A 57,671-nucleotide genomic window follows, 5' to 3' on the forward strand; every position below is an offset into this window, starting at 1 on the left:
GAGCGGCAGTCCAAAACCCATCAACATAAGTTTAGCGGATGTTTGACAACCGGGGGAATCCATGTAGCCGCGTTAAGTGGTGAGCAACGCAGACCACCCTACCTAAACCATTGTGCCGTAAACACTAAAGCTGAATCAAACCGAAAATGCCAAGCGTTGGGAATCCGTCTTAAACGCCTTATATGGACTTCCTTAAACACTTCAATGTTCAGATTAGATTGTGTAGGTGGGGAGTCCAATTATCTTGTTATACGAAACTTGCTACATGTTTAAATATTTCTCTAATTTACTGCTTAGAGATTTGACTGCTTCAATTGACCAGTTAACTACCTCTAGAGATTCTTGTGCCGCTTTTCTGAATATTTCAGGGCTGGACTCTAGTTCTTTATGATGGCCTTTAAAAGCTTTTACCTTAAATGACTTTTCGTGGAGTTCATTGAGCAGTTCGTAAATTGATGCATCTTCTGAGAACAAGAATTTGGCAGCTTCCTTTTTCTCTATGAAGCCCTTGTGAGTTTCTGAGGTAACACCATCGCCTATTAGTTCTTGGTAAAACTTTAACGTAGTCGTATATACCTCAAATCTCTTATTGTAGAGATCTAGTTTGAGTTTCTGACGGTTCGTTACTAACTGTTGATATGCAATATAAGCTAGAAACAGCGCCATTAAGAATGCAAATATGTAGTCTTTTAAAATTCCCAAAATATCCAATTGTCAACTCTCAACTAAGTAAATGATGATTTCGTACAGCGCCTATTAAGGGGTGAACAACGGGATCACCCAACCCAAAGCAACGCACCTTAAAGCACAAAACTACTTGTAACCAAAACTGCCAAGCGTTAGAAGTCCATTAAAGCAATTTGTTAGGTTACTATAGCAGGGTGAATGAGAAACTAGTGTTCGGGATTTTTTTTGTTTGTATTAAATGTTTAGGCAACTCAACACCAACTAACTTTGATTGTTTATCAATAATCTGTGTAATATTTTCATCTTCGACCGTTGGATAAATGCCTAAACACCACATACTACGCAAGTCATCCTCTGACTTTTTTAGCTTCCAAATTTTCTGAATGTCATTCATCATTCCCTTAACACAAGAGGATGCATTTTGGTTTTGCTTAACCTCTAGAGCGATATAGGAGCTTCGAGAGCTGCGCTTTTTCCGTATAAGAAAATCTATATGCATTCTTGTTTGACTTCCGCGCATGCGTTTATCGATCGAATAGCCAAACTCACGTATTATTTCAGATACTGCATCATGCTGCTGTAGAAAACTCGCAAACTCTATCTGAAACCATATCTCCCAACCCGTAAACTCGTACTCATTGATCAGTTTGAATTTTTTCTGAACTTCATCTTGTACGAAAAACTTTTCTGCTAAATCAAGGACAAATTCAAAATCGCCTTTCATTTGTATAACTCCATTAGTTCCGTTTAAGCAACTTGTTAAATGCTGTTAATTTGAATTGTATCCATACTCTCTAGAACACAATACATTTTTCCAGTAAGTCTCGCGTTCTGTTATTGATTCAGAATGAGTATGTGTATCTGCGATTTCTAGAATGGAATATTGAAAGTTAGAAGAATAATCATCCCCTTCTTTTTTCAAAACCATCCTTAACTCCTTATTTCCGCCATGTCCATTAAATGAGTAATCACACCAACGTTGCCAAATTCCACTGTAACCAGTGGCACTGCCTACATACAACTTGCCAGTAGCAGTATCTGTAATTAGATATATACCTGAAACAGCAGATAATGCAGAACGCCAAGAATCCAAATTTTGATTAATAATCAGATCCAATTTAGCTTTGGATAAAGAGGTATTGCTATAGCCCTTAAATTCCTCAACAACCATCCTTTTAGGAAGAATTTCGGAAACAAACATATTTTCAGACCAATTTTCAGCTAGTAAATACGAAGCTCGACCTGAACGCTTGAATGAAACAATCAGCCTACCTGCCAGTTCATTCAATGAGTCTATTTCACTTGTTTGATATTTAAAGCGATTATGTTCTTCGAAGTATTTACTCTCGATGGAGTTATAACTGCCAACAAACAACCAGCGATCAGTGCCTGCCAATTGGATGAGAGAAACAATATAGTTTCTCTCAAAATTTCTTTTTGATTGCCACGACTGCCAATCTTCAAACTCTCCCGAAAGATACACATCTAATGGGTTATCTTCCCCGTTCCATACAGCAAGATGAACCTTTGAGGACTCAGGCAACACATCGTTATTTTTTAAAGACAACAGTTCGAAAAGTTTCATTTACTATCCTAAATTAGGTCTAAGTCTACCAGTGTTACAACTTACACTTAACGAATGACACGGATTCCCCCTACCGAGGATCTGCCACAGTTATGTGGTACTTAAATGCATCGTAGGCACCGTGTCTGATTCTTCTTATTTCTGCAGTATCGGCCTAGCTAAAAACTACTTCAGTCTTCATGCCGTAGACCAAAATGTTAAGGTAATACTCCATAAGTCAGTAACCCCGTATTCAAAGCAACTTATACTCGGCTTTTAGCTGCTGGAAAGCCTAAAAAGGTCGCAATAATCGCGTGTGTTCGAAAGATGGTTGTGACTCTTAACTCTATGCTGAGAGATTGCGCCATGTGGGATGAAAACACTGCCAAAAATTAATCATTGACGCCATAGTCGTTTGTTATGTGATTTTACGGATTATAAACCTGCTGTGATTGCCAATCTAAAATGGACAACCCCATTTTTAATGCAAGTTGTCCTACAACAGGAAGCGCTTCTTCCGCTTTTGAGTAAGAAAAACCAATAACAGGAGCTTTGACAGTAAAGTTATTGATTAATGGACCGTCACACCAAACCCCATTATCGACATCTTCATCAGATAGACTGCATAAGCACGGAAACAGTTTAATGACTTCATCATGAAATTGTTGGTAGATAACTTCAATTTCTTCGACATCAATTTCAGTCAAAGGATTTACAAGCGCGACTGCTTCATCAAAGTTTTCAGGTAGTTTAAAGTCAACTATTGCAATGGTGTAACTCATCGATTCTCCATAATCACATAACAGCTATATTAGACAGAATAATTCTGCATTTTGTCCCTGAAACAATTCTGTCTAGTTTCCAAGACACACTACACTTAGTCTAATAACTCATTTAATAACATAATCTTACCTACTTATCTTCGTATCAAACATGACGAAAAGCAGAAATTTTCCATATAGTTTCGGCAAAATGCAGAAAACTCCCCAATATGTGAGTGAACCGCAATTCAGACTATGAGTTGTCATAACTTAAGAGTCGTGTTCTCAAACAAAAACGCCGACGTGATTGTCGGCGTTTTTGTTATAGGTATGGATAAGTGAGAGGTAATAACTACTTCGCCATAGTGCTCAAAAACTCAGCTTCGAACTCTTCATCGGCTTCTCGGGTTAGGCACTCCACCAGCCATTCAATGCTTTGATGGTCAAGCTTACTGTTCACCACAAAGGCTTGCTTTACGCCAGACTGACCCAGTTTGGCAGAACCGTAGTTCTTGAATGACTTATTGCCGTGGTAATGGAGTGATTTTATTGCCTCCACGTTAGGTTCTGGCAAGGCATCAAGGGTATTAGCAAGCTGAATCACCAACTCCATTGGGTTCTTGGATGACGAGATACGATACAGAAAACCACCCTCCACTCTTTGGCGTACCCAGTAATCAAAACCACTGCAATCCATCACCTTGTCGCTGACCAGTGCGGCTTCACTGCGATAACCAGACGGCTCTACTACAACGGGTGTGTGTTTGAATTCTGGTTGGCCTGATGCCGCATCGGTATGAGGCAAAATCAAGTCGCATGGTTTGCTGTCTTTGGCGGTTGGGGCATTCCAGTGGATAGGCATGAAGACTTGTTCTCGGCGCATCTCTTTGGTTACTACTAAGCGGGCTTGGCACTCCCCTTGTGCACTGCGCACTTTCACCACCGGATTAATAGTGACGTGGTTGAAGGCATCTAACCCAAACTCGTCTAAGCCAAGCTCTGCAACGGTATCTGGATGCATAGCGACAAAGGGTTCTGGTGTGTGTTCTCCTAAACCTGCGGCCAAGCCCGTGCGGCTCATGGTGTGCCATTGGTCTCGGATTCGGCCTGTGTTCATGATAAGTGGGAATTCAAGGCTGGTATCGGCAATCGGTTTGTCGTGTTCGACTGCAATAAACTGCGCTTTGCCTGATTCAGTAAAAAACTCGCCATTGGTGAACATGCGCTGCTCGATGATCTCTGGTTGATACTCTAGCACTGGCCATTGCTGTGGAGTGAGTTCACCATAGTCTTTCTCATCCAGTTGCGTGAGTCCAATTAAGCACAAGTCACGGGCTTTGCCTGTCTCATTGCCGAGCGCTGTCATCTCGCAATACTCTTTGAAGATCTCACCTTCGTGGCGGAACTCGAACTGCTCTTTGAATCCCATTTTTTGTGCGACTTCTTTTAAGATCCACCAATCAGGTTTAGCTTCCCCTGGGCTTGGTAATATACGGCGTTGACGTGAGATGCGGCGCTCAGAGTTGGTCACAGTACCCGACTTCTCGCTCCACCCTTGCGCGGGCAGCACCACATCGGCCAAGCGAGTGGTTTCCGTATCAGCAATACAATCCGACACCACCACAAATGGGCACTTCTCTAATGCGGCTTTGATCTTTTCACTGTCAGGCAGGCTCACGACTGGGTTGGTTGCCATGATCCACACCGCCTTGATTTTGCCTTCATTCATGGCATCAAACAGGTCAATCGCTTTTAAACCCGCATGTGTGGCTAAGCTGTCGGTTTGCCAGAACTCGCTCACCGTTTGGTGTGATTGCGGATCACCAAATTCAAAGTGCGCGGCTAAGGTATTGGCTAAGCCGCCTACTTCACGCCCACCCATCGCGTTCGGTTGTCCTGTGACAGAGAATGGCCCCATTCCCGGCTTGCCGATTTTTCCGGTGGCTAAATGGCAGTTAATAATGGCATTCACCTTGTCACACCCTTGTGTCGATTGGTTCACGCCTTGGGAGTAAATGGTCAGCACCTTCTCGTTCGATGCAAACAAACTGTAGAACTGTTTTAGCTGCTGCTCTGTTAACCCTGTGAGCTCAGGAACGCTTTTGTCGCCCCAGCCTGATTCGGTATAGCCTGATTCGGTATAACGGTAGCGAGTCGCAGATCGAATTGATTCAGTAAAGCCTTGAGTGTGGTTTTCTATGTAGTCTGCATCTAGCTTGTCGTTATCGTCGAGATAGCCCAATAAGCCGTTAAACAGCGCCACGTCTGAGCCAGATTCCAATGCCAAGTGAATGTCTGCGATTTCACAGGTATCGGTATAACGCGGGTCGATGACGATGACTTTCAATGCAGGGTTGGCTTGTTTCGCGGCTCTTAGCCTTTGGAAAAGTACCGGATGACACCATGCTAGGTTGGAGCCTGTAATCACAACCAGATCGGCTTGCTCGAGATCTTCGTAACAGACAGGTACGGTGTCTGCGCCAAATGCTCGCTTATGCCCAACCACGGTTGAAGCCATACATAGCCTAGAATTACTGTCGATGTTGCCACTGCCGATGAAGCCTTTCATCAATTTATTAGCAACGTAGTAGTCTTCGGTAAGCAGCTGACCAGAAACATAGAACGCAACCGAATCGGTCCCAAATTCTTCGATGGTTTGATTGAATTTGTCTGCGACCAACTGAGTGGCACTGTTCCAGTCCAGCTCTTGTTTTTGCTCATTCTGAATATGAGCAGGCTGTGTTAGGCGTCCTAAAGGCGTGACGGTATCACCAAGCGCAATCCCTTTAGTACATAGCTTTCCATAGTTTGATGGATGATCTTTATCACCACGTACTTCTAGTTTTCCTAACGATGTCGGTCTCGCTTCTATTCCACACCCTACACCACAATAAGCACAGGTTGATTTTATCCAGCCGCTGTTTGAATCGGTCATCCGTTTCTCGCTCAATTATCCATAATTGTAATTACTCAAACCAAGCAAATAGCACGCCACTTAATACCAGTCGACCAAATTGAAATATTTCCACTTAAAAACAACAACTTAATTAAATATAAAATATCAACGCTGAACAAAATCGAACTTAACCAAGATAGAAACTTAATTTTTGCACCATCTTGCGGAAAGTTGCACCACAAACGCTCATTTATATAAATCTAACAAAAAATTTACATACCACTTTAGGGGTAATTGCGTGCTACCTCTACTTTTTAAGCCACTGAAAGTTATAAGTTAATTTTTATTTAAATGAACAAACCGTAATCTGGCACCCTCCTTGCTCCACTAAAAACCAAGACTTAGAAAAAACATTTTTGTTTTTCTTGATGATTATGAATTGAGTGGAATCTCAACCCGGTATTCATCTGCTAACGACTAGAAATTAGATGCTAGTGATGGTGACGCCGAGAATAAGGAATGGATTATGAGCAAGAAGAAAATCGTCGTTGTTGGTAACGGCATGGTTGGACACAAATTTATCGACAACATCCTGCAATCAGACAGTGATGAGTTTGATGTTATTACTTTTAGTGAAGAGCCAAGGTTGGCCTACGACCGTGTTCAGTTGACCGCTTACTTCAAGCGCGGAAATGCTGATGATTTAGCATTAACCAGCGAAGAGTATTACCAAAGTAATGGCGTCAATTACCTTCTCAACGCGAGAGTCGCTCAACTGGATACTGAAAATAAGTGCGTTGTGACTGAATCGGGACATACCGAGAGTTATGACACCTTGATTCTGGCGACCGGTTCATTCCCTTTTGTTCCCCCAATTCCCGGTAACGACCAAGAACACTGCCACGTTTATCGCACCATCGAAGATCTAGACGCCATTGAACTATCTAGCAAAGGCAGCAAATCTGGCGTCGTTATTGGTGGTGGTCTGCTTGGCTTAGAAGCGGCAAACGCAGTCAAAAACCTTGGCTTGGAAACACATGTTGTTGAATTTGCACCTCGCCTGATGGCCGTGCAGTTAGATGACGGTGGCGGTGCTCTACTGCGCAGAAAAATTGAAGACCTTGGCGTGCAAGTTCATACCGAGAAGGCAACCTCTGAGATAGTCGCGGGTGAGAACGCTCGCTACAGAATGAACTTTGCAGACGGCACCTACCTTGAAACCGATATGATCGTGTTCTCTGCAGGTATTCGCCCTCAAGATGCCCTAGCTCGCAGCTCTGATATCGCCATTGGTGAACGTGGCGGCATCGTGATTAATGATCACTGCCAAACTAACATCGACAACGTGTATGCGATTGGAGAGTGTGCGCTTTGGGACAACAAGATCTTCGGCTTAGTCGCCCCTGGTTACTCCATGGCGAAAGTCGCGGCTTCGCATATCTTATCGGACGGAACAAGCGACGCTTCGTTTACTGGCGCTGACATGAGTACCAAACTCAAACTGCTTGGCGTCGATGTGGCCAGTATTGGTGAAGTACATGGCAAGACAGAAGGCGCTCAGTCGTATACCTATAACGATGAAATTGAAAAAGTTTATAAGCGCCTGATCATCTCGGCAGACGGCACAAAGATTGTCGGTGCAGTATTGGTCGGTGATGCAGAGGCTTACGGTTCGCTACTGCAAATAAAGCAAAATGACATGCCTCTTCCTGAAAACCCATCAGTACTGATTCTACCTAATGTCGCGGATGATTCAGGTTCGGCAATGGGTGTTGAAGCTCTGCCCGATAGCGCAGTGATTTGTTCGTGTTTTGATGTAACCAAAGGCGACATTAAAGACGCGGTTTCAGCGGGTTGCACCACGATGGCCGCATTGAAAGAAACCACGAACGCTTCAACAGGTTGTGGCGGTTGTTCTGCCCTTGCTAAACAGGTTCTCGATAGCGAGCTAAGTAACCTAGGTGTGGAAGTCTCTAACGATATCTGTGAGCACTTTGCGTATTCTCGCCAAGAGCTTACCGACATTATTCGCGTCAACAAAATTAAGACCTTCGATGAGCTATTGGATTCTCATGGAAACGGATTGGGCTGTACCGTGTGTAAGCCAGCAGTCGGTTCTATTTTGGCTTCGTACTGGAACGATTACATCCTTGAAGATCAACACATAGAACTGCAAGACACCAACGACATCTACCTCGGTAACATGCAAAAAGACGGCACCTACTCTGTGGTTCCGCGTATTGCTGGCGGTGAAATCACACCCGATAGACTAATCGTGCTTGGCGAAGTCGCTAAAGAATTCGACCTTTACACCAAGATCACTGGTGGTCAGCGTGTCGACTTGTTTGGCGCTCAACTTAACGAACTGCCAATCATCTGGAAAAAGTTGATTGATGCGGGTTTTGAAACGGGCCATGCCTACGGTAAGTCAGTTCGTACCGTGAAATCGTGTGTGGGTAGCACTTGGTGTCGATACGGCGTCGACGACAGTGTTGGCTTAGCGATTCGACTAGAAAACCGCTACAAAGGCTTACGCTCACCACACAAGATCAAGTTTGCGGTTTCTGGCTGTACTCGTGAATGTGCAGAAGCCCAATCAAAAGACTTTGGCATTATCGCCACCGACAAAGGTTGGAACCTCTACATCTGTGGTAACGGCGGAATGCGCCCTCGCCATGGTGACCTTTTCGCGACCGACCTTGATGAAACCACCCTGCTGCAATACATCGACCGCATTCTGATGTTCTATACACGTACCGCGGATCGCCTACAGCGTACATCGGTATGGATGGAAAACCTTGAAGGCGGCATTGAATACCTCAAGCAAGTCGTGATTGAAGACAAGCTCAACGTTGCTGAAGAACTTGAAGCCGATATCGCCCTTAACATCGAAAAATACCAATGTGAGTGGAAAACCACCATCGAAAACCCTGAAAAAATGAAGCGTTTCCAGCACTACATCAACAGCGAAGAAATGGACACTAGCCTGTCATTCATCAAAGAACGAGAGCAGCGTTTTCCTAAGCCGAGCTTGAGCTCTTCTTCAGATTCACAACGAGATGAAATGCTAACCAAGGCTGACCAAATCGAAGTCACGGAAGTTTCGTAAGCCGAATTGACGGTCAGTGAATCAGTAACAACTAAACCCAATATCGATAGTCGACAGTGGCTCAGCCCAAGAAAATTGCTGTCGGCTATCACCCTAATTAAATTGATTATTAGTTTTATGTTTTGACTAGGAGAAAGTCATGGAAAATTGGACAACCGTATGCAACACCCGGGACCTAACCCCAAACGGTGGTATTTGCGCCAAAGTAGACGATAACCAAGTGGCTATTTTTTACTGCAAGCGAAGTGACACGCTTTATGGGCTCTCTAATTACGATCCTGTTGGTAAGGCGAATGTGATGTCACGTGGTATCATTGGTTCATTAAGCGGTGAGCCTTACGTAGCCTCACCCTTATACAAGCAGCATTACCACTTAGAAACTGGCGCGTGCCTTGAACAACCCGATCTCAAGCTCGTGAAATTTGAAGTTCGCAAGCAAGGAGAACAAGTTCAGGTTCTCGCACCGCTTGCTATCGCCAGTTAACTAATCGCCGACACCATCATGTAAACGCTTTATCAGCGTGAGCAATTTCGGCACAGGGTTTAGCCACATGAATGCGTTCGAATTTCGGAAGTAACGCACGAGCTAAAGCCGGGTAATTTTCCAGATTTAAAGGATTTAAACCATGGATAACACAAAATTTTCGCTGCTTTCATTTACGGGTAAGATGAAAACCTTACACCTAAGTTGGATGGCCTTTTTTATCACCTTTGTCGTGTGGTTCAACTTTGCCCCACTACTGCAAATGGTGAAAACCTCGCTTGGCCTTTCAACTGAGGAAATCAAAACACTGCTTATTCTCAACGTTGCATTGACCATTCCGGCACGTGTCGCGATTGGTATGTTAACCGACAGATACGGCCCAAGATTGGTCTATTCTTCGCTACTCGCGGTCTGTTCAATCCCTTGTTTTATGTTTGCTATGGCAGACTCTTTCATTCAAGCGGCGATTGCTCGTTTCCTATTAGGCTTCATTGGTGCTGGCTTCGTCGTTGGTATTCGCCTTGTGTCTGAGTGGTTCCCACACAATGAACTGGGTACGGCTGAAGGTATTTACGGTGGCTGGGGTAACTTCGGTTCAGCAGCGGCAGCATTCACGCTTCCAACTCTGGCTTTAGCATTTGGTGGTGAAGACGGCTGGCGTTATGCGGTCGGTATTACTGGCGTAATGAGCTTAGCGTTCTCGTTTGTGTTCTACAAAAACGTAACGGATACACCAAAAGGTTCTACTTACTTCAAACCGGCTCAAGTAACAGCAATGGAAGTGACATCAAAGGGTGACTTTTTCTTCCTACTTATTATGAAGATCCCAATGTATGCCGCTTTAGCGCTACTGACATGGAAGCTATCACCAACCAACATCAACATGCTATCTGACATGGCGGTTTACTCCGTATATGCAGGTTTGGCTGCGCTTTACGTGTACGAAGTGTCGCAAGTTTGGAAAGTAAACAAGAACGTATTTAAAGAAGAAGTACCAGAGATTCACCAATACAAATTCAAACAAGTTGCGGTACTTAACGTATTGTACTTCGCGACATTTGGTTCTGAACTGGCTGTTGTTTCTATGCTGCCACTGTTCTTCTCTGATACCTTTGAATTAACACCGGTTCTTGCAGGTATGGTTGCATCGGCTTATGCCTTTATGAACCTAATGTCTCGCCCAGGTGGTGGTTGGATTTCAGACAAATTCGGTCGTAAACCAACACTGCTTATTCTAACGATTGGTCTTGCTGTGGGTTACTTCGCAATGGGTCAAGTCGACAGCACATGGCCTGTATGGCTAGCGGTTGTCGCAGCGATGGCGTGTTCTTTCTTCGTGCAAGCGGGTGAAGGTGCAGTATTCGCAACAGTTCCTCTAATCAAGCGTCGTATGACAGGTCAGATTGCTGGTATGACAGGTGCTTACGGTAACGTGGGTGCGGTAGTTTACCTAACTGTGTTGTCATTCGTGAGCTACCAAACGTTCTTCTTAGTGATTGCTGCAACAGCGGTACTTGGCTTTGTAACTCTTCTGTTCATGGAAGAGCCTAACGGTCAAATTGCTGAAGTGAATGACGACGGTAGCGTGACCTTGATTAACGTATCGAGCTAACCACTCATTGAATCGGGAGTAGTACCGAGGTGTGTTTCACCACTTTGGTACTGCGTTCAAAGGCTCTAGGTTCACTAGGGCTTTTGTTCTTCCTCAGATGTGCTCTCAAGCAAATGAGAAGACAGCCAGTTAAGAAGAAGACCAGTTATGACAATTTCATTCAGCCAAGGGCAAGTCGTCACGCCGGAATCAAACAACCAGCTCACACTCAAGTTTGGTGGTTATTCGAATAAAGGCATACGTGATGAAAACCAAGACGCCATCATTGTAAAACACCCGAAGACTCGTTCTGAGCAAGAGTTGAAAGGCAGTGTCGCCTGCATAGCAGACGGCGCGAGTTGCAGTGAACACGGCCAGAAAGCCAGTCACACCAGCGTGATGCAGTTTATCGACGACTATTACGCCACGCCAAATAGCTGGAGCATTCAGCGTTCAGCGCAAAAAGTCCTAACCTCGCTCAACTCTTGGCTCTTCAACACGTCTGTTTCTAACATTCACCCCGCTCAACAAGTGAACCACAACGCCCTAGTTTCTACATTCAGCAGTGTGATATTGAAATCCAACACAGCGCATATATTCCATGTCGGTGACAGTCGAGTTTACTTATTAAGAGATGGAGAATTACGCCAACTGACCCGCAACCATACACGTAAAACTATGGGACAGAAGCATTACCTAACACGCGCCTTAGGCATGGATAACCAACTCAACGTTGACTATCAAACCCTGCCTATCAAGAAAAACGACTGCTTTATCCTCACTTCGGATGGTGTGCATGAATTTGTCTCGCCCAACACCTTCAATGAACACATCGATAAGCCAGGAGCGGATTTCGAATACGCAGCACAAACCATCTGTAACACTGCTTTAAGCCACAATAGCTCAGACAACGTGAGCTGTTTGATTGTGCAAGTCAGCCATCTACCTAAACCTTCGCTCATTGAGTTCCATGAAAAGCTGGCTAAACGTGCCATCCCACCCGCGTTAAAGCTCGGGCAAAGTATCGACAACTTTATGGTGCTTGAGGTGTTGTATGCAGGCTCTAGAAGCCATGTGTATCGTGTGATGCAGAAAGAGACACAAACCGAGTTCGTGCTGAAAGTCCCTTCCGTCCAATATCACGATAGCCCTTCGCAACTGAGAGCTTTCTTTAATGAACAATGGGCGGGGATCTTGCTAAACAATAAGAAAGTAATGAAGGTCTACCCTACGCCAGAGAACTCGCAATTCTTATATCAAATCTGCGAATGGGTAGAAGGCATCACGCTAAGACAATGGATGTACGACAATCCAAAACCGTCACTCAATGAAGTACGCGACATACTAGAAAAAATCACACAAGGTATTCGAGTATTACAACGCGCAGACATGGTGCACCGAGACTTAAAGCCCGAGAACATTATGCTTCAACATGATGGTGAGATAAAAATCATCGACCTTGGCGCTGTATTAGTCAGAGGACTTGAAGAGGGAGAGCTCGCAGACAAAGACGACACTCCATTAGGTGCGGTCAATTACATTGCACCCGAGACCATCAAACATAACAGCGCGACCACCAGCTCTGATCTGTTCTCTATCGCTGTGATTGGCTATGAGATGCTAACCGGTGAATTGCCCTACTCTGAAATGACCGCGCAATCGCTTAAGCAATCTCGCCACCATCAATGGGAATACCAACCCATCACTCAGAAACGAGCGGACTTACCAAGCTGGGTGGATTTGGTGTTACAAAAAGCCTGCGCGGAGTCGCCAAGCGAACGTCATCAAGTGTTGGGGGATTTTGTGGCAGACCTTTACACACCAAACCAAAGCTTGGTCAAAAGCAAAGCCAAGCAACCTTTGATAAACCGAAACCCGATCCAGTTTTGGAAAGTGTTGGCTTTGTTGCTCGGCATTGTTGCCATTGTAGAGTTGGGCTTATTGCTTAGCTCGAGTTAATTCCAAGCTCGAGCTAAACGCGAGGCTTCTAGCTAACAGTAAAACTCGAGCTAGCCTCGTTTCACTAAGCTTCTTGGCACGAGTTCAATACCCGCTTGATAACGTTTAGCGGAAGCATTTAACGCCAAGGCAAAAGCACTATCGGCAATCACTTCAAATTGTTGCGGCAGTGAATGGACTTTAAAGGGTAAGAAGTCCAATAAACGGTTATCACCAAAGGTTGCCAGTTTTACTTGATTGATCAGCTCTGGCTTTTCGACCATCACATCCAACACACCCTCTAATAAGGTGTAAGACATAGTCACAATCGCATCAGGAACTGTGCCTTTAGCTATCCAGTCTTCAAAAACCTCGCGCCCTGATTCTCTATCAAAGTGCTCACCATAACCGACAACCATCGGCTTGTTGTCTGTGAGCCCTGTTTGTTGAGTATGCGCTTTGTTCGCCGCTTCAAAACCTAGCTGACGTTCACGCGAAATGTTCAGATCAGGCAGTGCACCAATCAAACCAACACTGTGAATACTGTCATCGAGAATCGAATTAGTCAGTTCAAACGCGGCTTCGAAATCTTCACTGATCACGCAAGCAAAATGCTCATCGTCTAACGGACGGTCAATCGCAATTACAGGTGTACCTGAATTTTGCAGTTTCAAGTAAAACTCGTTGGCGTCTGGCATTGAGCTCGCAACAAGCAAGGCATCGATACGACGACTGACCAAAGCTTCAGCGACCTTTCGCTCGGTTTCAGCGTCATCATCAGAGCAACCAATCAAAATCTGATAGCCCACTTTACGGGAGTTCTGCTCTATCAGTTTTGCTAAACGCGCGTAACTGCTGTTTTCCAGATCAGGAATAATCAAACCAAATGAACGGCTATTACCAGCACGCAGCGACGAAGCAGCATGGTCTGGTCGGTAGTTATACTCTTCCACAACCGCCATGACTTTTTGCTGAGTCTTTTCACTGATTCTGTATTTCTGCGCCTTGCCGTTGATGACATAACTGGCCGTGGTTTTCGATACTCCAGCCAATTTAGCAATTTCATCAAGTGTCATATGGGTGACCTGTATTTTGTGCGTAGGATCATATAACCAATGATCTGATCCTCGGATTAGTTGAATTATATGCTGAATCGATTCAGTATAAAAGCTGAAAGGATTCAGCAAAATCTGAAAAGTGACTTCAATCATCCTTTTGTATGGATTGAGCGTCATTTGTTGTGATTCAACTTTTCGTTATTAACGAAACTGAACTTACGACACGCAGCAAAACTATTTTGAAAACCAAAATCGGCTTTGCTGAATTTTTTTACACTGAATGCTGAACCGATTCAGCTAAAGTAAAACAAAGAGCAAAGCAACGAGTAAAGTCCACTAATTCTTGCTCTAGACTGAATCGTAGCGATACACAAATTCTCAAGCTATACGCTAAAGAGGCACCATGCTTAAATTATCAAAATCTGACATCACTCTTGGTCAAACGGCCGATGACAAATTCAAAGCTATCCAGAACATTGCTGGCGACCTAACCGCGAAAGGCTTAGTGGATTCTGGCTACGTTGAAGGAATGCTGAACCGTGAAAACCAGAACTCTACGTTCCTAGGTAACGGCATCGCGATTCCTCACGGCACAACGGACACGCGTGGCCTAGTAAAAGAGACAGGCGTTGCGGTACACCACTTCCCTGAAGGCATTGATTGGGCAGACGGCAACCGTGTTTACGTAGCAATTGGTATTGCGGCTAAATCTGACGAGCATTTAGGCATTCTTAAGCAGCTAACGAAAGTGCTAGCGGCTGACGGCGTTGAAGAGAAATTAAAGCAAGCGAAATCAGAAGACGAAATCATCGCCCTACTTAATGGCGAAGTTCAACTAGAAGCCGACCTAGACGCTTCTTTAGTTCAACTGCTGTTCCCTGCAAGCGACATGATTCAAATGTCTGCAGTTGCGGGCGGCCTTCTTAAGAACACTGGTTGCACAGACAACACATTCGTTGCCGACCTAGTGACAAAAACACCGACTCACCTAGGCCAAGGCCTGTGGTTGTTGGGCAGCGATAAAGGCGTAACTCGCACTGGCGTATCTTTCGTTTCAACGGCAAACCATTGTGAGTACGAAGGCACACCAGTGAAAGCATTGGTCGCATTCGCCGCTTGTAACAGCGCACACCAATCTATTCTGGCAAACCTAAGCAAGATGGTTTTCGAAGGTAAACAGCAACAACTGTTAACCGCTGACATTGCACAAGTGATTGGCCTTCTGAAAGGTGAAGCGGTTTCTACAGCGTCTCAAGACGATGACAACTGCGCAGTATTCAAAATCAAAAACGCACACGGCTTACACGCTCGTCCAGGTGCAATGCTAGTCGCTGAAGCGAAGAAATTCGAATCAACGATCCGCGTTTCAAACCTAGATGGCGACGGAAAAGAAGTGAACGCGAAGAGCTTGATGAAAGTAATCGCACTTGGCGTTAAACACGGCCACCAGCTTCAGTTTGTTGCTGAAGGTGAAGATGCAGCACAAGCACTTGAATCGATTGGTAAAGCTATCGCTTCAGGCCTTGGCGAAGGTTAAGGAATAGATATGTCTGATAAACAAATCAAAGCCGTTACCGTTACGCTAAACCCTGCTCTCGACCTAACTGGCGCTATCGACGCACTTAACGTGGGTTCAGTGAGCCTAGTGAACAAAGGCTCTCTACATGCGGCAGGCAAAGGCGTAAACGTAGCAAAAGTACTTTCAGAGCTTGGCGCGAAAGTGACCGTAACAGGTTTCCTTGGTCGCAATAACGAAGAAGCCTTCTGCCAACTGTTCGAACAGATGGGCGCAACTGACCGCTTTATCCGTGTAGATGGCGCGACTCGTATCAACGTGAAGTTGGTAGAGAACTCAGGCCAAGTAAGCGACATCAACTTCCCAGGTGTTCCTGTTAATGCTGACGCGATTAAAGCGTTTGAAGAAACCTTGTTAGAACTGGCTGAAACACACGATTACTTCGTGATTGCAGGCAGCTTGCCACAAGGTGTATCGCCAGAGCTTTGCGCTTCTTGGGTACAACGCTTGCGTGACCTAGGTAAAAAGGTGCTATTCGACAGCAGCCGTGACGCACTTAAAGCCGGTATCAATGCACAACCTTGGTTAATTAAGCCAAACGATGAAGAGCTGTCTCAGCTGTTCAATGCAGAACTGACCACACGTGACCAATGCCAACACGCAGGCCAAGTTCTGAGTGAAAAAGGCATCGATAACATCGTGGTATCACTTGGCGCAGAAGGCGTGATGTGGCTAAACCAAGGTGAATGGCTACATGCACAGCCACCACGTATGCAAGTGGTAAGCACAGTAGGCGCAGGTGACACCTTAGTAGCAGGCCTGTGTTGGGGTCACATGCAGCAGATGCCAAAACCAGAACTTATTAAATTCGCAACCGCCCTATCTGCTCTAGCAGTTTCACAGGTAGGCGTGGGCATCACCAGCCAACAAGAGCTGGATTCAGTACTACAAAATATCCAATTACAGTCGCTTAGTGCTCCAACTAGCCAGTTAGACACAAGCAAATAGGACAAAAGGTTTATTATGAATATTACCATTATCACAGCTTGCCCTAGTGGCGTAGCAAACAGCATCATCGCCGCAGGCTTGTTAGAGCAAGCGACAAAAGCACTGGGTTGGAACGCCGCTATTGAATGTCAATCAAGCGTGCTACCAGACTCAACCGTATCGCAAGACACTATCGACAGCAGCGACGTTGTGGTTATCGCAGCCAACACAAACGTTGATAAAGCGCGCTTTGTTGGCAAAAAAGTGTACCAAGCGGCTATCTCTGAATGCACTGCTGATGCAAAAGCATTTCTAGAGAAAGCGGTAGCAGAAGCAACGGTATTAGACGCTTCTCAAGTTGAGACTACAGTTGAAATTACTGGTACTTCAGCAAACTCTTCTACAACAGCAAGTACAAGCAGCAAAAAGATCGTAGCGATTACCGCTTGCCCAACGGGTGTTGCACATACCTTTATGGCAGCTGAAGCGCTTGAAGCAGAAGGCAAACGCCTAGGTCACCAAATTAAAGTGGAAACTCGCGGCTCTGTAGGTACGAAAAACCAACTGACTGACCAAGAAATCGCAGACGCTGATCTTGTTATCATCGCAGCTGACATCGACGTTCCTCTGGATCGTTTTAACGGCAAAGCGCTATACAAAACAACGACAAGTCCTGCTTTGAAGAAAACAAAGCAAGAGATGGAAAAAGCATTCGCAGAAGCTAAACCATACCAACACACTGCTTCTTCAAATTCAGCGCCTACTGACGAGAAGAAAGGCGTGTACAAGCACCTAATGACAGGTGTATCGCACATGCTTCCTGTGGTTGTTGCGGGTGGTTTGATCATCGCACTCTCTTTCGTATTCGGTATCGAAGCGTTTAAAGAAGAAGGCACACTAGCAGCAGCACTGATGACTATCGGTGGTGGTTCTGCATTCGCACTGATGATCCCTGTTCTTGCTGGTTTCATTGCATTCTCTATTGCTGACCGTCCGGGTCTGGCTCCAGGTCTAATTGGCGGTATGTTGGCTAGCTCAACGGGCGCAGGTTTCCTAGGTGGTATCGCAGCGGGTTTCATTGCCGGTTACGCAGCGAAATTCATTGCCGACAAAGTTCAACTTCCACAGTCCATGGAAGCCCTCAAGCCAATCCTGATCATTCCGTTTATCGCGAGTTTGTTCACTGGTCTTGTGATGGTTTACATCGTGGGTGGCCCTGTTTCTGGCGTGATGAGCGCAATGACCACTTTCCTAAACAACATGGGAACGTCTAACGCGATTCTTCTGGGTGTTATTCTAGGCGCAATGATGTGTTTCGACCTTGGTGGCCCTGTAAACAAAGCCGCTTACACGTTCGGTGTTGGTCTACTGGCTTCGCAAACTTACGCACCAATGGCAGCAATCATGGCAGCAGGTATGGTTCCAGCTCTAGGTATGGGCCTTGCGACTTTCCTAGTGAAAGACAAGTTTGAAGCAGGCGAGCGTGAAGCGGGTAAAGCATCATTCGTTCTTGGTCTATGTTTCATCTCTGAAGGTGCAATTCCATTCGCAGCGAAAGATCCAATGCGTGTTATCCCAGCTTGTATGGCGGGTGGTGCACTAACTGGCGCTCTTTCAATGATGTTTGGTGCACAGCTAATGGCTCCACACGGCGGCTTGTTCGTACTACTAATTCCTGGTGCTATCTCTCCAGTTCTTATGTACCTAGTGGCGATTGCAGCAGGTACAGCAGTAACAGGCTTTGGTTACGCTGCGCTTAAAAAGATGAGCAGCGATAAAGTAACAGCAGAGGCTTAATCCCCCTACTCTGTTTAACGGCTAAACCCGTCGAACAGAGGCTCTTGATAACCGGTTTCTTGGTAAACGGTTCCTTGAAATAAAACAAAGGCTCCTCATTTGAGGAGCCTTTTTATTGGAATTAGCTAACAAACTGAAACGCTCGGTCTGGTGTTACTTTTCTAATGTCGCTAAAACGGGCAACTGGAATGAAAACGTCACGCCTTCGACATCATCAGTATCGATCTGACGAATCATCTCTACCAAATAACCTTGCACATCTAACTTCAAACCTTGTTGTTCAACCGCCTTAAACAGAGCTTCTAACGCTGTGCTGTACGCCACATCCGAAACCAGATAAACGTCGCTGCATAAGTAGTAGCCTTCAGGAATGGTCATATCGTAACGGTCTTTCGCGACTTGCCAATTTCCTATTTCAGCGTCGATGTCGTCCCATTTATTATTCATCTGTTTTATTGGTGTGGTGCCCATCAAGTGCGTCGACTTCTGACCATAGATTTCAAATACCGTGTCCCAATCAGGATCTTCCAGTTTAAGCTTTTGCATGCCGCGTTCTGGATACCAAACCAGCTCGATCGGCATAGATTTAACTAGCTCTTTCTCCATCGAAGACTGCACACCTGGATGTGCCAATTTCTGGATGAAGTCTGCCGTTTCCTTAGGCGTCGCGTTGTAGCCCATTTCTCGAATATGTTTTGCAGTAACACCAAGCTCCCGCTTGAGCGCCTTACCTAATGACTGTGACGATGAGTAGCCACAATACTGAGCAATTTCAATCACGCTCCACGGCTCATCGTTGATCAACAAACCCACCGCGATTTGTAACCGAACTCGGCTTAGATACTGACCCGGAGTTTCGTTAAACAACTCAGTAAACTGACGATGAAAGTGGTATGGCGAAATCGCGCTCTCTGTTGCGATTTCTTCCCACGTACGACGCTCACCCCACTCTTCATGCATCAAGGTCAATGCATGCGTAAAGCGTTTTTGAAGGTGCTCTGGCAAAGATTCAATCAATGTAATCTCAGGCACCAGTTTAAAAGCTGGTTCTAAATGCAAAGCAGGTTTGTTCTCTTGCGTCATACAGTCTTTGGTCTCAGGTACATTGGCTTTAGTCTTACTGTCAGCTAACTTCGCCGAACTGGACAGCTTTATTGAACTGGATAGCTTCATTGAACTGGAAACTTGGCTTCACTATCGTCTTTGTCCTTTATAAAATCAATCACGAGCGCTCCAAAGTGAGTTCTTCTAATGAATCTTGCTCGCCCAGTTCTTTTTCGATTAGATTTTCAACCAGCGGCAGTTTGCGACAAAACAAACCAAGCAGGACGGGAATCAAAATCAGCGTTACTGCAGTGGCAAACAGCTCACCAAACACCAAAGATACCGCCGCAGGTTTTAAGTATTGCGCCTGTTCTGCAGTGTCACTCAATAATGGCAATAACCCACACACAGTGGTAATCGTGGTTAGGAAGATCGCTCTCAATCGGCTGGTACCCGCAATCACTAACGCTTGCTGTAACGGCACCCCTTGGCGGTATTCAGCGTTAAAACGAGTGATCAACACCAACGAATCATTAATCACGATGCCTGTCATGGCCATCATGCCGAACATCGAAAGAATGCTGATGGGTAAGTCCATCAAGTAGTGACCAAAAATCGCACCTGCAAAACCAAACGGGATCACTGCCATGATGATCATCGGCTGCCAATAAGACTTCAAAGGCACCGCCAACAAAATGTAGATCATGATGAGCGTCAGTATCATCGCTGATTTGAAGCCGTTCGACACCTCACCAATTTCTTCAAATTCGCCGCCCGCTTTTATCGTCACACTCGGAAACTGTAAGTGCAGAGATTCAATCGTATCTGCGAGTTGCTCACGTGTTTTCTCTGGTGATTGCAGGTCTCGGTTCTGCTTCCAATACAGGTTAATCACTTGCTCTCGGTCGCGGCGATAAACCACTTGTGGTTCTTGCTCATGACGAAACTCAGCAATATCCCCCATCATCACACTTCCGCCATTAGGTAACATGATAAGAGCCTGTTGTAGCTGAGCTAAGGTTCTGCGCTCATCCCTTGGATACTGCAGCAGCACCTTGGTCTCTTGCCCGTTTTCTAGCAGGCGATGGACTTCTCTTTCGCCAAACGCTTCGCCTGCTAGCTGAGCCAATTTCGCTTGCGTTAACCCAAGTTGCTGACCATATTGATTCAATACCAATCGAACTTGCGGCAAACCATCCTGACCGTCGTCGTAGACATCCGATACGCCTTTCAACGAGGCTAAGGTATCCGCTAACTCCTCGCTAACGAGAGAAGCAAGCTCACGATCATTGGAAGAGATCGTTAAGAATGTTCCACCAGCAGGCTCCTCTGCCGCACTGAATTTAACCGAATAAGCGCCTTCGATTTGCCCTGTGTGTTCTCTCCATCGCTTCAACAATAAATTCCCCGGCAATGAGCTTAAGGATTCGTTGGTGAGCTCGGCTGTGACTTCGATTTCGCCATAGCCATCAGACCAAGCAAGCAGATTCACAACAGGCTTTTCTTGTAATGGGTAATCGTCCATCAAACCTTTTTCAACTTGTGTCATTGCTTGCTCTACTTGCAACAAGGCTTGGCGCTGTAAAGGCAAAGGCGCGCCATCTTCCAGTTCAATAACCGCAGTGATGTAACGCCCCGGAATTTCAGGAAACAACGCACTTCGAATCGCACCGTTAGACCACATACCATAAGCCAGTGAGATAACCGCCACAAACCCAAGCAGGGACGCGACTTTGTAGCCAAGTGCAAACTCCAATACTGGCTTGTAGATGTTGAGATTAAACCACTGCAACCCGCCTTGAGCAGCATTCTGAACTTTGGCGAACAAACCCTTTGATGGCTTTTTCACAGAAAGCTGAGCCAAGTGTGACGGCAAAATAAACTTGCTTTCGATAAGCGAGAATATCAGTGCAAAAATCACCACAGCCGAAAACCCAGCCAGCACTTTGGCTAGCTCGTTATTAATCCATAACATTGGAGAAAACGCTGCGATGGTCGTGAGCACACCAAACACGGTAGCCACTGATACTGAATTAACGCCCTGCCAAGCGGCTGTCTTTCCGTTTAGATTTGAGGAGCCGTTTATATTTGATAAACCATTGATATTAGGAGAATAGCCGACGTTACCCGTCCGTTTTTCATGTATCGCTTCACCCACAACAACCGCATCGTCCACCAGCACACCGAGTACCAAGATAAAACCAAACAAGGTGATGTCGTTGATGCTGTAGTTGAACAACTGCATTGCTGCTAAGGTTCCAGTCAGCGCAATTGGAATGCCCATCGCGACCCAAAAGGCGAGCCTAATCTCAAGAAAGATCCCAAGTAGAACTACGACGATCAATAATCCTTGCCATGCGTTTTCACTCAAACGAAATAGCTGGTCTTCAATGTAAGGTGCCATATCGGCCATGGTATTCAGCTCAATATCCGACGGCAAAATCGCACGTTGTGCATCCAGCGTTTCACTGATTGCTTCACTGACTTTGAGGAGGTTGTCGGTTTGGCTCGTACTGACCAGTAAGGCGATGGCGTTAGAGCCGTTGTTACGCACGATAGAACCACTGTATTGGTAACCACGACTTAACTTGGCGATGTCACCCAGCAGTATTTTCCCGTTGCTTCCTGAAATCACAACAAGCTGGTTCAACTTCTGTAGATCATCGGCGTATCCGTCACCACGAATCACCATTCGACCTTTGTCACTAATCAGTTCACCGCTTCGAGTCTCAAGCGAACGCTGCTCAACGAGCTCTGCGAGGTCTTCTAAGCTCAACCCCAACGCTTTCAGCTGGTCAGGATCTGGCTCGATAACAAGTTGAGATGTGCGAGTTCCCCAATTTGATACCTTCGAGATACGTGGATTCTTCTTCAGCGCTTGTTCAAGTTGCTTGGCAATAGGTTGCAACTCGTCATCAGTTCTTGAACCTGACACCACCACGAACGCGGCTAAATTAGTAAACTCATTACGCACCACTTGCGGCCTTTCTGCTTGCACGGGAAAGCCATTGATTGTGTTAACTTGATTACGAATGTCATCCAACAGCTTGTCTAAATCTGCGCTGCTGGTTTTGCGTACCACGACTCTAGATACACCCGCACTCGACTGACTGGTGATCTGTTTGATACCTGTAATACCACTGATCGACTCTTCGATTCGTTGCGTCACGCTCTCGTCGATCTGTTGTGCAGTACCGCCGGGGTAAGCCACGGTAATGCTAACTGATGATGGTGCAATTTGTGGAAACGACTCGACACGCAGTTGCCCAAACGCCAGTACACCACTGATAACAATCGCCATCATCAATAAATTGGCAGCGACTGGGTTATTAATGAACCATTTGGTCATCCAACTCATTAGTTTGATTCCTTAATCTGTGTGGCATCAGATTTACCCGCGAGCATGGCTTCAGAATGGATTCCATTGAATCTAGGCGCGACTTGTTTACCGATAAGCATGGAAGAAAGTGGATACTGCACCACGCGGCGAACTTGTCCACTTTGCTGATTAAACCGAATATCGAGCACCTGATTACCTTGCCCAATCAAGGATACCGACTCCTTACGTAGGCGATCATTGGTGTCTAACGTCCACACATACCCGTCTCGTGTCATCACACTAATAGGTACGCTAACCACGTCGTCTTTTAGTCCTAGATTAACCACAGCCTGAACCTGCTGATTTGGAAACAATCTTGGTTTGCTTTGATAAGGTGCCTCAACCGAAAGCACGACTTGTCTTTGGCGAGTGACCGAATCAACTTGCGGCGACACATAGCGCACTTTGGCAGGCCACTGATCCCCAGAGCGGTTCACCACCGTGATACTCGGCTCAGTCAGCGCCGCTTGAACTTGTTGCCAATGCATTTCAGAAATAGGCAACTCGATATCAATCGAATCACTGGCAGCCAATTCAAAAGTCACTTGCCCCGCCTCTATCCACTCTCTCGGGCTGATATGGCGCTTCATGATCACTGCATCAAAGGGCGCAGTAATCACTGATTCTTCCAACAACTTCTGTGCGCTTAGGTAAGCCTGTTTCGCTTGTTTCAGATTAGCTTTCGCTGCAAGTAATTGAGGCTCTCTGCGAGCAAAAGACGAACTCGTTTTCGGGTTCAGCATTTTTAACGCGACCGTTTGCTCATGCTTAGCCTGCTTCAACTCCAATTCAGCTTGTTTCAATGAGCTCAACGCCTGAGCCAAGTTCGCATCAACTGCGCTAGTATCTAACCTTGCTAACACATCGCCTTTGTTAACCAAATTCCCCGGTTCAACGCTTTCATCTAGCCATTTCAACTGCGCGCTGCTCGACGCTTTCAGCTGTACTGGCCAACGCGCAGTCGTTACACCTAATACCGTTAACGTCGATTGATGCTGTGATGGTGTCACCTCTAATACTGAAACGGGGGCAAGGACGGCTTCTTTCTTCACTGGTTGGGTAGCTTCAGGTTCCAATTCATCAACGACAACCAACGCGATAAAGATGGCTGCGCAGCCGACTAATACAGAAAGTGGCTTTTTAAATTTCATGAGGTATCTCCTTGGTAACCTGTTGAATGGAGGTGTGATTAAGGCGCTGACTGATTTCAGTGAGACGAGAAAGGGTTTGTAATGTGATCGGTAGCATCACTGCGGTTTCAACAAACTCAAGTGAATAGGTAACGATTGAAAAGACCTGCCCTGCGGTAGGCTCTGTAAGCTGACTCACCATCCATAAATTGCCGATGACCGCGCCAAACAACACGATAAAAATCAGCCCATAGACAACAGCTTCGGTATCAGACAGCTTGATTTCACACTGTTTTAAGCGCTCAAAATGCCAACGAAGTGCAGATAAACGAACACCGCTCAGCAATTTCACCTGCTGTTCAACTTGATCGTTAAATTGGCCGTTAAGTCGAGTAAAGGTTCGGTGGAACACACCATAAATCGTGAGCATCGACAATCCCGCAAACAACATGCAAAGCGCCAATGAGAAGTGAAACGTTGAGAGGATAACCACCGTCGCGACCAGCTGAACTATCGCCGTCATCAAAGTAGGCAAATCATCTTCTAGGAAATCAACCAACTCACGAGACATGGTTAGCCGAGCGTCTTTGGTCGAAATAGATAAACCGCGCAGGTTACGCTCAACAAGGTTTGCCAGTTTTACGCGAATAGCACCGTACACACGGGTATCGTAAAAACGACGAACGACACTGATGAGCACCAGTACAAAAAGAATCAATGCCAACATCATCAAAGGCTGAAAGCTTTGGTTTAGCACTCCGTCTATTGCGTAACCAATAAACAGCGGCAGCAGAATAAGCATCACGTTTTCAGCCAATACCATTAACCAAGTCGCGGCGACCTTTAATGGATTAAGCCGAATAATCGTCAGCAGTGAGATGGGATATTTGAATAGCATTATTGAGCCCATAAATGAATATGGTGCCAGTATTACCAATCCGACATGGAAAAAAGTGTCCCAAATTGCTGTATTAACAAATTAGACGACAGACTCGCTTAGTAACTAGATCGGTTACCTTTTGTTTACCTCACCTCCTTTACTGTCCTTGGTAAGAAAAACGAACAACAAGGAAAGAGCATGAAATTATTCGCTTCATTACTCACGACCGTCGGTATTACTGGTGCTGTCTGGGGGCTATTACATATTCAGCCTGCGATTGCGGATGCATCGACGGAGCAGCCAATAACTGTGTCATCAACGAACAAGTCATCAATCGACAAACAGCCAAAAAACAAGTCCGTAGAGGTCAAACAACAGGCGACTGCAAACACGACTTACCTGCAAGGTTTGAGTAAGACGATTCCTTTAGACGACGTGCCAGACCTATGGGTCGATTTCTATCAGCAACTCGGCACCAACGATAAAAACGTTGAGCAACAGCAGAAAGTCATCGTGATCTATCAAGACATCAGCTTAGATTTCAGCGAAGCAACAATCACAATTGGCTTCCCGACTCAGCAATCAAAATTAAATAAAAACAAGCCCTTAATTAAGCTCCCAAACAAAGCCAAAGGCACGCTTCTACTAGGTAAAGGTGAACATACCGAACAGGAATTAGCACAAGCTTGGGAAGGTATCGCGATATTAAAAGAAGTGGACATGGTTATAGAACACCACCAACTCAATCAGCATGGGTTGCCAGATTCTAGTGAGTTATACGTCTATTATAAGAACAATCAGTAAAGGATTTAGTTATGGATTTCACTATGGATAGCATTGGGAATTTTCTCTCTCAAACATTCACAGAAACGAGCATCATCCTAACCGAAGCTTGGGTAGATGATAATTTTCTGCTGCTTGCTCTGGCTCTGTTTATCTTTGAGCTTATCCGCTATGCCTTTAAGAAAAAACTCAGCTGGAATATGTTGGGAGACAGCGCGACTAACTTAGTCACTTTGTTCTTCTTGTTGGTGACCCTTTTCTTCGTAGGGTTAGTCTATGTGGGCACGTTTGTTTACGCCTACGAGAATTTCAGCCTAACTCAGCTACCGATATCTGGTTGGACAATTCTGGGGTGCTTGATCTTGGCCGATCTCGCGTACTACTGGGAACACAGATTCTTGCACAGCAACGGTTTAGCTTGGGGAACGCACTCTGTTCACCATAGCTCGCCTTACTTTAATATCTCTGTAGCTTATAGGTTTGGGCCTTTGGATTGGTTCTTCCCTTTCTTCTTCCACTTGCCGTTAATTCTGCTCGGCTTTAATCCGTTTGTGGTGCTGATGTGTGAAACCTTTGTGCAGCTATACCAAACGTTATTTCACACGGAAACGGTTAAGCGATTACCTCGTCCTGTTGAAGCGGTGTTTAATACGCCTTCACACCACAGAGTACATCACGCGACCAACAAACAATATCTTGATAAGAACTACGCTGGCATCTTCATCATTTGGGATCGTATGTTCGGCACCTTCGCTAAAGAAGAGGAAGAAGTCAGATACGGTGTGTTCCCGAGAATCAACTCTGTGAACCCATTTAAGGTATATTTCCACGGCTACGTTAAACTGTGCCAACAGTTATGGCACGCGCCAAATTGGAACTACCGATTACAACTTCTTATTCAACCGCCTATCTGGGCTTGGAAAAGAGAACGAGAAACAAAGTAAGGACATTTATGAGTATTAGCGCCCTGTTGATTGAAGACGACAGTGACTTAGCAGAAGCCATTGCAGACTATATGGAACTCGACGGTTTCGAATTCGATTTTGCTTACAATGGCAGCGCAGGACTCAATCTTGCGTTAGAGGGGCGTTATGACATCATTTTAACGGACATCAACATGCCCAAAATGGACGGGCTTGATGTCTGTCAATCTCTTCGCCAACAAGGTGTCACGACACCTATCCTTATGTTAACGGCAAGGGACACGTTAGAAGACAAAATCGCTGGGTTCGAAGTGGGTTCGGATGACTATCTAGTGAAGCCTTTTGCGATGGAAGAGCTGAAAGTACGGCTGATGGCACTGATACGTCGCTCTCAAGGTTCGGTGACATCGCTGTCTGTGGCAGATCTCAAACTGGACTTAGACAAGCACCAAGCCCTTAGAGACGGCAAGCTATTGAAGCTCTCGCCAGTATGTTGGCGAATGCTCGTTATGTTAGTTCGAAACAGCCCTAACGTGGTGAGCAAAGCCAAGCTTGAAGAAGCATGGGAAGACGAAATGCCAAGCTCTGACAGCGTGAAAGCGCACCTATTTAAGCTTCGACAAGTGGTTGATGCGCCCTTTGACTCAAAACTAATTCACACGGTTCATGGTATTGGTGTTGTCTTACATGAGGAGCCATCATGAAACACGCGGACATGAATCGAGTCAGTATTAAGCGCGACATCTACCTCTATTTATTTGGAATAGTGGTGTTACTGACGGCCATCTACAGTTTGATGGTGTCACAGAGCTACCATATTGGCCTTAATGAATCGGCAAAATATGGATTCTTGTATGAATTGGAAGTCGCAGAGCAGCGATACATCGAAACAGGGCAACTGCCAGACTACCAAAACCCGACATTCCAAGCCTTTCTAAGCTATTCAGAGCTGCCTGTTAAGTTTCAACAAACCTTTGATTGGAAAGAGTTTGATAACGATGCGATTTATGAACACTACGAGCTTTCGTCGAACAGCGAGTCAGGTCAGTACCTCTACGCAGCCAAGCATTCGATATCAGGTAGCGACGAAGCGCTATACATCATTTCTGAATATGATGAAGCGATTTACTTGAATCTATTCGAGCTGAACCCTCCTGATTCCGTTAACCAAATAAACAATGCTTTTATCGCCATAGGTGCCCTTTTACTCTTGGTATTTTTGATCATTCGCCTTCTGATACATCGAGTCACCAAACCGATTATTACCCTATCAAAATGGTCTGAATCTCTGGATGTGGACAAGACTGAAGGTCTGACTCAATTTCGCTATAAAGAAATCGACCAGTTAGCTTCCCAACTAATTAAAAGCGTGCACGGTGAACGTCAAGCCAATGAGCGGGAGAGCTTTTTCTTAAGAGCCGCGAGCCACGAACTAAGAACACCGATTGCCACTATTTCAGCCAGTGGCGATATGCTGGTTCGGTTATCTGAAACTATCCCTAACAGCGGCCAACGAGCGGTCGCACGAATCCAACGTTCGGCCACCAACATGAAAGCCTTGGTAACGACTCTGTTGTGGATGAGTCGTAATAGCGAAATGGAAACCAACTATGAGCAAATCAAGCTAGAACCTTTGATTGATAACATCATCGAAAGCCAACGTTACCTTCTCAAAAACAAAGAAGTAGAGATCCACACCAAGGTCGACCAAGGCGAACACTCCCTTCCCCGCGAATTAACTGAGGTTGTGCTCACCAACTTGGTCCGAAATGCATTTCAACATGGTGGTAGCGGAGATATCAGAATCACACTGACAGAACATCAGTTTGAGGTAACCAATCGTTTGGAAGATGAAAACCTAGCAAACGACTCTGAACAACAAACCTCTTTTGGTATCGGCCTAGAGCTCATTGATCGCGTTTGTCAGAACCAAGGTTGGCAGTTTACTCATCAAGTTCACAACAATGAGTTCATCGTCAAAGTCATGCTATAGCGATTTGCCCAAATGGTTATTGGATGGTGACCAAAAGTTTACCCTTGCTTAGTTATGCTAGTCGCACAATCTAGTTAGGAGTTATTTTATGGGCACTTGGATATTAGAAACACTGTTGTGGGCTGTGGTAACGGTGGCGGTTTGTGTCGCGATTTGGGGGCTGTACTTACCTAATATATTAATCGCATTAGGTGTGTCGGTAGCAGTATCGTTGTTGCTAGGTAATAGCTGGAGAAGCTAGAATTTAGGCAAGAAGACAATGAGCAAAACGAGGTGTGCACCGACGCACCCGACAGCACCTACATTACTAAGTTACTCAGTTACTAAGTTACTAAGTTACTAAGTTACTAAGTACAAATATTAGGTACACACTGTCGGGCGCGAATTAAATTAGCTACTCAGTGTCTCTTCAAATACACCCAGTTCACGACCAAGCCATGTCGCTCTTACTGTGTGATCCAAAGTTTCTTCACCGCCAGTTACCGGGTGAATAAGCACCGACATATCACCGCGTTCTTGCTCAAGCCATTCAACAATACCCGATTCTTTGTTCGCAAAGTGAATCTCAAACATTGGCATCTTATGTGGGCCAACCAAACGCTGTATTAATGGGAAAGTCTCTAACACATCTTTACGTTCCGATAGAATTTTCTGACGCAGTGTTTCTGCCTGCTCTGCAAAGCGCAGAGGGAAATAGATATGACCGTGGTACATGGCACCATCCTTTAGAATTATGATGTCGCGATTTTATACCTAAACCGCCTTTAATAGCTAAATCTAAATAAGTGGACTTACTATGGAAAAAATCCGTAGGAACAAAAAACTAGAGTTTGAGTTAACGTTGGCCGCTAAAACAAACTCTAGAGATACTGGTGTCGACTATCGTTTTAAAATCACTAAGGGCGTAGCTTTAAAACTCGGTCAATGTCTTCCGCGGAATGGCGCTCTGGTACTTGCTCCCACTCTTCGCCAAATGAACGGTTAACCACTCGGCCGCGTTGGAATCCTTCGCGCGCTTCTAGTTGCTTCGCCCAGCGAACTACGTTGGCGTAAGACTCAACTTGAAGGAATTCAGCGGCATCATATGTTTTACCTAGTACAAGGTTGCCATACCAAGGCCAAATCGCGATATCTGCGACACTAAGCTCTTCGCCTGCCACATACGTGTTATTCGCTAACTGTTTGTCTAATACATCTAGTTGACGCTTCACTTCCATCGCAAAACGGTTAATTGGGTATTCTTGCTTTTCATCGGCGTAAGCGTAGAAGTGACCAAAGCCACCACCTAGGAATGGTGCAGAGCCTTGCGCCCAAAACAACCAATTTAATGTTTGAGTGCGAGCAGCGCCCTCTTTCGGTAAAAAGTGACCAAACTTTTCAGCCAAGTGCATCAAGATGGATGCCGATTCAAAGACATTCACATCTTCGTCACCAGACTTATCAACAAGTGCTGGTATTTTCGAATTCGGGTTTACACCAACAAAGCCAGAAGAGAACTGGTCCGCCTCACCAATGTTGATCAAGTACGCATCATATTCAGCTTCTTTAACACCCGCCGCTAACAACTCTTCCAGCAAGATAGTGACTTTTTGACCGTTAGGTGTGCCAAGGGAATACAATTGAAAAGCATGATCACCAACAGGAAGCTCTTTATCAAAGCGAGCGCCAGATTCAGGACTATTGATATTTGCCCACTTGTTACCACCATCAGCATCGTTAACCCAAACTTTTGGCGGTGTGTATTGTTCTGACATGATATTTCCTTATTAATATAGGGTAGCTTTAACTGATATTAGGTCACGCTCCCTTGGTTAAAACCCCTAAATACAATTTCTTTTCAAACTGTTAAGCATAGCTTATTCCAGAAAGACATAACCTGCTTTATGAGATAGCACACGTAAAAGATAAGTGCTCAATCAAACCTAAGCCCCATATCGGTTAGTACGACACGTGATTTAGTCACGACATTCCTACAGCTTCCAGAAAGCTGTGATAAAATCGGGAGATTACAATTGATAAGGATTTGGCAATGTCTTCAGATTACACAGGCTCGAGTGCAGCGTACGCTCGCCAAGAGAAAGGCTACCGCGAAAAAGCACTGAAACTGTACCCTTGGGTTTGTGGTAAATGTGCACGTGAATTTGTTTACTCAAACTTGAGAGAGCTTACCGTTCACCACGTGGATCACGACCATACAAACAACCCTGAAGATGGCAGCAACTGGGAACTACTGTGCTTGTACTGTCACGATCATGAGCACTCAAAATACACGGATCATGACCGTTACGGTGTTGATGCAAAAGCCCGTTTAGACGACCATCAATCAGCAACGCACAATCCCTTTGCCGATCTAGCGAAGTTGATGAAGAAGTAACACGCGTTAAGACCTGTATTTGCTAGATGATAGCGGCTAGATACTAGATAAATAACAAGAAACCCCAGTATGTCACCATACTGGGGTTTCTTTTATCTGCCTTATAGCTAGAGTTCACTCAAGTTAAGGCCAGATCAAAAAGAGCCTTCCGAAGAAAGCTCTTTTTAGAATTCTGTATTAGGTCTGCAATTAAGCTGCTGCTTCCTTGCGAGACTCTTCTACCTGCTTAGCGCGTTTTTTTAGCGTCAACTTATCGCGGTATGCAAACCAAACGTAAGACACAACCACTAAGAAGAACAGGTATGACAATGAGAAAATGAACGGCGATTGAATGATATCGTTCGAGATACCCCAAGAAACACCGACAACTGTCACTGCAATTTTCGCGAAAAAGCCACACATCAATAACATTAGAGCTAACTGTGGGAAGCGCGTGCTACGGAAAGCTAACCAATAGCAACTACCCACTGCCAATGCAGCAATATAGAAGCCAAACAAGAAAGAGTGGATATGGTCAGCTGCCGCTACACCACCAGAAATTGACATCAATAGAATTAAAAACAGTTTCATAATACTCGCCTCGCCATAAGTTGGAAACGCATCCTTTCAAATTTGGAATCTCAGTTTGCGTACTATTTTCCCACTTTTTTTCAACAACACAACCCCTCCAATCGAACAAAATGTAAGCAAAGGTACCGCCAAAAATCACCTGTAACAACTGGTTAACATTTTGTTTTTAATAAAACTCCGTTACTCCTTGTCTCATATGGACAAAGCTCCACTTCGATTTATTTTGTTACACAAAATTAACCTTAGAAAATAATTAAAATAATTCGTAACTCTGTGATATCCGCACGGAATACGTGGCAATTCAGAAATACTTATCGAAGAACACCTTAAAAAATAGGCTCGCCACGCTAAAAAGAACAAAACGGAAAGGTATTAAATACAATTGCAAAACCAATAAAAAACAACTTTTTAACAAGTTTGAGTTTATTTACCAAAAATGGAAAAAGAGATTCCAATCACATTTTTATTGGTTATAATCCGCGCTCTTTTGCGCTGTCTGTTGATAAACGCAAACTAATTTTGAAGAAACAATCACAATAACCCGTCTTTAGTTAAGTGGCTCACCACTAACCAACGACAAAACTGAGAATAAAAATGAGCAAGATTGATAAAGCATCACGTATCCTGCTAGCAGGCTTCTGTATCAACCTTTGTCTTGGCATTCTGTATGCTTGGAGTGTATTTAACAAGGCGCTAGTCACCGAAGCTGGTTGGAGTGCTGCTGAAGCATCTGCACCTTACGCTATTGCAACTATCACATTCTCTGTTTGTCTTCTTGTTGCAGGCATCCTACAAGACCGTATGGGCCCACGTAAGATCCTTATTCTTGGTACAGCGCTTACTGGCCTAGGTATGATTGCTTCTGGTTTCGCTACGACTCCTATGATGCTAAACCTAACGTTTGGTGTGATGACAGGTGCTGGTATCGGCTTTGGCTACGCATGTCTTTCGCCATCAGCAATGAAATGGTTCCATTCTTCTAAGAAAGGTATGGTTAACGGTCTAATCGCTGCAGGTTTTGGTCTTGCTGCTATTTACCTAGCACCACTCACTTCTGCGCTAATCGACAGCATGGGTATCCAAACAAGCTTTATGATTCTTGGTGCCGGCGTACTTGCGATTGCAGTACCTCTAGCAGCAACAATCAACAACCCACCAGCGGATTACACGCCAGCTGAGCCTAAAGTAAAAGCAGGCCAAGCACCTAAAGCAGTTAAGAAGACTGAAGACCTAACGTGGAAAGTAATGCTGAAGACTCCTCAGTTCTACTCTCTATGGATCATGTACGCATTTGCTGCTTCTGTTGGTCTTATGATCATCGGTAACATCACTACGATTGCTAGCGTTCAAGCGAACCTACCAAACGCAGTTTACCTAGCGTCTATCCTTGCTGTGTTCAACTCAGGCGGCCGTGTTGCTGCGGGTATGCTTGCAGATAAAATCGGTGGTGTACGTACTCTACTTCTAGCGTTCATCCTTCAAGGCGCGAACATGGCTCTATTCGCTACGTTCAACTCTGAATTCACGCTAATCATTGGTACGGCTATCGCAGCTGTTGGTTACGGTACGCTTCTAGCAGTATTCCCAACATTGACTGCTGAGTTCTACGGCCTGAAAAACTACGGTACTAACTACGGCGTGCTTTACACGGCATGGGGTATCGGCGGCGCTATCGGTGCTGCGGTTGTTGGTTACTCAATGACAAACGGCGAAGGTTACGGCCTAGCTTACACAATCTCTGCAGCTATGATGGCAGTGTGTATTGTTCTTGCAATCGTCACTAAGCCAATCTCTGAAGCTAAAGTTTCTGAACTAAAAGCATCTCAAGCTTAATTATCAGAAAAGATTGAATTTGTTACTGAAGAGCTTAACCTTAGGGTTAGGCTCTTTTTGTATCAAGCGACGAACCCATTGACGATAGAAACCACTCTTCAGCTCTCCCCCACTTACTATCTCGACAACTTCAATCGACTGATTGAACACGCTCAAACGCTCTACCCCGATCTCCTGAGTGACGATGAATGTCGTTGGTTGTCCGCATACAAACGTCTTTCCGTTTCAAGCCAATGTTTAATGGTTCGTTTGCTTTCTCGTAAAGGCCGTTGGTTTCGCAGCGATAAACTCAACTATGTTGAGATTTCTGATTTAAATAGCGCACTACAAGAGCTAAGCACCTCAGGCTTTATTGCGTTAAGTCACCCTGCTAAGCAACATCACCTCACCATTAGTGAGGTCGAGATCGGGTTGCACTTACTCACCAAACCAGAGCTGTTGAATGTATTCCCCGCCCTTAAGAGCAACAGAACTGCCAAGAAAGATGAGTTGTTGTTACTGCTTGATCAGCAACCTTTTGATCAATTTCAAAACCTAAACTTCGACTGTATTTACGTCGTCGAATCTCAAGTTATTGATGTTTTGCTGTTGCTGTTCTTTGCCAACACATATCAAGACTTAAGCCAGTTCGTCTTAAGCGACCTTGGACTCAATACCTTTGAGAACTACCCATTAAGCAAGCAGCGCCGCTTCTTCACTTCTAGAGATCAACTCAATCAATTGCTCCAGATGCGTGATATTCAACGCCAATATTCTGAGGGCGATCGTAAAGACCCTAAGTTTCTTGAACATCTTTTACAATCGATACCCGCTGAATCGGAGCACAAAAGCATAACCAGAAAACGATCGCGTTTGATCAACGATATCGCGCGTGATCTAGAAAGGCTCAGCCAAAACGACCAAGCTATTTTTTGGTTTAAACAATCAGCACTTCCTCCTAGCAGAGAGCGACTTGCTCGCATCTACGACAAACAAGGTGAGCTACACTTAATGTGTGACATTGTCACGAAAATGAAAGCTACTCCATCGGATGTGTCAGAGTTGGAAGTCGCGGCTAAGCTTGAGCAAAGGTTATTACGCAAGCAAATGTTATCTACAAAGAAGGGGCACAAAGTTTCACGAACCATAAAACCGAACTGCAAAGAGATAAAACTGGAATTAGACCTCAGCCAAACGCGAGTCGAGCTTGCGGTAAAGCAGCATTTTGAGGACCAAGGCTGGGATGTCTACTTTTCTGAGAACAGCTTTCTATGTGGCTTGTTCGGCTTGGCCTTTTGGGAGGTCATTTTTGCAGATGTTGAAGGCGCCTTTATCAATCGATACCAACATCGACCTCTGGATCTATACCATTCCGATTTCGTAGACAAACGAGCCGAACAGGTCGAAGCGGTGTTTCAGACTATATTCAAGCATGGGCTGAACCACTTACTCAATATTTATGACCAGAAGCGCGGCATCGCCAATCCATTTGTCCATTGGAACTACTTCTCCAGATCACTCGTCGAGCACAGTATGGAGGCTATTCCCAACGCCTTGATTGTTGATCTTTTCAAAGTGATATTGAGTGATTTAAAGCTATTTAGAACTGGGATGCCCGATTTGATTGCATTCAAGAACAAAGAGTTTCATTGGATTGAAGTCAAAGGCCCCGGAGACAAACTGCAAGACAACCAATGGCGCTGGATCAAAGAGTTTGAGCGATTGTCTGTCCCTTTCTCTGTTTGTTACGTCAATCAGTAAGCCTTAAGTCGACACTCTAAATTCCAACCTCGGGTGAGTAAGTCACCTCGATAAGTTGCTCAGTCCCATCAAGATCTTATCTATAAGATTGTTAGAACATGAGCATTTTCAATCATTTTCGATATAATTAGAGAAAATGCTTAATATATAAATACGTATGTATTTGAAAAAACTCTTCATTTTAGCTTTTGTTAGCGTCTTCTCAGGTTGTGCCGTCTACGCGGGTTTAAACTTCGACGAGCTGTTTGGTAAACAACAAGTTCGCGATCGCCAAGCGCCTATTCTGTCGGCTCAAGCACAGCACTTCATTGATGAAGTGAAGCCCATCATTGATAACCGATGTGTGGTTTGTCACGCTTGCTATGACGCACCTTGCCAGCTCAAAATGTCTTCAGTAGAAGGTATCGACCGAGGTGCGAGCAAGGCACTCGTTTATCAAGGCACCCGTTTAACCGCCTCAGCCCCTACTCGCTTGTTTGAAGATGCTTTAACCACACAAGAGTGGCGCGATGCGGATTTTCATCCAGTCCTCAACGAACGTATGCAGAACTCAATGGCTAACCTAGATGCTGGTCTTGTTTCTCGAATGTTGATCCAGAAAGAGAACCACCCACTTCCAGATCAAACCCAGCTTGAAGGTTTCGACTTTTCAACCGATCGCGACCAACAGTGCCCAACGATTGAAGAGTATGCCCAATACGAGAGAGATTACCCGACTTGGGGGATGCCTTATGGGATGCCGAACTTAGATAAAACAGAATACGCGACTTTAATGAGTTGGTTGGAAAATGGCGCGTTAATGAACGACCACATTCCACTGAATGATGCGGAGCAAGAGCTCGTTAATGTCTACGAAAGCTTTCTCAATAAGAGTGACAATAAAAGCCAGCTTTCAGCGCGTTACATCTATGAGCACCTGTTTCTATCGCACGTCTACTTCTCTGATTTGGCGCAACCAACGCGTTTCTTCACCCTTGTTCGCTCTGCAACGCCTCCAGGTGAAGCGGTGCAACGCATCACGACTCGTCGCCCTTACGACGATCCAAAAGTAGAACGTGTTTACTACCGCCTGATTCCAGAACAAGGCACCATCGTCGACAAAACGCACATGCCTTTCGCACTCAATAAAGAGCGACTACAAAAGTGGAACACTTGGTTTGTCGATGCTAATTACTCTGTGAAACAACTCCCGAGTTACAACATTGATGTCGCAGCTAACCCTATGACTTCGTTTGAAGCGCTGCCAGTGAACTCGCGCTTCCATTTCATGTTGGACAATGCGCAAAACACCATCATGGCTTTTATCAAAGGTCCGGTGTGTCGTGGTCAACTTGCCTTGAATGTGATTAACGACCGTTTTTGGGTTTTCTTCGTTGATCCAGAGAAAGCCGATTTACCAGAAATAAACGCTTTTTACGCCAGCCAGAAGAAAAACTTAAAACTACCTAGCGAGCTAAAAAGTAACACCGTACCAGCGACTAACTGGGTACGTTACTCTAAGCAACAGGCTAGATACCTAAATGCGAAATCAGACTTCACCAACCAATGGTTCGATAGTGGCGTGAACCTAGACACCGGTATAATTTGGGATGGCGACGGCATCAACCCAAATGCTGCTCTCACCGTCTTTAGGCACTTCGATAGCGCCTCTGTTGTACAAGGGTTAGTTGGCACGCAACCTAAGACTGCGTGGATTCTTGATTATGCCTTACTAGAGCGCATTCATTACCTTCTTGTAGCAGGTTTCGATGTGTACGGAAACTTCGGCCACCAGCTGATTACGCGTATGTTCATGGACTTTTGCGCCTTGAGGGCGAGAGTAACTTCTTAACCCTTCTTCCTAAAGATGTTCGCCATATTGAACACTCAAGCTGGTACAAAAACCAAAGTGCACAACTGAGCGATTACTTGCAACGCAATATCGCCCCTTTCGACCAACCAACAAGTGTGGTTTACAAAACGGCCGATCCTAAGCGTGAACTGCTCAATATGATCAAAGATAAGCTCGCGCCTGTCCTCGATAGTCGCTTTGATATTGTTGAAACAGGTTTTGGTCGAAAGAACGAAGCACTGCTTAACCAAGTGAATTTGATAAAGGGAGTCGGCCTGCGTCATGTTCCTCAATTAGTGATGATCATGATTGAAGGCAAAAATGGCGAAGAGCAATTGTTCACCATGATTCACAATAACGCGCACAGCAACATTTCTAGCTTGTTTAATGAAGAAGGTAATCGCGATTACGCCAATGATGACTTAACGCTCGTACGAGGCGTTGTCGGTAGCTACCCTGCCGCCTACCTGTCTTTAACCCAGAGCGAGATACCGACTCTGGTGAAAACGCTGCAAAGTTTGAACACAAAAGAAGACTACGTGGCGCTGCTTGATAAGTTTGCGGTACGACGCAGTTCTAACGAGTTCTGGCCGTTCAGTGATCGCGTACATCGTTGGTATCAACAAGACCAACCGATCGAGTTTGGCTTGTTGGATTACAACCGCTTCGAGAACCGTTAGTTTTCACTCATAAAGCATAAAAGCAAAAATCCTCTGTCTTGGCAGAGGATTTTTTGTATATGGGAAAGTATCTTAAGTGCTATTGAGAAGCGACGAGTTCTCTAGATTGAATCCGATGTTTCCGGTTGGTGTAGCTCATCAAAAAACGCACGCGCGGCGGGAGAAAGGGAATCCACAGGTTGCTTCAACACCACATAAAACTGGCTCTTAAGGCTCCATTTCTCAGGCTGAAGCGGAATCAAAGCTTGGTCATAATGGCCACGGTCGATTAAGTGAGACGGTAAGAAACTCAGGTGTGTGCCCGCCAATGTTAAAATCACACCCGACTCGACATGCCAACCATCAAAAGGCTTTAAGGAATCGTACTGCTCAATATTCAGTAATCGGAACATCTCGTCTTTGGCATAGCCGCCCATGTTGATACGACAACCATCCAAGGAGAAATTTTTGTCCATGATCTTCTCCGCCAGATCTTTACGCGCATACAGATAACTGTGCTCTTCAAACAGTGGGTATTTATGTTGAAACGCTGATTTTTGATGTGACCCTAGAACCACTATCATCATATCAATCTGGTTCTTTGCTAGCTTCTCATTCAACTGGGTGAAATCGCCGACATCAACACTCACCTCTACACTGTTACTGCGTTGATAAAACGTCTCGATCGCTTTGGGAAGTGGGTTATATGGCAAAGTAACGGTGTTATCTAAGCACCCAATTCGCACATGCCCAGAGAGCTCTGTCTGTACACCTCGTAACTTGTAAGCGAAGTCGGTTAAGGTCGATTTTAATTGGTTCGCATATTTATACACTTGCTCACCTTCGTGAGTCAGCTTAAAACCCCTTCTTCCACGTTGGCATAATGTTAATTCTAAGCTTTTTTCCAAGGCAATAAGCTGATTACTCAGCACAGGTTGGCTAATCCCAGTACTTGCGACCGCCTGATTGATGCCTCCTTGCTCAACAATTTCACAAAAAAGCTCTAATCTTCGCAGGTCTCTTTTATCTAACTTATTGTTTGAATTCACTTTGCCACTCACATTTGTTTTTTGTTATGTTTACATCTGATTATATTCATTTATTAACAATAAATACATCAGTATGCTTTATTCACACTTATGGAATAACAATGCATGGATGGCACTATGGCGGCAGAAGCTTACGTGAATAAACCCGAAGCAACACACAGCCACAAAAAGATAGATGACTTCGAATTGGAACCCGTTCCCGAGAAGGCCAAACGATCTTGGTGGGTTATCAGCCTTATTTGGTTGGCTATCGGCATCGATATTTCGGGATTGTTTCTCGGCTCGATCCTAAGCAGCGGTATTGGTTTTGAAGACGCACTGCTTGCCACGTTTATTGGTTCAGGCTTATTGGCGATCATCGCGATGCTGTGTGCCAACATTGGCTTTCAAGCTGGTGTTTCTACCCCGCTGGTGAGCAGCGCGGTATTTGGCCGTAACGGCGGTAAAATTCTTGGCTTCATCAACGGCATCTCATTAGTCGGCTGGTTCGCATTCCAGGCTGATTTCTTCGCTTTCATCATGGTCGATGCACTGGCGAAATACGACATCATAATTTCACACCTCACCGCTCTTATTGGCGGCAGTGTGTTAATGATGATGACGGCTATCTATGGCGTTCGTGCTTTAGGCAAACTCAGTACCTATTCAGTGCCTTTGATGGTGACACTCATTACCATCGGTTTGTTTATGGCTGCTGATTATCAAGGTGGCGCAGCGCCATCCATTGAAGATCCTTTGACGCTTGGCCAAGCCATCTCTTTTGTTATGTCTATCTGGATTCTTGCAGCGGTTGCCGCGCCTGATATTGCTCGCTACGCCAAAACACGTCGTGATGCGATTCTAGGAGCGGGTATCGGTTTCCTCGTCGGCAACAGTGCCATTATTCTTATCGCGTTGATCCTGACCAAAATGACCGGCACCGACGACCTAGTAGAAGTCTTCTTCACCCTAGGTTTAGGCATGGCAGCCATCATCGTACTGGTATTCGCACAATGGACCACCAACAGTAGCAACCTGACCTCTGGCGGTTTATGCATGTCGATGGTTCTACCGAAGATTCCGCGCCCTGTTCTGGTTGTGATCATGACCATCGTCGGCATTGGCATTGCTCAGCTCGGCATGGTGAACAAGTTTACTGATTTCTTAATGCTCCTCAGCGTAACAATTGCGCCTGCGGCAGGTGTCTACATCGTTCAATATTATGTTTTAGATTCGACAAAAATGAGCTTTGAGAACATCCAGCAAGTTCCAGCTTGGATGTTTAGAGGCTTGGCTTCTTGGGCATTTGGTATTGCATTCAGCGCTTGTACCGCGCCAGAGTTTTTCAACCTGTTTTCGTTCACCAGCATTTCGGCGTTAGACGGCATTCTTGCAGCTGGAGGTATTTACCTCGCCCTAATGAAGCTTTCTCCTTCAAGTGATAAGGAATAGTAGTTGTGATTATTACTGAACAAATGATTGATGATATCGCGCTTGGTGCGACGGTATTAGGTACTGGCGGCGGCGGTGACCCATACAGCGGTGCCTTGATGGCGAAAGTAGCCATTGCAACGGCAAAGCACCCTGTACGCATGATTCCTCTAGAAGACGTTCAAGACGATTGGATGACAGTGCCCTCTTCAATGATTGGCGCACCAACCGTCGCAGTAGAGAAACTCAATTCGAAAGATCAAATGTTGATTGCTTTCGAAGCGATGGAAAAAGCGCTCGGCACTGAAGTAGCGGCAACGTTTCCTATCGAAGTGGGCGGTTTTAATTCGCTGATCCCAATCCTCGTTGCAGCACAAAAGAACATTCCTGTGATCGATTGTGATGCGATGGGACGTGCGTTTCCTGAAGCTCAGATGGTGACTTTTTTTCTTGATGGTCTCCCTTCTGCTCCGAACACATTGGCCGATGAGCGTGGTAATGTTGTCACGCTTTACCCAATTGACGGTATTTGGTCTGAAAAGTTTGCGAGACCAATTACCGAACAGATGGGCGGCTCTGCAGCAATGTGCGATTACCCAATGAACGGTAAGAACCTAAAACGCAGCGCACTGCCCGCAACACTGACCCAAGCGATGAAAATTGGTGAAGCGATTAGAATGGCGAACGACAACAATCAGAGTGGCACACAGGCCGTCTTAGACATTGTCGGCGGTCATACCATCATCAGTGGCAAGATTGTAGATATTCAACGTGAAACTGATGGTGGCTTTGCAACAGGCGGTGTCGTGATTGAAAAGCTGGCTCAGTTCGAAGATACCGGCGTAGATAATGTGTTCGTGCAGTTCCAAAACGAATTGCTTCTGGCGCACAAAGGCACAAGCCGCGCCGACATGAACCAAAATAACCTACTGGCATCAACACCGGATCTTATTTCGATCTTGGATCATGAAACCGGAAAGCCAATCACAACCGAACAACTTCGTTACGGGCAGCGCATCGACCTAATTGCCTACCCTTGCGACCCTAAATGGCGCACTGACAAAGGCATCGAAGTCGCGGGCCCGGGTTACTTTGGCTACACAGTCGAGTATCAAACCATTGAACAACTAAAGTCTGCATTGAAGAGGTAGTCGCATGACAAACATTACGCTTGATTACTGCCGCCTTGGCATTGACGTAGGTGGCACCAATACCGACGGTGTGCTGCTCGACGCAGACTTGAATGTGATTGCCAAAGTAAAAACCGCAACCACACATGACATTTCAACCGGCATTGATAACGCGATAGCTGCGCTATTAAGCCAAGCAAACATTGATGGTCAACAAGTGAAACACGCGATGCTTGGCACGACTCAATGCACCAACGCAATTGTTGAACGAAAAGGCTTAGACAGAGTCGGCATGATTCGCTTAGCGCTTCCAAGTGGTGATAGCGTCCCGCCCCTTTGTGGTTGGAGTGAAGCGTGGCAAAACCTGCTTGGTGAACACTTCTACCAAGCACACGGCGGCTATGAATATGACGGCCAGTTGATTGCCGACATTCAAGAGTCTGAGATCCGCGAGCTTTGCCAAAAAATGAAAGGCCATGTGGATTCCATTGCTATCTGCGGTGTGTTCTCTCCCGTCAACGGCGACCAAGAGCTTCAAGCAGCAAAGTGGATTCAACAAGAACTTCCGGGCGTGAACCTATCGTTATCCCATAAAGTGGGCAGCTTAGGGCTTTTAGAGCGTGAGAACGCCACTATCCTCAATGCGGCTCTGCAAGGTACAGCAAAACGATTCGTAGACGGTTTTTGTAATGCACTCATCAATCATGAAATCCACACCACGCCTTATTTTGGTCAGAACGATGGAACATTAATGTCGCAGCAGTTCGCATTGATGTACCCGATTCTTACCGTGGCTTGTGGGCCAACAAACTCGATTCGTGGAGCGAGTCACTTAACTAAGTTAAAAGATGCGATTGTGGTCGATGTGGGCGGTACTACGTCTGATATCGGCGTGCTGACTCACGGTTATCCAAGAGAATCGAGCCTCGCGGTAGAAATCGGCGAAGTAAGAACCAACTTCCGTATGCCTGATATTTTGGCGTTAGCCATTGGTGGTGGTACTAAGGTTCGCTTTGAACAAGAACGCATAGAGCTTGGCCCTGAAAGTGTTGGCCATACCTTAACGCAAACGGCGCGTAGCTTTGGCGGTGATGAACTTACGCTCACCGATATTGCACTCAAAACCGGTCAAATGCAGTGGCAAGCAGAACATCAACTGAGTGATGAGATTGGTGTTTCGGCCGAACAAGCAAGCAAGGTTTACCAACAAATGGTAACGGATGTTGAAGAAGGCATCGATAAGATGAAGACCTCTGCAGCAAGTGTACCTGTAATTATGGTTGGTGGCGGTAGTGCACTATTCCCAGACCACTTTGAAGGTGTGAGCCAAGTGGTTCGTCCTGAGCACTTTGAAGTAGCGAATGCAATTGGTGTTGCGCTGGGTGAAATATCAGGTCAATTCGATAAGATTGTCCCGATTGATCCCGCTTCTCGTGAAGAAACCTTAAAGCGCTTGGAAGAACAATCAAAACAACTGGCGATTGAAGCTGGCGCATGCCGCGATAATGTCGCGATCATAGAACGCAGTGAGATTCCATTAAGCTACCTACAAGGCAATATGGTTCACGTTAAGATCAAAGCTGCAGGACATATCAAGATGATTTAAAGCGAATCAACGAAAATTGTATTTAACCTAGTCCTATAACGAAAAAGCAGCCAATTCTTTCATACAAAATGAAGAAATTGGCTGCTTTTTATGTTGTTACTTTTGGTTTCCAACTCACGATACGTTTCTGTCACAACCTAAGGTTTGTTTTTATAACTGCTCTTGCAACGCCTCAAGCGACTCTTGAACCAACTTCGACAACTCGCTATCTTTGCCTCGGTATTCACCTAATGGATCGCTGCTCGCCTCTATCACTTGGCAAGCATTGAAAAGTTGCAACAAACCTAAACTGCCCGCGGAACCTTTCAGTTTATGAGCGAGAGATTTTACCTCACGTCCATTGTTCGAATCACTCGCTTCGACCATTTCGCTTAAAGTGACGCGGCTACTCTCTTCAAATAGTCCCACAATCTGCTTCATCTTTTCTAAGCCAAGAATGGACAAGTCACCTTTGATGACATTGGAATCAATCAATTTCACAGGAATCTCTCCTTCGTCTTCAGTTTGCGAAGCCTTGATGGCTAGATCAGAGACGACACTCGCCATCTGAGATGAGTACAACTCGTTGCCTTTATTACGTTGAGGCTTGCTGTTTTGACTGCATATAGAATCGTTAGGATCAGGTTGTGGCAGTAACAAAGCCTTGCCATCAAGCTGTGTCACAATGAGCTGAGAAAGTGCTTCCTTCTCTAGCGGCTTAGGCAAGAAACCATCAAAGCCAGACGACAAGTAGCTTTCCACTTCCTCGTTAAACACGTGAGCCGATACTGCGATCATTGGGGGTACTTTTCGAATTACGTTTTCTTCATGCTCATGCTGAAGCGCATCGTCTTTGAGCTGTTGAATTAACTCGACGCCATCGCAATCTGGTAAGTTAATATCCACCAGCGCAATATCAAACTCTTGCTCACTGAATATGACTCTCGCTTCTTGTCCGGTTGTCGCTATCACAACATCGTGGCCTAGGTTATTCAAAAAGCCTTCGGCAACAATACAGTTCACAGGGTTGTCTTCAATCAGAAGTACCTTCGCTCGGATACAAGCTTCAATGACCGTTGCTTTCGTTTCAATTTTCTCACCTACTTCAAGTGGCAATGAGAACCAAAACTGACTGCCCTCGCCTTCTTCGGAATGAACGCCAATATCCCCATTCATTGCCAACATGATGCTTTTACTGATCGCTAATCCAAGCCCTGTGCCACCGGTTTTGTTCCGGCCGCTATCGGTTTGGGTAAAAGCATCAAACAGACACGCCTGTTCACTTGCATCAATACCGACACCGGTATCTGACACTTCAAACATCACTCGATTTTCATCTTCGATATCTAAGCTGATAAAGATATCGACCGAGCCACTTTCCGTAAACTTAATCGCGTTACCGACCAAGTTATTCAAGATTTGGCTGATTCGCGTTACGTCACCACGCCAATAGCGTTGAACGTCACTTTCAATATGAAAATCAAAGTTAAGCTTCTTCTCAGCGGCGCGCCCTTCCATTAACTGATAGGTATCTTGAACCATCTGGTAAAGGTCGAAAGAAGCCGCGCGTATTTCAAGATGTCCCGCTTCTATCTTTGAATAGTCCAGCACGTCATTCAAAATAGCGAGTAGATTCTTACCACTGCGGTTAATGATGTCCGCATAGCCTGATTGCAGCGGGTCTAAACCGGTATCTTTAAGCAATCGAGCCGTACCTAATACGCCATTCATAGGCGTTCGTATTTCATGGCTCATCGTCGCGAGGAAAGCAGACTTGGCACGGCTTGCTTGTTCTGCCGCATTGCGAGCTTTAGCGTGGTTACCCACCTCGACATTCAACTTCTCATTGGTCTTTTGCAGCTGATAGGTTCGGTCTGTGACCAACTCTTCTAAGTGCTCTTTGTGCTCTTCGAGCTCACGTTTTGCCTTAGCTTCGCCAACCGCGACCACTTGTAGTGCTTGCGCTGTGTTTCTGGCGGTGATGATTGCCTCGCCCATATGAGCCAACTCATCATTACCCTTAACCGAGATATCAATATTCAGGCGACCTTGTGCGATAGACATCAAGGCAGATGAGTATTCAGTAAGACGTTTGACAACCGAGATATACACCACGCGCCAAACGATAAATGCGACGATAACCAAACCAATAACCGAAATCACAGACAGCGACCATTGAGCCAGATTCAGCGTACTCGTCAGCTCATCAACCGCTTTTTTGGTGCTTCGGTTTGAATCATCAACCAGTTGGTTAACCGTTGTATTCAGCTGAGAGAACAGCTCCAACGTATTTTGCATCAGAAACTCTGACTTTTTAGTGTTCTCATATTGTTCTAGCGATATATCAAACACGACCTGGCGTTTTCTCAACTCTTCAAGCAACTGAGACATCTGCGCTGAACGAGTCGGATCTTCGACCGCTTTAACGCGGCGCGCCATGATTCTTAGGTTGGATTCGAATTCAGACTGGATTTGATGAATACGTTCAACGTTGGTGACGGTCTGAGTTTCTTCAATTTGATTGAGCATCTTGAACGCCAACAAATGCAATTCGTGCAGACGCTCAGACAAATCAAGATCAACTTCAACAAGTGCGTCTAAGGCTTGGTAGGCTCTATCAGTTTCTTTAGTTTCTAGCAGGTCGTAGATGTGCGTTACGTTGGCAACCGCAATGGTGGCGGTATTCAGTACTTGAGTTCGCGTGAGCTGCTCTAACTCTTCGGCAAGTAGACGCATCTCTTCAACACGAGACGTCAATTCCTTGCTTAACCAAAGCTTACGTTCGACCGAGACACCCAGTTCAGCCAGTGTGTTAATAACGCTTTGAACATTGTTTTCTAGTTTATTGAGAAGTTGCGAATCAAAACTGTCGACACCAAGCTCTTTGATATGTTGAAGAAGTGCTTCAAGCTGGCCAAACAACACAGTGCCAGCCTCTTTTCGTTCGGCCTCGTTTCTCGCATTAGAAAGCGTTTGTACCGACGAAATAATACGGTTACTCAACTCAGAAACTTGACGAGCTTCGATCATGGCAGGAAGCGCTGAATCGACGACGTTTCTTTCCGTTTTTGCTACAAAGCTAAAACCAGAAACACCGATCAATGCAGACAATAGAACCAACAGTGCCATCACTAAGAATGAGGCCAGTAGCTTGCGTCCAATACTCGCTGAGGCTAACAACATAAACTTTAAACCTTAAAACGTTCTTCTTTACCCATGCAGAATACGCTATATTTTGCAGTGTTTCTTATCTAAAACCAATAAAACGGCAATTCATGCTATCTAGACCTTTAGCTTCAAAAATCATTCTCTCACTACTGGCCTCAGTAACCTCTGTCGCGAGTGCTAGCGAGCCTTTGAGCCCAATAAAACCTGCCGAAGCCACATCACATAAAGAGAAAATTTGTGCCATTTATCCGCACCTAAAGGATTCTTACTGGTTGTCTGTTAACTACGGCATGGTCTCTGAAGCAGAAAAGCAGCAAGTTGAACTAAGAGTATTAGAAGCTGGCGGATACCCAAACATTGGTAAGCAAGCGTCACAGCTGGTGCTTTGCACACAATGGGGAGCCGATGCCATTATTTTAGGCACAGTTTCACCCGATGCTTACCATGACAATCTTACGGATTGGGTTGGCTCTACCCCTGTGTTTGCTACTGTGAATGAGTTAACCGTCAATGAAGAACAACAAAAGGTATTGAAAGGCACGGTCGGTGTCGATTGGTATCAAATGGGATTTCAAGTCGGAGAGTTTTTGTCGAAACGACACCCGAAAGGATCAGGCGAAACACCTATCGCCTTGTTACTTGGCCCACAATCAAGTGGCGGTACTAAGCCTGTAGCTCTTGGGTTTTATGATGCAATCAAATCGAGCGATATCAAAATTGCGATAAGCTATTGGGCAGACAACGATAAAGAACTGCAAAGAAACTTGGTACAACAAGTCATCGAGCAGCCGGAGATTCAATATATTGTCGGAAGCGCAGTCGCGATTGAAGCTGCAATAAGTGAGCTGAGAGCAGCCGGTAAAACCAAAGAAATTGGATTAATTTCAAGTTACCTAAGTCACGGAACCTACCGCGGCTTACTTCGTAACAAGGTGCTTTTTGCACCAACAGATAAAATGGTTGAGCAAGGTCGCTTATCGGTAAAACAAGCCACCAGTTACTTACGCGGTCAACCTTATGAAGAACACAGTGCACCCATGATTGAAGCACTGACACCGGCAACACTCAAAGATCAAATTATCGCCGACTCATTGTCACCTTCTGAGTTTCGTCCGGTATTCAGTGTGAATCCTTAGTGCTATATTGGCTGAAGAACTCAAAACAATAAAAACGAAACAATCATTTAGGGAACATTCATGCAAAAAACGACGCGTACTATGCCAACGCATAAGAACATCGCTTTGGTCGCTCATGACCATTTCAAACCTGAGCTACTTAGATGGGTCAAAGAGAACAAAGAAAAACTACAAAAGCACTTCCTTTATGCAACGGGCACAACGGGTTCTCTACTAAGTAAAGAAACAGGCCTAGCAATTAAGAGCATGATCAGCGGCCCAATGGGCGGTGACCAACAACTTGGTGCGCTTATCTCTGAAGGCAAGATCGATATGATGATTTTCTTCTGGGATCCACTGAATGCCGTACCACATGACCCAGATGTAAAAGCACTGCTTCGTATCGCAAGTGTTTGGAACATTCCAGTGGCAACCAACCGCGCTACCGCTAACTTCCTATTTAACTCTTCACTGCTTGAAGAAGAAGTGATCATTGAGATCCCAGATTACGAAGCGTACCTAGCAGAGCGCACGTAATCGCACGTTATATGTGCTCTCTACTGAACAGACTAAAAAGCCTGCATTTTATCGCAGGCTTTTTTATGTCTCGTTTTCAGACATTAAACAATTCAATCATAAACAGTGTAGTGAATCTCTCTACTTATCACTCCATACCGCCATTTCGTTGCCACTTGGCTCTCTAAAATGGAAACGTCTGCCGCCGGGAAAGCTAAAGATCTCACGGTTTATCTGCCCACCAGCATCAAGCACGTCACGCTCGGTTTGCTCAAGATCTTCGCTATAGAAAACCATCAACGCAGCGCCGTTATCCGTATTCGACGCCAGATCCGCTAAATAGAACCCACCCATTAAGCCTTTACCTTCAAAAGCAGAATACTCAGGGCCATAGTCTTCGAAGATCCAACCAAACACTTGGCTGAAAAACGCTTTAGTTGCGGCGATGTCTCGCGCAGCAAATTCAATGTAGTTAATAGAGCCGTGTTCCATAGCGGATTCCTTCTGCTTTATGCCTTTTTCCTAATGATAATAGCTTACGCCCTAATGAGTATAGAGAGCGGGCTTGAAGATCTAATCTTAGACAATTACGCCAAGTGACATCACTTTTTACGAACGACAGGGTAATCAGAGCCATGCAGTTCTTGTACAAAACCAGAACCATCGCCACTGTGCGTGATCCATACTTTCTCTTTCGCTCGCGTCATTGCCACGTAAAATAAACGACGCTCTTCCGCATAAGGGAACGCATCTGATGATTCAGTCAATGCGCCATCAATATGCAGCTGTTTCTTCTTGGTCGGGAACTGCCCTTCGTCCACACAAAGAATAATGACAAAGTCTGCCTCTTTGCCTTTACTGCCGTGGCAAGTCATGAACTTGATATCAATGGAGGTAAAGATCTTCTTCCAGTCTTCCAACAACTCTGGCTTGTGGTAATGATTACGTCCAAGTAGCAGCACAGACTTGTTGGCTTTGCCTTTAGATTGGCGGTTCAATTGGTCGAGGATCTTCTCAACTTCTTTGCTTGGCGCACTGTACACCGCCTTCTGCTTCTGTTGTTTGAAGCTGTTCAGTTCTTTCGGAAGCTGAATCGGGTTTTCCTGCACAAAACGATTAGCCACCGCACCTAACTGATTGTTAAAGCGGTAAGTCGTATCTAGGTGATGAATCGTCGAGCTCTCGAAACGATCCTTAAAGCCCGTCGTTAAATCCACATCTGCGCCAGCAAACTGGTAAATCGACTGCCAATCATCACCTACCGCAAAAATAGAAGCTTGGTGTTGCGCTTTCGACTGATTACACAGTGCCTCAACCAAGGCAAGGCGATCTGGCGAGATGTCTTGATACTCATCGATCATGATGAACTTCCAAGGCGAGATAAACTTGCCCTTTTCGACATACTGAGTTGCTCGGCTGATCATGATTGAGAAGTCGATGTGATTCTGTTCTTTCAGTTCTTTTTGCCATGCTGTCACGCATGGCCAACACAGTGAAAGCTCGCTGTTGAGACGCGTGTAGTCTCTGTGATCAATCAACTGCTGTTGCACTTCCTTCTTCGATAAACCCGATGCATTCAACTGCTCAAGCTGCTTTTCAAGCCAACCAATCAACTTGAGGTTTGAAACATGGCTACCAAGTTCGTCATCACCTGTTAAATAAGCGATTGGCCATTTAGACAGGTGCTTTTGCCAGCGTTTGAAGTTAGTCGGCGTCATCCAGTGCTTTTTCAACCAATCAATGCACCATGCTTGGCGTTGATTGTCATCGAGCGCTAACGGAGAGATAACCACACGTTCAGGTTCAACTTGATTAAGGATCTTTAAACCCAACTGGTGGAAAGTACTCACTTGCACCTTCTCTGCTGATAAACCAATTTTGCTGTTAAGGCGCTGTTTCATCTCTTCCGCTGCTTCGCGACCAAATGCGAGCAATAACAACTCTTCAGCTTGAGCTTGATGGCTTTGCAGTAAATACACGACGCGAGCTGTAAGAACACTGGTTTTACCCGAGCCAGCGCCCGCTAAAATAAGGTTGTGATCATCATTCATCAAGACCGCATATTGTTGAGATAAATTGAGTGGTGACGATTCACATTGAGCAAACAATACTTCCCAGTTTTGTCTTTCTGTTTCTAACCACTGCTGATTTCTTTCAGCTTGCTTAATTTCCGTCTCAGACAACCATGGTTGCATTCGAGCAATGCGGTTTGGCATACGCTGCGCCGCTTCTTCTAAAGTCATCGTCATGTTTTCTAAACTTGAGTTAACCATGTCGACCCAAGTCTTAACTTTAGAATGCGCTAGGAAAGCAGGAAGTTGCTCAAGACGTGTCAATTCAGCTTCCCATTGAGGAACGTGTTCAGCCAATTGTTCACATTGTGTATCATGCCACTTCTGATAAGCAGCAACCGATGCGCGTGCAAATTGACGGCATTGTTCCCAAGGTAGGCCTTGTACTAACCAGCTTCGCTGTTTGCCATCTTGTTGATTAGCAAAGAACTGTAACGATCCCCAAAACAATCCGCGTTTTATCGCGATCTTGCCACTCCAAATAGTAAACGGGATTCGCTCTTCACTGCCTACTGAAGATAACAGCAGGCGTGGACCATCAAGTTCGACTTGATGATATTCATTTTGAATAAAAAACTGTGCAGTCTTGTTAGCGCTTAGCTGCATTGGAGTGTGCTCTCTAATTGGGAATATTGAATTTATATCATGATGCTGTGAGAATTAATAATGTCTCACATCTTATCGATGCTTTCATGACCATCTAGGGGCAATTATGGAGAAGTATCAAATTCTTGTGCTTGATTTCTGTTAGGATTATGGTTTTAGTGTGTCAAGTGAGCGACTGTGGACTTCTCAGCCAAATTGCGCCTCTATTGGGCGAATAAAACCATAAATTACAGCGTATTAATTCTCATCACTCTACTCGGTGTTGTGGTTCCTGCTTGGTATTATGGACAAAACACACTCATCACACCTTTGATCTTAGGTGTTATTGCTGCGGCTCTTGCTGAAAGTGATGACAGCTTTACCGGGCGTTTGAAAGCACTCACGCTAACCTTTATCTGTTTCGCTGTAGCCGCTTTCTCTATCGAGATCCTGTTCGATACACCTTGGCTGTTCGCGATAGGGCTTTTCGTTTCAACCTTCTCTTTTATTATACTCGGTGCAATTGGCCCTAAATACGCCAGTATCGCGTTTGGCTCTCTGCTTGTTGCTATCTATACCATGCTCGGTGCCCATGAGAGCACCAACCTTTGGTTTCAACCGCTTCTACTTTTAACCGGCGCCGCTTGGTACTACTTCATGTCGATGATTTGGCAGATTGTCTGGCCGATGCAGCCCGTACAACAAAACCTAGCGACGGTATTCGATCAAATCGGCAATTACATCGGATCAAAAGCGGAACTTTTCTACCCTGTATCTGACCTTATCCCTCAGCCACATCGCATTATTGAAGCTAAGTTAAACGCCAGTACCGTTAATGCACTCAACATGTGTAAAGCAACACTGCTTAACCGATCTAAGCGCGGGCACATTGATGGTCCGAGTGACCGATTCCTAAATACCTATTTCATCGCACAAGACATTCATGAGCGCGTGAGCTCTACCCACTACCGCTATCAAGAGCTGGCAAAGCACTTTGAACGCTCTGATGTGTTATTTCGATTCAAGTATCTACTAGAAGCCCAAGCCACAGCCTGTAAAGAAGTGGCGAGCTCATTGAAAGTCGGAGCTGAATACCAACATGGCGATAAGTCTGTATTAGCACTTGATGAGTTAATGTCTTCGCTTAACCATCTTAACCAACAGAACAAGCCCGAGTGGAAATCACTACTCAACCAGTTGGATTACTTATTCAATAACCTAGCTACGGTCGAAAAGCAGCTCTCGAATATCAGTAACCCGGATGCGGAAAAGTTGGAAGAAGACGTATTGGACGATACCAACCCTCATACTTTGACGGCAATGTGGCACAAGATCAAAGCTAACCTGAATACCGACTCGATGCTGTTTCGTCATGCGATTCGTATGGCAATCACATTGACGCTCGGCTACGGGATCATTCAAGGTTTTGACATAGAGCGTGGCTATTGGATTTTGCTGACGACGCTGTTTGTATGCCAGCCAAACTACAGTGCAACACGACAAAAGCTGACGGCTCGTGTCATTGGCACCGTCGCAGGCTTGTTGATTGGCGTACCACTACTGACCTTCTTCCCGTCTCAAGAAAGCCAGTTAGTTTTCATTGTGGTCAGTGGCGTGATGTTCTTTGCATTCAGAATCAATAACTACGGATTTGCGACCGGCTTTATAACGCTGCTTGTACTCTTCTGCTTTAACCAATTAGGGGAAGGCTACGCGGTGGTATTGCCAAGACTAGCGGATACCTTTATTGGTTGTGCCCTCGCCGTACTTGCTGTCATTTACGTGTTGCCTGATTGGCAATCAAAGCGATTGCACAAAGTAATGGCAGATGCGCTCGATTCCAATAAGAACTATCTCGCTCAGATCATTGGCCAGTATCGCGTAGGTAAAAAAGACACCCTTAATTACCGTATTGCGCGCCGCAGCGCACACAATAACGATGCCAACCTGACTGCGGCCATCAGTAGCATGCTGGTTGAACCGGGCAAGTACCGCACCTCTGAAGATGAGAGTTTTCGATTCCTAACACTTAATCATGCACTACTCAGTTATATCTCTGCTTTAGGTGCTCACAGAACACGTATCGATGATGAAGCAACACACAAACTGGTGTTAGATGCACACAGAGTAATACACGAACATCTCGACGCTCTAAATGATCAACTCTACTCCCACCAAGAACAGTGTGAAGTAAAAAACGCTTACGACCCTGAACTGGATAAACGTCTGAGTGAGTGGCGAGAAGAGGACGAGAGTTCTGTCAGAATGGTTCTACAACAGCTGCATTTGATCTATCGAATGCTTCCAGAATTGCATACTTTAGCGACCAAGTTTGCGGTTAAGGTAAAGATAGATAAGCCGTTTGAAACAGAAGCTTCTTGAGCAACAAACAAAATACTGTAAAAACAAAAAGATACCGCCAACCGCTCACCTTTTGATCATTAAATATTTTTGTACATTGCTCTATCTATACCCCCAATTGGGTAGAGCAATTACTTGCCTACCCTTGCACCACAAGGGATGCGGGGTTTTTTACATTGTAGGAATTCTCTGACTTTGATTGACCCAACCATAACTTTGCCTAACATTTCTCGGACAAAAAACGACCACAGAAATTTATAGTTGTCTTAGTTTTAGGAAACTTCAAACTTCATTTAATATTCACTTAATCTTGTTTGATTTCCTGAATCAGTAGGCTATGCTCTATAGAGCATATGGATTTGAACAAAGGTCACATTATGAATACACAGCAATTTGAAGTATTTAAGCAGCAAATACAGCTTCTTAGCCCACAGCAATTGAAAGCACTTCAAGGTGAAATCGACGGCAACCTTGAAACGGACCAGCCTTCTCTGCTGACTGATGAAGAGTTAAACGCACTGAATGACCTGTTTAATTAATAGACAGACGTCACTATTTTAGCTTAAGTTCACCGTTTCACCGTAAATTTCACCAGTTCACCATTGCGCTCAAAATATCGTCCGCCTAGACTCATTCAATACGTCAATAAAAGGTTCTGCTATGTCGATATCTGGTATTCAATCTGGTTACGCCATTATTCAGCAGTCAACCAACATGGCTGAAGAAGCCGCAATCGAGCTCAACCAAGCCTCCAAACACTCTCTAGAATCCGATGACGCTTTCCAAACCAGCGATTTCAGCTTTAACCAAATAGAACCTGAACAATCCATTTCGTTTAAAGAAAAAGAACCGGAACCATCTTCATCCTCAACGGATGCACTCATCAAACTGACTCAAAGCGCAAGTTATAACCGCGTTGGTGCGAGTGTGATTGATCGTCAAAACGAAGCCATCGGCAGCCTTCTCGATATCCATATCTAGTTCAATCTCATAGTGAGCATTTTTTGACGAAGTTGTCTTGCTTAGGCGAACAAATTGCTGCTAAACCCATACAAACTGTAACTCATTATATCAGGCGCTTGTTTCTGGTTTATTACTCGGTAGAATCAGCGCAAACCAATTTTGCTGCACAAACTTTACTTCATACTATTTATGCCAAAACTAAATCTGCATCGCCGTGACTATGTTTCTATTTTAGGAGGCGACATCTCCGCAGACGCATTAGAAAAAAAGCTTCAGCCTCATTTTGAAAAGCCAGTAAATAAGCTGACTCCTAGCCCCTATCTGACAGAAAAAAATCTAGCACGTCGCTGGACAGCGCTCGACAATTCAGATTCTCAACAAGAGCTCCTCGACCCTCATACACAAAGTCAGATCCAAGCTTATGAGAAAAACATTGAGCACTTTATTGGCACCGTTAAAGTCCCTGTGGGAATATCTGGCCCTTTAAGAGTCAATGGCCTATTTGCTACGGGCGATTATCTCGTCCCACTCGCAACTACAGAAGCAGCGCTTGTTGCGTCTTACAATCGTGGTTCTAAGCTGATTACGGCCTGTGGTGGCGCAAGTGCAATGTTGCTCAATGAAGGTGTCACACGTACTCCTGGTTTCGCATTCCAAGGATTAGTTGAAGCCGGACAGTTTGTGGCTTGGGCTGTGACCCAGTATGACCAATTTAAAACCTTGGCTGAATCAACAACATCACACGGCAAGCTGACCGACATCAATATCAACATCGAAGGTAACCATGTTTATTTGGTGTTTGAGTTTCTAACCGGGGACGCTTCTGGCCAGAACATGGTGACCATCGCCACCAATGCAGTCTTTGAGTACATCATAGAAAATACGCCGGTTAAGCCCGATCATGCTTTCCTAGATGGCAACTTGTCAGGCGATAAAAAAGCCAATACTCAAACCTTACGCAGCGTTCGTGGTAAAAAGGTCACAGCCGAGGTTAATATCTCTGCCGAGCTTGTCGCTAAGTACCTCCACACTACACCAGAGAAAATGGTGCAGTTCGGACAAATGACCACAGTCGGTGGTGCTTTGAGCGGTACGATTGGTATTAATGCTCACTATGCAAATGCACTTGCTGCGCTCTACATTGCTTGCGGACAAGACGCAGCCTGCGTTGCTGAATCAGCGATTGGTATGACTCGCATGGAACTCAATAAAGAAGGTGGTTTATACGCGAGCGTCACACTACCTAACTTAATGCTAGGGACTGTTGGCGGTGGTACCGGCTTGCCAAGTCAAAAAGCATGTTTGGACTTGCTTGGGCTTCATGGCAACGGTAAATCACAAGCACTCGCTGAAGTTTGTGCTGCGCTATGTTTGGCGGGTGAACTGTCGATTGTCGGTGCGTTTTGTGCTGGCCACTTTTCACGAGCGCACCATAAACTAGCTCGTTAATAACCTTTGTCAGATTGGCTTGTTGTTTTGTGTTTTGCGCCAAATATCAAGCCATTCTCAATGTATGAGTCATAAATGGATTACTTACACTTATCTAGAGTGAGCCTTAAGCACCTCACTGCGCTTCATATTATGCTGAACACCCACAGCGTTACTCAAACCTCAGAACAACTTTGTGTAAGCCCTTCGAGTGTGAGCAAAACCTTGTCTCAACTGCGTGACATTCTTAATGACGAACTGTTCTATCGAGATGGCACCAAGCTTATCCCGACGCCATTTGCCTTGCAGGTAGCTCCGACTGTTCACGCGATTCTTTCAAGCATGAACGGACTGCTTCATCAGAAGAGTTTTACCCCTCAAGAATACCAAGGCAGCTTTTCACTTTCGATGCGCGAAAGTACCTTTGAAGTATTCGCGTCAAAGCTCAGCAAAATTACCACTGAACTCGCACCAAAAGCCAAACTCAACATCTATTCGAAGCAACAGCTTGGTTTTGATGCTTTGCTCAGCGGTAAGATCAACTTAATCTTATTGCCCCATGATATTTCCCAGCCACCGACCGATAATAAGGAACTGGTTTGGGAAACGATTCTTCCAGACGAAATGGTTTGTTTGATGGGCGCAGACCACCCTCTTGCTCAGCAAGAACTGACGGTAGAAGGCTACTTAGATTACAAGCACATTGGGATTTTAGATAACGAACTGTCTCAGCCTTACTTTGAGCAAAACTTAGTTCAATGTCATAAGCCAAGAGATATGGCAATATCGGTCGCGGACTTCGGTGCAGCGGCTGTACTGTGTCACCATACGCCTTTCCTGTTCACTTGCTCTAAACACTGGGCTGAACATGCTAAGCAAGCTCAGGGCTTAGTGAGCAAGCCCTTGCCTTTTGATTACGGTAAGGTGGCGTATAGCTTGGTATGGAACAAGCCCAACATGAATGATCAAGCGATCAAATGGTTGTGTGACCTATTTCTAGAAGCTTAATATCTTTAGAAACTTAACGTTCTTAGAAGCTTGATGGTCTGTTTAAACACCACAAACGTAAAGACTAGCTATAAACTTCTGGGGTTTGCATTGGCCTTTGAACGATCGTGTAAAGCTTGTCGTGAAAGCTCTGCATCTGTTGTTCGGTGCATTTAGGCCAATCTAACGCTTCACCAATCACACCATGATGTTGAAACGCATTCAGCCGAATACGAACATCACTTGGTAGCACCTTCAAGTATCGCCCCACTTGTTCAACTTCATCTTCAAGATCGCTTTTATTCGGAATATGCAGCAACCTAACTTCATGCAGCTTTCCTTTGCCTGCAAGATAATTGATGGTTTCAAACACCCGATGATTTCCTCTGCCCACTAACCATTGATGTGTTTCCGATTGCCATGATTTTAGGTCAATCATCGCGCCATCAAGATAAGGCAACACCTTGTCCCAGCCTTGCAGTGGCAGCGAACCATTACTATCAATAAAGCACGTAAGGTGCGCTAGCTGCGGATCACTTTTAATCGCTTGAAATAGCTCAATGATAAACGGCAACTGCATGGTCGCCTCTCCACCTGAGATAGTGATTCCGCTTAAGAAAAATTGGTTATGCCTGACGAGTTCAAGCACCTCAGAGACTGCCATTGTGGTGATTTTCGGGCTCGACTTATGATCGCAGACATCAATGCACTGATCGCAATTGGTACAGGCTGCTGGGTCCCATTTCACTTTGCCATCAATCATGCTTAAAGCACTGCTTGGACAGCCACTAACGCAATCTCCACAATGGTTACAGTGATTGATTGTGTGTGGGTTGTGACAAGTAATGCAGTCAAAGTTGCAGCCCTGAAGAAACAGCACCAAGCGGTTTCCCGGGCCATCAACACAAGAAAAGGTCAGCACACGGCTGACCTTCGCTTGTTTTTCTGTCTTATTATTTTTAACCCTAGCCATTTGAGTTGTTAGATCAGAAATTTTCATAATTCACATTGTTCGTAGTCGAAACGCATCACACACATAACGCACGCACGTTAAAGCTATTCGTATGTCGGCGACATCTCTAAGCTCGCTACACGTGGTTTACGCTCTAATATACCCGTGTTCTTCGCGGCTTCAGCACCTAAGAAGGTGGTATTAGTACGTGAGCCTTGCTCATCGTATTTCGCAATATCAGACAGTTTGACCATGTAACCCGTCACACGAACCAAATCGTTTGATGCAACGTTAGCCGTGAACTCACGGTAACCCGCCTGAATCGCGCCTTTACACAGGTTAAACATCGCTTCAGGGTTTGATTTCACTGTTTCATCGATGGTTAGAATGTCACTGATACCCGAGGTGTAGAACTTATGGTGACCCGCGGTAGCACGAACGTAAGAGACTGGATCCGGTTCGGTGCCATAAGGAATACGGACACCCGGAGTCACATCTTCATCTAAACTAATACCGCCTTGAGCGTGCAGCAGAGCTTTACCTTCCAGCCCATATTTCACTTCAGAGCTTTCAACGATCTCAGCCAGCTCTTCCGAAATGCGGAGACCAAGTTGATTCGCCTGTTCATCGTGACCATAGCGCCCTGCTTGGCCCTCTTTCTCCATCAAGATGTTGACTGCTTCCGCCATGCCATAAATACCAAACATTGGCGCAAAACGGTCTTCTTCGATAAGGCCTTCTTTGGTCAGGAAGCCGTCAAAAAAGTTAGACTCTTCATGCAAGAAGCGGCTACGAGCGTTCATCAATTCAACCATGATGCCAC

General features: G+C 45.2%; 45 protein-coding genes and 3 pseudogenes (1 of these 48 running past the window's edge). 28 read left to right on the plus strand and 20 right to left on the minus strand.

Features of this window, described 5'->3' with window-relative positions:
• Window positions 1–261: 261 nt before the first annotated feature.
• The 3 genes from NX845_RS19620 to NX845_RS19630 all read right to left on the minus strand — a co-directional run bounded on the left by NX845_RS19620 (window position 262) and on the right by NX845_RS19630 (window position 2,272).
• On the minus strand, window positions 262–711 hold the full coding sequence (locus NX845_RS19620) for a hypothetical protein (protein WP_017083731.1): 450 nt from the start codon (window positions 709–711) through the stop codon (window positions 262–264).
• Window positions 712–871: 160 nt separating this feature from the next.
• Complete coding sequence (locus NX845_RS19625; RefSeq protein WP_017083732.1) at window positions 872–1,411, minus strand: hypothetical protein; 540 nt, start codon at window positions 1,409–1,411, stop codon at window positions 872–874.
• Window positions 1,412–1,456: 45 nt separating this feature from the next.
• Window positions 1,457–2,272, minus strand: a complete 816-nt coding sequence (locus NX845_RS19630; RefSeq protein WP_017083733.1) for a GIY-YIG nuclease family protein — start codon at window positions 2,270–2,272, stop codon at window positions 1,457–1,459.
• Between the two features lie 121 nt (window positions 2,273–2,393).
• Here NX845_RS19630 and NX845_RS19635 point away from each other — a divergent pair.
• Both NX845_RS19635 and NX845_RS19640 read left to right on the plus strand, forming a co-directional pair.
• A pseudogene (locus NX845_RS19635) lies at window positions 2,394–2,498 on the plus strand (IS110 family transposase); the annotation flags it as partial.
• Window positions 2,492–2,647: pseudogene (locus NX845_RS19640) on the plus strand (IS110 family transposase); the annotation flags it as partial. The pseudogenes NX845_RS19635 and NX845_RS19640, both read left to right, overlap by 7 nt.
• A gap of 32 nt (window positions 2,648–2,679) precedes the next feature.
• Here the strand turns inward: NX845_RS19640 and NX845_RS19645 are convergent.
• Both NX845_RS19645 and NX845_RS19650 read right to left on the minus strand, forming a co-directional pair.
• On the minus strand, window positions 2,680–3,033 hold the full coding sequence (locus NX845_RS19645; protein WP_017082500.1) for a hypothetical protein: 354 nt from the start codon (window positions 3,031–3,033) through the stop codon (window positions 2,680–2,682).
• 331 nt (window positions 3,034–3,364) lie between these two features.
• Window positions 3,365–5,962, minus strand: coding sequence for a molybdopterin oxidoreductase family protein (locus NX845_RS19650; RefSeq protein WP_260257085.1), 2,598 nt, complete (start codon window positions 5,960–5,962; stop codon window positions 3,365–3,367).
• Window positions 5,963–6,434: 472 nt separating this feature from the next.
• Between NX845_RS19650 and nirB the strand changes: the two genes are divergently transcribed.
• From nirB to NX845_RS19670, 4 genes are all read left to right on the plus strand, one after another.
• Window positions 6,435–9,017 carry a nitrite reductase large subunit NirB gene (gene nirB / locus NX845_RS19655; RefSeq protein WP_108189287.1) on the plus strand — a complete coding sequence of 861 codons (2,583 nt, stop codon included), beginning with the start codon at window positions 6,435–6,437 and terminating at the stop codon, window positions 9,015–9,017.
• A 139-nt stretch (window positions 9,018–9,156) separates the two neighbouring features.
• Window positions 9,157–9,501, plus strand: coding sequence for a nitrite reductase small subunit NirD (nirD, locus tag NX845_RS19660; protein ID WP_004730303.1), 345 nt, complete (start codon window positions 9,157–9,159; stop codon window positions 9,499–9,501).
• A gap of 142 nt (window positions 9,502–9,643) precedes the next feature.
• A complete protein-coding gene (locus NX845_RS19665; RefSeq protein ID WP_108162633.1) occupies window positions 9,644–11,113 on the plus strand; it encodes a NarK family nitrate/nitrite MFS transporter in 1,470 nt (489 codons plus the stop codon).
• A 147-nt stretch (window positions 11,114–11,260) separates the two neighbouring features.
• Entirely contained in the window at window positions 11,261–13,051 is a 1,791-nt protein-coding gene (locus NX845_RS19670; RefSeq protein ID WP_260257086.1) for a bifunctional protein-serine/threonine kinase/phosphatase, read from the plus strand.
• Between the two features lie 50 nt (window positions 13,052–13,101).
• Here the strand turns inward: NX845_RS19670 and cra are convergent, their stop codons facing one another.
• Window positions 13,102–14,106, minus strand: a complete 1,005-nt coding sequence (cra, locus tag NX845_RS19675) for a catabolite repressor/activator (protein WP_108189289.1) — start codon at window positions 14,104–14,106, stop codon at window positions 13,102–13,104.
• 385 nt (window positions 14,107–14,491) lie between these two features.
• Here cra and fruB point away from each other — a divergent pair, with 385 nt between their 5' ends.
• The 3 genes from fruB to fruA are packed head-to-tail and all read left to right on the plus strand — an operon-like array spanning window position 14,492 to window position 18,388.
• Window positions 14,492–15,625 (plus strand): fused PTS fructose transporter subunit IIA/HPr protein, encoded by a 1,134-nt coding sequence (fruB, locus tag NX845_RS19680; RefSeq protein WP_108189290.1) that lies wholly within the window; start codon window positions 14,492–14,494, stop codon window positions 15,623–15,625.
• 9 nt (window positions 15,626–15,634) lie between these two features.
• Window positions 15,635–16,612, plus strand: coding sequence for a 1-phosphofructokinase (gene pfkB, locus NX845_RS19685; protein WP_004730293.1), 978 nt, complete (start codon window positions 15,635–15,637; stop codon window positions 16,610–16,612).
• Between the two features lie 15 nt (window positions 16,613–16,627).
• Window positions 16,628–18,388 carry a PTS fructose transporter subunit IIBC gene (gene fruA / locus NX845_RS19690; RefSeq protein WP_260257087.1) on the plus strand — a complete coding sequence of 587 codons (1,761 nt, stop codon included), beginning with the start codon at window positions 16,628–16,630 and terminating at the stop codon, window positions 18,386–18,388.
• A 153-nt stretch (window positions 18,389–18,541) separates the two neighbouring features.
• Here fruA and NX845_RS19695 read toward each other — a convergent pair whose 3' ends face one another.
• The 4 genes from NX845_RS19695 to NX845_RS19710 form a co-directional block, all read right to left on the minus strand.
• Entirely contained in the window at window positions 18,542–19,471 is a 930-nt protein-coding gene (locus NX845_RS19695; RefSeq protein ID WP_029405952.1) for a helix-turn-helix transcriptional regulator, read from the minus strand.
• Window positions 19,472–19,610: 139 nt separating this feature from the next.
• Window positions 19,611–22,790, minus strand: a complete 3,180-nt coding sequence (locus NX845_RS19700; RefSeq protein ID WP_065682738.1) for an efflux RND transporter permease subunit — start codon at window positions 22,788–22,790, stop codon at window positions 19,611–19,613.
• Entirely contained in the window at window positions 22,790–23,962 is a 1,173-nt protein-coding gene (locus NX845_RS19705) for an efflux RND transporter periplasmic adaptor subunit (protein WP_065682739.1), read from the minus strand. Before NX845_RS19705 ends, NX845_RS19700 begins: the two co-directional genes overlap by 1 nt.
• Complete coding sequence (locus NX845_RS19710) at window positions 23,952–24,839, minus strand: ABC transporter six-transmembrane domain-containing protein (RefSeq protein WP_065682740.1); 888 nt, start codon at window positions 24,837–24,839, stop codon at window positions 23,952–23,954. Before NX845_RS19710 ends, NX845_RS19705 begins: the two co-directional genes overlap by 11 nt.
• 180 nt (window positions 24,840–25,019) lie before the next feature.
• On the opposite strand from NX845_RS19710, the gene NX845_RS19715 reads away from it, so the two are divergent.
• The 5 genes from NX845_RS19715 to NX845_RS19735 all read left to right on the plus strand — a co-directional run bounded on the left by NX845_RS19715 (window position 25,020) and on the right by NX845_RS19735 (window position 28,761).
• On the plus strand, window positions 25,020–25,625 hold the full coding sequence (locus NX845_RS19715; RefSeq protein ID WP_065682741.1) for a hypothetical protein: 606 nt from the start codon (window positions 25,020–25,022) through the stop codon (window positions 25,623–25,625).
• Between the two features lie 11 nt (window positions 25,626–25,636).
• Entirely contained in the window at window positions 25,637–26,548 is a 912-nt protein-coding gene (locus NX845_RS19720) for a sterol desaturase family protein (protein WP_065682742.1), read from the plus strand.
• An 8-nt stretch (window positions 26,549–26,556) separates the two neighbouring features.
• Window positions 26,557–27,231, plus strand: coding sequence for a response regulator transcription factor (locus tag NX845_RS19725; RefSeq protein ID WP_065682743.1), 675 nt, complete (start codon window positions 26,557–26,559; stop codon window positions 27,229–27,231).
• Entirely contained in the window at window positions 27,228–28,520 is a 1,293-nt protein-coding gene (locus NX845_RS19730; RefSeq protein WP_083994946.1) for a sensor histidine kinase, read from the plus strand. The genes NX845_RS19725 and NX845_RS19730 overlap by 4 nt, the downstream gene beginning before the upstream one ends.
• A gap of 88 nt (window positions 28,521–28,608) precedes the next feature.
• Window positions 28,609–28,761 (plus strand): hypothetical protein, encoded by a 153-nt coding sequence (locus NX845_RS19735; protein WP_009844874.1) that lies wholly within the window; start codon window positions 28,609–28,611, stop codon window positions 28,759–28,761.
• Between the two features lie 149 nt (window positions 28,762–28,910).
• On the opposite strand, the gene NX845_RS19740 is transcribed toward NX845_RS19735, so the two are convergent.
• Together NX845_RS19740 and yghU are read right to left on the minus strand one after the other, a co-directional pair.
• A complete protein-coding gene (locus NX845_RS19740; RefSeq protein ID WP_017085490.1) occupies window positions 28,911–29,234 on the minus strand; it encodes a DOPA 4,5-dioxygenase family protein in 324 nt (107 codons plus the stop codon).
• 182 nt (window positions 29,235–29,416) lie between these two features.
• A complete protein-coding gene (gene yghU / locus NX845_RS19745) occupies window positions 29,417–30,274 on the minus strand; it encodes a glutathione-dependent disulfide-bond oxidoreductase (protein WP_017085489.1) in 858 nt (285 codons plus the stop codon).
• Between the two features lie 275 nt (window positions 30,275–30,549).
• On the opposite strand from yghU, the gene NX845_RS19750 reads away from it, so the two are divergent.
• A complete protein-coding gene (locus NX845_RS19750; RefSeq protein WP_004730279.1) occupies window positions 30,550–30,894 on the plus strand; it encodes a YajD family HNH nuclease in 345 nt (114 codons plus the stop codon).
• A gap of 189 nt (window positions 30,895–31,083) precedes the next feature.
• Here NX845_RS19750 and NX845_RS19755 read toward each other — a convergent pair whose 3' ends face one another.
• Window positions 31,084–31,464 carry a hypothetical protein gene (locus tag NX845_RS19755; protein WP_017079766.1) on the minus strand — a complete coding sequence of 127 codons (381 nt, stop codon included), beginning with the start codon at window positions 31,462–31,464 and terminating at the stop codon, window positions 31,084–31,086.
• 594 nt (window positions 31,465–32,058) lie between these two features.
• Here NX845_RS19755 and NX845_RS19760 point away from each other — a divergent pair.
• From NX845_RS19760 to NX845_RS19770, 3 genes and pseudogenes are all read left to right on the plus strand, one after another.
• A complete protein-coding gene (locus NX845_RS19760) occupies window positions 32,059–33,297 on the plus strand; it encodes an OFA family MFS transporter (RefSeq protein ID WP_017079765.1) in 1,239 nt (412 codons plus the stop codon).
• A gap of 57 nt (window positions 33,298–33,354) precedes the next feature.
• Entirely contained in the window at window positions 33,355–35,037 is a 1,683-nt protein-coding gene (locus tag NX845_RS19765; protein ID WP_065682744.1) for a VRR-NUC domain-containing protein, read from the plus strand.
• A 157-nt stretch (window positions 35,038–35,194) separates the two neighbouring features.
• A pseudogene (locus tag NX845_RS19770) lies at window positions 35,195–37,548 on the plus strand (fatty acid cis/trans isomerase).
• A gap of 101 nt (window positions 37,549–37,649) precedes the next feature.
• Here the strand turns inward: NX845_RS19770 and NX845_RS19775 are convergent.
• Window positions 37,650–38,588, minus strand: coding sequence for a LysR family transcriptional regulator (locus NX845_RS19775; protein WP_065682745.1), 939 nt, complete (start codon window positions 38,586–38,588; stop codon window positions 37,650–37,652).
• A gap of 93 nt (window positions 38,589–38,681) precedes the next feature.
• Here NX845_RS19775 and NX845_RS19780 point away from each other — a divergent pair, with 93 nt between their 5' ends.
• From NX845_RS19780 to NX845_RS19790, 3 genes are read left to right on the plus strand one after another with little or no spacing between them, the layout of a single operon-like run.
• On the plus strand, window positions 38,682–40,007 hold the full coding sequence (locus NX845_RS19780; RefSeq protein WP_065682746.1) for a cytosine permease: 1,326 nt from the start codon (window positions 38,682–38,684) through the stop codon (window positions 40,005–40,007).
• 5 nt (window positions 40,008–40,012) lie between these two features.
• Window positions 40,013–41,137, plus strand: coding sequence for a DUF917 domain-containing protein (locus tag NX845_RS19785; protein WP_065682747.1), 1,125 nt, complete (start codon window positions 40,013–40,015; stop codon window positions 41,135–41,137).
• A 4-nt stretch (window positions 41,138–41,141) separates the two neighbouring features.
• Window positions 41,142–42,722: a hydantoinase/oxoprolinase family protein gene (locus NX845_RS19790; RefSeq protein ID WP_260257088.1), complete on the plus strand. Its 1,581-nt coding sequence runs from the start codon at window positions 41,142–41,144 to the stop codon at window positions 42,720–42,722.
• Between the two features lie 150 nt (window positions 42,723–42,872).
• On the opposite strand, the gene torS is transcribed toward NX845_RS19790, so the two are convergent.
• Both torS and NX845_RS19800 read right to left on the minus strand, forming a co-directional pair.
• Entirely contained in the window at window positions 42,873–45,884 is a 3,012-nt protein-coding gene (gene torS / locus NX845_RS19795) for a TMAO reductase system sensor histidine kinase/response regulator TorS (protein WP_260257089.1), read from the minus strand.
• Between the two features lie 64 nt (window positions 45,885–45,948).
• Window positions 45,949–46,113: a hypothetical protein gene (locus NX845_RS19800; RefSeq protein WP_228010435.1), complete on the minus strand. Its 165-nt coding sequence runs from the start codon at window positions 46,111–46,113 to the stop codon at window positions 45,949–45,951.
• Here NX845_RS19800 and torT point away from each other — a divergent pair.
• Together torT and NX845_RS19810 are read left to right on the plus strand one after the other, a co-directional pair.
• Complete coding sequence (torT, locus tag NX845_RS19805; protein ID WP_240513410.1) at window positions 46,058–47,005, plus strand: TMAO reductase system periplasmic protein TorT; 948 nt, start codon at window positions 46,058–46,060, stop codon at window positions 47,003–47,005. The two genes, NX845_RS19800 and torT, sit on opposite strands and share 56 nt — an antisense overlap.
• Before the next feature lie 60 nt (window positions 47,006–47,065).
• The gene (locus tag NX845_RS19810) at window positions 47,066–47,521 is read left to right on the plus strand and encodes a methylglyoxal synthase (RefSeq protein ID WP_009844869.1); all 456 of its coding nucleotides are present in this window, start codon (window positions 47,066–47,068) and stop codon (window positions 47,519–47,521) included.
• 120 nt (window positions 47,522–47,641) lie between these two features.
• Here NX845_RS19810 and NX845_RS19815 read toward each other — a convergent pair whose 3' ends face one another.
• Both NX845_RS19815 and helD read right to left on the minus strand, forming a co-directional pair.
• Complete coding sequence (locus tag NX845_RS19815; protein ID WP_065682751.1) at window positions 47,642–47,992, minus strand: VOC family protein; 351 nt, start codon at window positions 47,990–47,992, stop codon at window positions 47,642–47,644.
• A 110-nt stretch (window positions 47,993–48,102) separates the two neighbouring features.
• On the minus strand, window positions 48,103–50,178 hold the full coding sequence (gene helD, locus NX845_RS19820) for a DNA helicase IV (RefSeq protein WP_260257090.1): 2,076 nt from the start codon (window positions 50,176–50,178) through the stop codon (window positions 48,103–48,105).
• Window positions 50,179–50,355: 177 nt separating this feature from the next.
• Between helD and yccS the strand changes: the two genes are divergently transcribed.
• From yccS to NX845_RS19845, 5 genes are all read left to right on the plus strand, one after another.
• The gene (yccS, locus tag NX845_RS19825; RefSeq protein ID WP_102446766.1) at window positions 50,356–52,539 is read left to right on the plus strand and encodes a YccS family putative transporter; all 2,184 of its coding nucleotides are present in this window, start codon (window positions 50,356–50,358) and stop codon (window positions 52,537–52,539) included.
• A gap of 332 nt (window positions 52,540–52,871) precedes the next feature.
• A complete protein-coding gene (locus NX845_RS19830) occupies window positions 52,872–53,057 on the plus strand; it encodes a hypothetical protein (protein WP_004730253.1) in 186 nt (61 codons plus the stop codon).
• Window positions 53,058–53,178: 121 nt separating this feature from the next.
• The gene (locus NX845_RS19835; protein WP_004730251.1) at window positions 53,179–53,499 is read left to right on the plus strand and encodes a hypothetical protein; all 321 of its coding nucleotides are present in this window, start codon (window positions 53,179–53,181) and stop codon (window positions 53,497–53,499) included.
• Window positions 53,500–53,670: 171 nt separating this feature from the next.
• Window positions 53,671–54,930, plus strand: a complete 1,260-nt coding sequence (locus tag NX845_RS19840) for a hydroxymethylglutaryl-CoA reductase (protein ID WP_004730249.1) — start codon at window positions 53,671–53,673, stop codon at window positions 54,928–54,930.
• 75 nt (window positions 54,931–55,005) lie between these two features.
• Window positions 55,006–55,917, plus strand: a complete 912-nt coding sequence (locus NX845_RS19845) for a LysR family transcriptional regulator (RefSeq protein ID WP_102576140.1) — start codon at window positions 55,006–55,008, stop codon at window positions 55,915–55,917.
• A gap of 64 nt (window positions 55,918–55,981) precedes the next feature.
• Here NX845_RS19845 and NX845_RS19850 read toward each other — a convergent pair whose 3' ends face one another.
• Both NX845_RS19850 and NX845_RS19855 read right to left on the minus strand, forming a co-directional pair.
• On the minus strand, window positions 55,982–56,896 hold the full coding sequence (locus tag NX845_RS19850; protein ID WP_102576139.1) for a YjjW family glycine radical enzyme activase: 915 nt from the start codon (window positions 56,894–56,896) through the stop codon (window positions 55,982–55,984).
• A gap of 56 nt (window positions 56,897–56,952) precedes the next feature.
• Window positions 56,953–57,671, minus strand: the final stretch of a protein-coding gene (locus NX845_RS19855) for a YjjI family glycine radical enzyme (RefSeq protein ID WP_102456756.1). 838 nt of this gene lie beyond the right edge of the window; 719 of the gene's 1,557 nt are visible here — the last part of the coding sequence; the start codon falls outside the window, past its right edge — the gene reads right to left on this strand; it ends in the stop codon at window positions 56,953–56,955.

This window comes from Vibrio sp. NC2 (assembly GCF_025195005.1).
Lineage (GTDB): Bacteria > Pseudomonadota > Gammaproteobacteria > Enterobacterales > Vibrionaceae > Vibrio > Vibrio splendidus.

Coding starts and splice junctions, on each gene's coding strand:
- torS (WP_260257089.1), bottom strand. CDS start 45,884: ATGTTGTTAGCCTCAGCGAGTATTGGACGCAAGCTACTGGCCTCATTC.
- NX845_RS19755 (WP_017079766.1), bottom strand. CDS start 31,464: ATGAAACTGTTTTTAATTCTATTGATGTCAATTTCTGGTGGTGTAGCG.
- nirB (WP_108189287.1), top strand. CDS start 6,435: ATGAGCAAGAAGAAAATCGTCGTTGTTGGTAACGGCATGGTTGGACAC.
- nirD (WP_004730303.1), top strand. CDS start 9,157: ATGGAAAATTGGACAACCGTATGCAACACCCGGGACCTAACCCCAAAC.
- NX845_RS19815 (WP_065682751.1), bottom strand. CDS start 47,992: ATGGAACACGGCTCTATTAACTACATTGAATTTGCTGCGCGAGACATC.
- NX845_RS19710 (WP_065682740.1), bottom strand. CDS start 24,839: ATGCTATTCAAATATCCCATCTCACTGCTGACGATTATTCGGCTTAAT.
- fruB (WP_108189290.1), top strand. CDS start 14,492: ATGCTTAAATTATCAAAATCTGACATCACTCTTGGTCAAACGGCCGAT.
- NX845_RS19735 (WP_009844874.1), top strand. CDS start 28,609: ATGGGCACTTGGATATTAGAAACACTGTTGTGGGCTGTGGTAACGGTG.
- NX845_RS19705 (WP_065682739.1), bottom strand. CDS start 23,962: ATGAAATTTAAAAAGCCACTTTCTGTATTAGTCGGCTGCGCAGCCATC.
- NX845_RS19665 (WP_108162633.1), top strand. CDS start 9,644: ATGGATAACACAAAATTTTCGCTGCTTTCATTTACGGGTAAGATGAAA.
- NX845_RS19850 (WP_102576139.1), bottom strand. CDS start 56,896: ATGAAAATTTCTGATCTAACAACTCAAATGGCTAGGGTTAAAAATAAT.
- fruA (WP_260257087.1), top strand. CDS start 16,628: ATGAATATTACCATTATCACAGCTTGCCCTAGTGGCGTAGCAAACAGC.
- NX845_RS19740 (WP_017085490.1), bottom strand. CDS start 29,234: ATGTACCACGGTCATATCTATTTCCCTCTGCGCTTTGCAGAGCAGGCA.
- NX845_RS19835 (WP_004730251.1), top strand. CDS start 53,179: ATGTCGATATCTGGTATTCAATCTGGTTACGCCATTATTCAGCAGTCA.
- NX845_RS19720 (WP_065682742.1), top strand. CDS start 25,637: ATGGATTTCACTATGGATAGCATTGGGAATTTTCTCTCTCAAACATTC.
- NX845_RS19715 (WP_065682741.1), top strand. CDS start 25,020: ATGAAATTATTCGCTTCATTACTCACGACCGTCGGTATTACTGGTGCT.
- NX845_RS19670 (WP_260257086.1), top strand. CDS start 11,261: ATGACAATTTCATTCAGCCAAGGGCAAGTCGTCACGCCGGAATCAAAC.
- NX845_RS19760 (WP_017079765.1), top strand. CDS start 32,059: ATGAGCAAGATTGATAAAGCATCACGTATCCTGCTAGCAGGCTTCTGT.
- pfkB (WP_004730293.1), top strand. CDS start 15,635: ATGTCTGATAAACAAATCAAAGCCGTTACCGTTACGCTAAACCCTGCT.
- NX845_RS19630 (WP_017083733.1), bottom strand. CDS start 2,272: ATGAAACTTTTCGAACTGTTGTCTTTAAAAAATAACGATGTGTTGCCT.
- NX845_RS19810 (WP_009844869.1), top strand. CDS start 47,066: ATGCAAAAAACGACGCGTACTATGCCAACGCATAAGAACATCGCTTTG.
- NX845_RS19780 (WP_065682746.1), top strand. CDS start 38,682: ATGGATGGCACTATGGCGGCAGAAGCTTACGTGAATAAACCCGAAGCA.
- NX845_RS19845 (WP_102576140.1), top strand. CDS start 55,006: ATGGATTACTTACACTTATCTAGAGTGAGCCTTAAGCACCTCACTGCG.
- NX845_RS19725 (WP_065682743.1), top strand. CDS start 26,557: ATGAGTATTAGCGCCCTGTTGATTGAAGACGACAGTGACTTAGCAGAA.
- NX845_RS19645 (WP_017082500.1), bottom strand. CDS start 3,033: ATGAGTTACACCATTGCAATAGTTGACTTTAAACTACCTGAAAACTTT.
- NX845_RS19830 (WP_004730253.1), top strand. CDS start 52,872: ATGGATTTGAACAAAGGTCACATTATGAATACACAGCAATTTGAAGTA.
- helD (WP_260257090.1), bottom strand. CDS start 50,178: ATGCAGCTAAGCGCTAACAAGACTGCACAGTTTTTTATTCAAAATGAA.
- yghU (WP_017085489.1), bottom strand. CDS start 30,274: ATGTCAGAACAATACACACCGCCAAAAGTTTGGGTTAACGATGCTGAT.
- NX845_RS19695 (WP_029405952.1), bottom strand. CDS start 19,471: ATGACGCAAGAGAACAAACCTGCTTTGCATTTAGAACCAGCTTTTAAA.
- NX845_RS19790 (WP_260257088.1), top strand. CDS start 41,142: ATGACAAACATTACGCTTGATTACTGCCGCCTTGGCATTGACGTAGGT.
- NX845_RS19700 (WP_065682738.1), bottom strand. CDS start 22,790: ATGAGTTGGATGACCAAATGGTTCATTAATAACCCAGTCGCTGCCAAT.
- NX845_RS19750 (WP_004730279.1), top strand. CDS start 30,550: ATGTCTTCAGATTACACAGGCTCGAGTGCAGCGTACGCTCGCCAAGAG.
- NX845_RS19730 (WP_083994946.1), top strand. CDS start 27,228: ATGAAACACGCGGACATGAATCGAGTCAGTATTAAGCGCGACATCTAC.
- NX845_RS19800 (WP_228010435.1), bottom strand. CDS start 46,113: ATGGCACAAATTTTCTCTTTATGTGATGTGGCTTCGGCAGGTTTTATT.
- cra (WP_108189289.1), bottom strand. CDS start 14,106: ATGACACTTGATGAAATTGCTAAATTGGCTGGAGTATCGAAAACCACG.
- NX845_RS19840 (WP_004730249.1), top strand. CDS start 53,671: ATGCCAAAACTAAATCTGCATCGCCGTGACTATGTTTCTATTTTAGGA.
- NX845_RS19625 (WP_017083732.1), bottom strand. CDS start 1,411: ATGAAAGGCGATTTTGAATTTGTCCTTGATTTAGCAGAAAAGTTTTTC.